Raw genomic sequence first — 42,971 nt, forward strand, 5'->3', positions numbered from 1 at the left:
AAAGCTTCTCGAGCGCGATCGCCTGGGCAAGCTTCGCCTCGTCGATATGGGCGACGGCGCGGAAATTGTCGGGCGCGTTGAAGTCGACCACCATCATCGAGATCGCGCCGTCGCTCTTGGTCTGGAGCTGGAAGCGCCCCTCGAACTTCAGCGCCGTGCCCAGCAGCACGGTGAGCGCCGCCGCCTCGCCCAGCACGCGCGAGACCGGCGCGGGATAGTTGTGTCGCTCGAGAATCGTGTCGATCGACGGGCCCAGCCGCGCCACGCGGCCGCGCACATCGAGATCGGGCACGGCGAAGGGCACGACCCGGTCGTCGAGCCCCGCGGTGACGCCTGTGTCGTCGGCGGCCATCAGGCCGCCACTCCGCCGAAGCACCAGGCGAGGATGCCCTTCTGCGCATGCAGCCGGTTCTCAGCCTCATCGAACACCGCCGATTGCGGACCGTCCATGATCTGGTCGGTGACCTCCTCGCCGCGCGAGGCCGGCAGGCAGTGCATGAAGATCGCGTCCTTCTCGGCGCGCTCCATCAGCCTCTCATCGACCTGATAGGGCCGCAGCAGATTGTGGCGCGTGCCCTCCTCGTCACCCATGGACACCCAGCAATCGGTGATGACGCAGTCGGCGCCCTCCACCGCTTCCTCGGGCCGGCTGGTCAGCGAGAGCTTCGCACCCTGCTTCTTGGCCCAGGAGATCAGGGCCGGAGGCGGGGCGAGTTCCTCGGGTGTCGCTATCGCGAGCTCGAAATCGAGGCGTCCGGCGGCGTGGACCCAGGAGGTCAGCACGTTGTTGGTGTCGCCGGTCCAAGCGATGCGCTTGCCCTGGATCGAGCCCTTGCGCTCCTGGAAGGTCATGACATCGGCCATGACCTGGCAGGGATGCTGGCGCTTGGTCAGCCCGTTGATCACCGGCACCGTGGCGTATTTCGCCATCTCCACCAGCGAGTCGTGATCGAGGATACGGATCATGATCGCATCGACATAGCGCGAGAGGACGCGGGCGGTATCGGCAATGGTCTCGCGCTCACCAAGCTCGATCTCATGGCCGGCGACCATCATCGGCGAACCGCCGAGCTCACGGATGCCGACATCGAAGGAAACGCGCGTGCGCAGCGAGGGCTGCTCGAAGATCATGGCGATGACCTTGCCTTCGAGCAGGCGATCCCCCGCGGCGGCCGGTGTGCGACGTCGCGATTTCATCTCCTCGCCCGCGCGCAGGATCGCACGCAGCTCACTGCCGGAGAAATCGGAGAGATCGAGGAAATGGCGCGTCACGGGCGCTTCCTTCGCTTCGCGGGGTGGGTGGGTTGAACTTATTCGGCGGCCGGGCGCTTCAGCGTCGCCTCGACGGCGCCGGCGGCCCTGTCGAGCCGCGACACGGCTTCAGCGACATCCGCCTCGGTGATGATCAGCGGCGGCAGCAGGCGCACGACGTTGTCGCCGGCACCGACGACCAAGAGGCCCTGTGCCCGGGCTTCATTGACGAAGTCGGTGTTGGGCGTGTGGAGCTTGAGGCCGAGCATCAGCCCCTCGCCGCGGATATCGGCGATGACATCGGGATGCCTGTCCTTGAGCTCGGCCAGCGACTGCTTCAGCCGCAGGGCGATCTTGCCGACGTTCTCGATGAAGCCCGGTGCCAGCACCACATCGAGCACGGCGTTGCCGACCGCCATGGCGAGCGGGTTGCCACCGAAGGTGGTGCCGTGGGTGCCGAGCGTCATGCCGGAGGCGGCTTCCTCCGTCGCGAGGCAGGCACCCATCGGGAAGCCGCCGCCGATGCCCTTGGCGATCGACATGATGTCGGGCGCGACGCCGTACATCTCATGAGCGAAGAATTTGCCGGTGCGGCCGACGCCGGTCTGGATCTCGTCGAAGATCAGCAGCAGGCCATTCTCGTCGCAGAGCTCGCGCAGCAGCTTGAGGAAGCGGGGCGGCACGGAGCGCAGCCCGCCCTCGCCCTGAATCGGCTCGATCATCAGGGCGGCGGTCTCCGGCGTGATCGCGGCGCGCAGCGCCTTCTCGTCGTCGAACGGCACCTGGTCGAAGCCCTCGACCTTCGGGCCGAAGCCGTCGATGTATTTCTGCTGGCCGCCGGCAGCGATGGTCGCCAGCGTCCGGCCGTGGAAGGCGCCTTCGAAGGTGATGATGTGATAGCGCTCGGGATGGCCCTTCGCGGCATGGTATTTCCGCGCCATCTTGATGGCGCACTCGTTCGCCTCGGCGCCCGAATTGGTGAAGAAGACACGCTCGGCGAAGGTCGCCTCGCAGAGCCGGCGGGCCAGCCGCTCGCCCTCGGGTGCGCCATAGAGGTTCGAGGTGTGCCAGATCTTGCCGGCCTGCTCGGTCAATGTCTTGACCAGATGCGGATGGGCATGGCCGAGCGCGTTGACGGCGATACCGGCGCCGAAATCGAGATAGCGGGTGCCGTCAGCCGTGATCGCCCAGGGGCCTTCGCCGCGCTCGAAGGCGACGGGGGCGCGGGCATAGGTCGGCACGAGCACGGATTGGCTGGCGGAAGCAGGGGCGGGGGCCATGGGGCGAAGATCCTCGCGAAGGGGACGGGGTGAGAACGGATTGGCGCTGAACTGAGAACGACGATCCGGGATGGATGCTGCAGGCGCGCAGCCACGGTAAGACCCGGTTACGACGTTATCGTCGCACCCAACTCCTGAACTCTCGTCGCGCCGTCATCCGCATCGTTCGGGCCTTGATTCCGCAAACATAAGCGCCGCCCGAACGGGGCGCGTCACCTTGTGGATAAATATGCTTAAGGCGGCCCGGACTGTCAATTCAAAGCGGCGGCTACGGTGTTGCCGAAAGGATTCGCTTGACGGCGCAATCGCGAATCGTCTGGGGAAAAGCTGTTTTCGGATTCGCCGACTCTTGTTCGCGAGTCACCGCAGCTTGTATGGTCGGTCTTGTCAGATACGACATTTCGTGCGGCGTCCCCTGTACCGTCTGTTGCGGCAGCAACGGCATTGCCCCTGTGGCAAGGTCGTTGATCCCGGATTCCGTCACGAAGCGCCCTTAAAGGCTGGCCCCGCAAGGGCTGGCCGGACAAGACAGGTGATGCGGATGAACGAAGCCGGAGCATGGACTGACGAACGCGTCGAATTGCTCAAGAAGCTCTGGAGCGATGGGCTGAGCGCCAGCCAGATCGCCGCCGAGCTGGGCAATGTCACACGCAATGCGGTGATCGGAAAGGTTCACCGTCTCGGCCTTTCGGGCCGTGCCAAGAGTGCGGCCCAGCCGGCCACACCGCGCAATGCCGCCCCCCGCAAGACGCCGCCGCGCTCGCCCAGCCACCCGATGGCGACCCCGGCGACCCATGCCACGCGCGGCGCCCACGCCCTGGCGCCGGTATTCGCGCCCGAGGCCGCGATCGAGGCAGAGGCTGCGCCTTTGCCTTCCGAGGATGTGGTGATCCCGTTCTCCGAGCGCGTCACCATCATGGAGCTGCGCGAGTATATGTGCCGCTGGCCGATGGGCGACCCGACGAGCCCGGATTTCCGTTTCTGCGGCGGGCGCTCGCAGACCGGCATGCCCTATTGCAGCTACCACTCGCGCATCGCCTACCAGCCTGCGGCCGACCGCCGGCGCGACCGGAGCAAGGTGCGGGCCTGATCCAGGAGAACGATCTCCGAGAAAAAGAAAACCGGCCTTCGGGCCGGTTTTTTGTTGCGTGGTCCAGAAAGCCCCATCAGAGCCGTCGCTTGTTCTCCAGCGAACGGCTCCAGCGCGACAGCGCGAAGCAGATCAGCCAGTAGATCGCACCCGAAAAGGCGTAGGCCTCCATGTTCATGCCGACCCAGTTGGGATCGGCGAGCGAGGCCTGGGCGATGCCGAGCAGGTCGAGGATCGAGACCACCAGCACCAGCGTGGTGTTCTTGATCAGCGCGATGAATTCATTGGTCATCGCCGGCAGTGAGATGCGCAGCGCCTGCGGCAGGACGATCAGGCCGGTCGCCTTCCAGTAGTTGAGACCGAGCGCCGTTGCGGCCTCGCGCTGGCCCTTCGGCAGCGCCTGCAGGCCTCCGCGCACCGCCTCCGCCATATAGGCCGCGATGACGAAGCCGAGCCCGATCACGGCGCGCGCCAGCCGATCGATGCCGATGCCCCCGGGCAGGATCAGCGGCAACAGCAGCGAGGCGAGGAAGATCACCGCGATGATCGGAACGCCGCGCCAGAACTCGATGAACAAGATGCTGATCAGGCGGATGACGCGCAGTTGCGACTGGCGCCCAAGCGCGAAGAGGATACCCAGCGGGATCGCGATCAGGCTCGAATAGATCGAGATGAACAGGGTGAGCATCAGCCCGCCCCATTCGCGCGTCTCGATGTAGCGCAGCCCGAAACCGCCGGAGAGCAGCCAGATGCCGAGCGGCGGCAGCAGCACGAGCATGGCGACGCCGAGCTTGAGCTTCAGCCGCTGCGGCGCCAAGACGATCGAGGCGATGCCGAGCACGAAGGCGATGCCGGCTATATCGACGCGCCAGCGCTGGTCGACGGGATAGAGCCCGTACATGAACTGGCCGAAGCGGGCGCGGATGAAGACCCAGCAGGCACCGCCGGGCGCGCAATCGGCCCGCGTCGTGCCGACCCAGGTCGCATCGATCAGCGCCCAGCGGATGATGGGCACCGCGACCCAGGCGATCGCGAGCGCCAGCACCACGCTGACGAAGCCGGTAAAGGGCGTGCCGAACAGGCGCTCGCGCCAGAGGGAAAGGGACGAGGCGCGGTTCATCGCGTCACCAGGGCGATGCGGGCGTTGTACCAGTTCATGATCGCCGACACCGCAAGGCCGATGACGAGATAGACTGCGAGCGTCATGGCGATGATCTCGATCGCCTGGCCGGTATTGTTCAGGGCCGAGCCCATGAACAGGCTGACCACGTCGGGATAGGCGATGGCCGCGCCGAAGGATGAGTTCTTCAGCACGTTGAGATACTGGTTGGTCAATGGCGGGATCATCACGCGCAGCGCCTGCGGGATGGTGACGAGGCGCAGGATCTGGCCGGGGCGTAGCCCCAGCGCCGACCCGGCCTCGGTCTGGCCATGCGAAACCGACTGGATGCCGCCGCGGACGATCTCGGCGATGAACCCGGCGGTATAGGTGACGAGCGCGGCGAGCAGCGCGACGAATTCGGGGATGACGGCAAAGCCGCCGCGATAGTTGAAGCCGCGCAGCGCCGGCACGTCCCAACGCGTCGCGAGCGTGGCCCAAACCAGCATCAGGAGCGGCACGGCGAGCAGCAGGGCGAGGCCAACGGCCAATGTCGGCGCCTGCCGGCCCGTGCGCTCCCGCCGCCGGCGCGCCCAGACGGAAAAGGCCCCGTAGACGAGGAGGCAAGCGAGGATGACCAGCCCGGCGATACGGAAGTTTTCCATCCCGTCGGGCAGCGGGATCGTCACGCCGCGATTATTGAGGAAGGCGACGCCGAACAGGCTGATGCTCTGGCGCGGCGCAGGCAGCGCAGCGATGACGCCGAAATACCAGAACAGCACGAAGAACAGCAGCGGGATGTTGCGGACGAACTCGATATAGGCGCCTGCGATGGTCGAAATCAGCCAATGCGATGAGAGACGGGCAATGCCGACGACGAAGCCCAGCAGCGTCGCCAGCACGATCGCGATCACCGTCACCAGCATGGTGTTGGCAACGCCGACCCAGAACAGGCCGAGGATGTTGTCGGCCTGGGTATAGCCGGTCAGGACGAAGGGCACCTCGATGCCGGATGTCCGCCAGAGGAAGTCGAAGCCCGAGGCGATGCCGGCCTTGACCATGTTCTCCGAGGCATTGCGCACGAAGAAGATGGAGATGCCGACGAGGAAGACGACGACGGCGATCTGATAGATCCAGTCGCGGACGCGCTTGTCGTTGATGAGGGACAAGAAGCTGCTCAAGCCGGCCTCGATCGGGAGTCGCGGGCGTCATTCCCGGGCGAAGCGAAGCGCCGACCCGGGAATCTCGTGACGCTCGGGCTGGTTTCCGAGATGGTCGGGCCAAAGTCCGACCATGACGTGCTTCAAGACGCTCTCACTGGAAGGGCGGGGTGAAGAGCAGGCCGCCCTTGGTCCAGAGCTGGTTCTGGCCGCGCTCGAGCTTGAGCGGGGAGCCCATGCCCACGGTGCGCTCATAGCTTTCGCCGTAGTTCCCGACCTGCTTGATCGCGTTGTACATCCAGTCGTTCGACAGGCCCATCATCGCGCCGAAACCRCCTTCGGCACCGAGCAGGCGGCGTACTTCCGTATTCTTGGAGTTCGCCTTCATCTCATCGACGTTCTTTGAGGTGACGCCGAGCGCYTCGGCSGCGATSGTGCCGTTGAGCACCCAGCGGACGATGAGCTGCCAGCGCTCGTCGCCCCAGCGGGTCACGGGTCCCTGCGGATCGTTCGAGATCGGCTGGGTCAGGATGATGTGTTCGTCGGGATTCTTGAGTTTGGCGCGCTGGCCGGCAAGGGCGCCGACGCCGGCCGTGTAGGCATCGCAACGGCCCGAATCATACGCGGTGATGGCGTCGTCGTTCTTCTGAAAATTGGTGATGGTGACCTTGAGGTTGCGCTCGCGGAACCAGTCGGCGGCGTTCTTCTCCTCGGTCGAGCCGGCGGCGACGCAGACCGAGGCGCCGTCGAGACCGGCGGCTTCCTTCACGCCCGTCGATTTGCGGACGACGAAGGTCTGGCCCTCGTAGAAGTTGATGCCCTGGAAGTTCAGGCCGAGCGTAGCATTGCGCGAGAAGGTGATGGTCGAGTTCCGGGAGAGCACGTCGACCTGGCCCGATTGCAGGATCGGCCAGCGCTGCTGCACCGAGGTCGGCGTGTACTTGACCTTGGTGGCATCGCCGAGCACCGCGGCGGCAAGCGCCCTGCAGTAGTCAACGTCGAGACCGGTCCACTCGCCCTTGTCATTGGCGAAGGAGAATCCGGGCAGGCCGAGATGCACGCCGCATTCGAGATTGCCGCGTGCCTTGACCGCATCCAGCGTCGGGCTCGGGGCGAGCTGCTGCGCCTGCGCAAGCGAGATTCCGGCGGCAAGCACGCCCGCCACGCTCAAAATTCTGATGGTCATATCCGTCTCCCCGAAGCCATTGGCGGCCTTCTGTGCTGGAAGCGGGACTATGCAACAGCCGCACCGAAAGCGATAGCACCCGGCACGAGCTCGCTTCGGCGCGGCGCCTGAACCCTGTCGAAGGCTGTCAGGAGGCCCGCGCGTGATGGGTCTCTCCATCGGCTGATCTCCGCCGGCCGTTCGGTCGGCGCGGCGGCCGGCGCCGTGGGCGGCAATCTCGTCGATGTCAGCGCGCGCTACGACTGGGTCTGGCTCAGCGCCGTCGGCCTTGCGCTGATGGCGGGCGCGATGGTGTTCTTGATGCGCGAACAGCGGGCGCAGGCGGTGCCGGCCTGAGCCGCCACCGATGCGGGCTGGCTCAGTTGCCGAACACCGTGTTGAGCTGGGCACCGACCATGATGAAGGTGGTGCGCTTCGACATCTCCTTCAGGCGGACGGCGCCGATATAGGTCATCGCCGAACGCACGCCACCCATCAATTCCTGCATCGTACCCTCGACCGGGCCGCGATAGGGCACCTCGACCGTCTTGCCCTCGGATGCCCGGTACTTGGCGACGCCTCCGGAGTACTTGTTCATCGCGGTGTCGGAGGACATGCCGTAGAAGGTCATGGCGACCGGCACCTTCTCGCCGCCGCGCTCCTCGTAGCGGATCTCGCCCTCGCATTCGTCATGGCCCGCGAGCATGCCGCCCATCATCACGAAATCGGAGCCGCCGCCGAAGGCCTTGGCGACATCACCCGGCACGGTCAGCCCGCCATCGCCGCAGACCAGGCCTTTCAGCCCATGCGCGGCATCCGAGCATTCGATGATCGCCGAGAGCTGGGGATAGCCGACGCCGGTCATTTTGCGGGTGGTACAGACCGAGCCGGGGCCGATGCCGACCTTGACGATGTCGGCGCCGGCCAGGATCAGCGCCTCGGTCATATCGCCGGTGACGACGTTGCCCGCCATGATCGCGGCGCCCGGGAAGGCGGCGCGCGTCGCCTTGACCGTGTCGACGAACTTCTCGGTGTAGCCATTGGCGACGTCGAGGCAGATCTTGCCGATCGGCGACTGGGCGTGGACCGCCTTGAGCTTGTCATGGTCGGCGTCGGTCGTGCCCAGCGAGTAGAAGGCGTTGGCCGATCCGGGCTCGCGGAAGAAGGCGATCAGCTCTTCGGCGCTGTAGTGCTTGTGCAGCGCGACCATGGCGCCGTGCTTCAGCAGCGCCCGCGCCATGCTCATCGTACCGACCACGTCCATATTGGCGGCGATCAGCGGGAAGCCCTTCCACTCCTTGCCCGTATGGGCAAGGTGGAAGCTGCGCTCGACATCGACCTCGGCGCGGCTGCCGAGCGTCGAGCGCTTCGGACGGATCAGTACGTCACGGAAGTCGAGCTTCGGGTCGTTCTCGATGCGCATCGGATTGGCCTCTGGTGGCGTTCTGGCCGGCTCGAGCCGGGAATCCCGAGGGCTTGTGCCCGGGCGACGCACGCGAAGGAGGCGTGCGCTGACATTTAGCGCCGGGTCCCCGGTGATGCAATCCCGAGCCGCCCGGCCGGCGCTCAGGCCGAGGCGGGCGAGACCGGCGGGCGCGCGTTCTTGCGGATGGTATAGAGCGTCGCCCCGATCACGATGACGGCGCCGATCCAGGTGGTGAGCGCCGGAATCTCGGCAAAGAAGACGAAACCGGTGAAGCTCGCCAGCAGCAGGCGGCTGAAATCGAGCGGTGCCAGCGCCGCCGCCTCGCCGACTTGATAGGCGCGGGTGATGAGCCACTGCCCGGCAGTGCCGAACACGCTGAGGACGACCAGCCAGAACCACTGGTTCGGCGTCGGCGGCTGCCACCAGAGCCAGCAGGGCACCGCAAGCAGGGCGATCAGCACGATGCCCTGATAGAGCAGGATGGTGTCGGTGCGCTCGCTCGCCGCCAACTTGCGGACGCTGACGGTGATGCCGGCGCCGAACACCGCCCCGCCGACCGAGAGCAGGGCGTAGACATCGAGCCCGTCGCTGCTCGGTCGCAGCATGATCAGCACGCCGATGAAGCCGATGATCGTCGCAGCCCAGCGCCGGCCATCGACCGCCTCCTTCAGCACGAGGACCGCGGCGATGGTGACGAAGAGAACCTGGCTGAAGCCGATCGCCGTCGCCTGGGCGAGCGGAATCTTGACCACGGCGGTAAAGCCGCAAAGCATCGAGAGCAGCGTGATCACGCTGCGGAAAATCTGCAGGCCGAGACGCTCCGTATGCAGCGCCCGGCGCAGGCTGCCGGCCGCGAAGGCAAGCAGGATCGCGGTCATGATCACCTGCCGGATCAGCAGGATCTGCACCAGCGGGATCGCCTGGCCGACATGCTTGATGCCGGCGACCATCACCGCATAGACCAACAAGGCCGAAATCATGAAGACCGAGCCCCGCAGATTGGGGCTGGCGCCGCGCCACCAATGCCGCAGCCGACGCAGGGCCCGCCTCCGACCTCCCGGCACCTCGGAGAGGACGATCGGACCGGGCGCGTCGGGTGCGACCAACTCGCCGGAGAGCGGCGGCGCAGCCGGCTCCTGCCAGGCAGGCGCCTCGCCTTCCACATCCGCCCGGCTTAGCCGGCCGGCCTGCCGATCCTCGCTCATCGCCCCTCGACCCGGCCGGCCTTGAGGCCGACTCCGCGTTTGTCTCTGTGCAAATCATTGATGAAGCGCGGCAATCCGGCCAATGACAATGTCACATGACCGGGTTGTGCCGGCGGCGCGGCCGGAGCGGACCCGGCATTCCCTACCAGGGGGTGGGCAACCGCACCAACAGTCTCTAGGAGGGCTCCTGTTTCTGTGCCGCGGAGCACGCTCTTGAAAGTTCTGCTCGAAGATTTCGCGAACGGAGTTCGGGGCCTGGCGCCGAGCCGCTTTCCCTATCGCCGCTTCGCCCTGGCGCTGGCGCTCGGCGGGCTCGGCGGCTGGCTGTTCGTGCAGGCGCGACTGCCCCTGCCCTGGATGCTGGGCTCGATGGTGTTCTGCACCGCAGCCGCACTGATCAAGCTTCCGGTCGCAGCCCCGCCGGTGATCCGGCCGCCGATGACCGCGGTGATCGGCGTGATGCTCGGCGCCTCCTTCAAGCCGGATGTCGTGGCGCAGCTGCCGAACTGGCTGCCGACGCTGGCCGGGCTCGTGCTGTTCATGGTCGCCTGCGGCCTGTGCTGCGTCGGCTATTTCCGCCGCGTTGCCGGCTTCGACCCGGTCACGGCCTTCTTTTCCGGGATGCCGGGCGGGCTCATCGAGATGGTGACGGTCGGCGAGGAGAAGGGGGGCGACGCCCGCATCATCGCCCTGATCCATTCCGCCCGCATCCTGCTGGTGGTGATGACCTTGCCCTTCATCGTGCAATGGATCGGCGGCGTCTCCCTCGGCGGCGGCCGTGTCGCCGGCCCTTCCTTCACGCAGACGCCGCTCGGCTCCGAGCTCTGGCTGATCGGCTGCGGCATCCTCGGCGTGATCGCCGGCCATTGGCTGAGATTGCCGGCTAAATACCTACTCGGCCCGATGCTGATCAGCGCGATCGTCCATGTCATCGGCCTCAGCGCAGCGGTGCCGCCGGCCGAGATCGTCAATGCCGCGCAGCTCGTGCTCGGCGTCACCATCGGCTGCCGCTTCGTCGGCACGCCGCCGCGCATCATCCTGCGCGTGCTGCTGCTCTCCGTGGGCTCGACCGTGATCCTGCTCGGGCTGACGCTGAGCTTTGCCTGGCTGGTGGCGCTGGTCTCGGTGCACGGCCACGTGCCGCTGATCCTCGCCTATTCACCGGGCGGCCTCGCCGAGATGAGCCTGATCGCGCTCGCACTGCACACCGAGGTGGCCTTCGTCGCCGCGCATCACATCATCCGCGTCTTCCTGGTGATGGTCTCGGCCGGGCCGATCTTCGGACTGATCGGCCACCGCCGCGAGAAGACCGCGCCGGCGGAATAGCGCCGGTTCTGCCGGCGTAGCGGCCAAACTGCGCGCCCGCTCCGATGACTCTGCCGTTGCCCTCATCGTTTCGCATGCCCGGTCTGCGCCAATCACCGAAACGGAGGCATGCTCTGGCCGGTGCCAATCAGCGAAGCTAGGGTGACCGCAACAACATCGGGGAGGCTGACGGACATGAACCAAATCGATTTAAAGAACCGCGTCGCTATCGTTAGCGGCGGGGCCCAGGGAATTGGCCGGGCCGTCGCCGAGCGCTTCGCCGCGAGTGGCGCGACGGTCGCGATCTGGGATGTCGACGGCGCCCTGGCGGAGAAGGCCGCCGCCGAGATCGGCCATGGCGCCGTCGGCGTCGCCGTGGACGTGACGGACGCAACCGCCGTGCAGAAGGCGAGCGACACGCTGGAGGCGAAGCACGGCAGCATCGACATCCTCGTCACCAGCGCCGGTATCGCCGGCCCCAACCACAAGACCTGGGAATACCCGCTGGAGGACTGGGCCCGCGTCATGAAGCTCAACGTCGACGGCACGCTGCATTGCTGCCGATCGGTGATCCCCGGCATGGTCAAGCGCAATTACGGTCGCATCGTCCTCGTCGCCTCGATCGCCGGCAAGGAAGGCAACCCCAACGCCTCGGCCTATTCGGCCTCGAAGGCGGCGGTGATCGCGCTGACGAAGTCCCTCGGCAAGGAGCTCGCCGACAAGGACATCGCCGTGAACTGCATCACGCCGGCGGCCGCGCGCACCCGCATCTTCGACCAGATGAGCGAGGAGCATATCGGCTACATGCTGGCCAAGATCCCGCGTGGGCGCTTCCTGCTGCCGGAGGAGGTCGCATCGATGGTCGCCTTCCTGGCCTCGGCCGAGAACAGCTTCACCACCGCCGGGGTCTTCGATCTCTCGGGCGGGCGGGCGACCTACTAGGCGCAGCGGCGTCGGCAGCCCGGCGTGGAGCCGGCCGCGGGGCTTCTGGCTGCCGCGCCCGGCTGTGGAAAACACCCCTCAAACGGCCGGCGTCGCCTCCAGAAGGGCGCCGAAACGCGCCCCGGACGGCCCTGCGCCAGATCGACGCACAAATATCTTGATCATGTTTACGCCTCGGTAAGGCTCTCTTTTCACCCTGAAGGGGCAAAAGGAGATAAAGCGATGATCAAGATGGCGCTCTCAACGGCCGCCCTCGTCCTTCTGACGGCCTCGGCAGCTCAGGCCGTCACAGCCAAATCGCTCGGGCAGTTCAGCGACTGGAACGCTGCGACCTATGAGCAGAGCGATAACCAGCGTTGCTTCATCATGGGCAGGCCATCGACCGAGGAACCTTCCAGCCTGCGCCATGGCGAGGTGTTCTTCTTCGTCCAGACGGGCAGCCGCGAGAGCGATACCGAATCAAGTTTCCAGACCGGCTACGACTTCGCCAAGAACTCGGTCGTCACCGTGACCATCGGCGACGACAGCTTCCGCATGCTGACGGAGGGCAACAACGCCTGGCTCGAACGGCTGGAACGCGAGCCGGCGCTGCTCGCCGCGATGCGGGCCGGGAGCAGCATGGTGCTGGAGGCGCGCTCCGCCCGGGGCAACGTCACGAGCTACACCTTCTCGCTCACGGGCGTCACGGCCGCCTCGCGCATGATGCAACGCTGCGATACGGGGGCGACGCAGAGCTAGAACAGGACCTTTGCGAAAAATCGGTTCCCGTTTCTTCGTATCCTGCACTAACGTCGGGGCATGACGCAGACGCTTCCCTCCGCCGCCGTGCTCGGTGCCCGCGCCTTCGCCGCGCTTGCGGGCCTCAACCGCTTCAGCGACGAGCCGGGCAAGCTGACTCGGCTCTACCTTTCACCGGCGCATCGGCAGGCGGCGGAGTGGGTCAAGGGCGCCATGGAGGTGGCGGGGCTTACCGCCTTTATCGATGCCGCCGGCTCGGTGCAGGGGCGGCGCGACGGCACGGTGCCCGGCGCACCGGCCGTGCTGATCGGTTCGCATATCGATACGGTCAAGGATGGCGGTCGCTTCGACGGCAATCTCGGCGTCGTCGCCGGCATTCTCGCGGCCCAGGCGTTGCGCGATGCAGGGATCAGCCTGCCCTTCCCGCTCGAGATCGTCGCTTTCGGCGACGAGGAGAACGTGCGCTTCCCGACGCATCTGTCCACTTCGGAAGCATTGGCGGGCGCCTACGACCCGGCCTGGCTGGAAGCGCGCGACAGCGAGGGCGTGAGGCTTGGCGATGCGCTCGTCGCCTTCGGCGGAAACCCAGGCGGCATCGCCGCGCTCGCGCGCAAGCCCGGCTCGATCCAGGCCTATCTCGAAGTCCATATCGAGCAGGGCCCGGTGCTGGAGGCGGAGAACGAGCCGGTCGGCATCGTCACCGCGATCAACGCCCAGAGCCGGGCCCGCGTGCGCGTCACCGGCGAGGCCGGCCATGCCGGAACCGTGCCGATGGCACTGCGCAAGGACGCGCTGACGGCAGCCGCCGAGATGGCGCTTGCGCTGGAACAGATCGCGGCCGGCCATGAGCTCTCCGTCGGGACTGTCGGCGTGCTCAGGCCCGAGCCCGGCGCGACCAATGTCGTCCCCGGCGCGGCCGAATTCACCATCGATTTCCGTGCGCCGAAAAACGAGACGCTCGCAGCGATGGAAGCCGAGATCCGCAGCCGCTTCGCCGAGATCGCGTCGCGCCGCGGCGTCGGTCTCGAGATCGTGCCCTATGCGAAGGCCGATGCCGTCCCGATGGAGCCCCGCCTGCAGGACGCCTTGGCAGCCGGCATCGCCAGATCCGGAAGCAACATCGCCGGCCGCAAGCTCCCGTCGGGAGCGGGGCATGACGCCATGACCATGGCGGCGATCGCGCCCGCGGCCATGCTGTTCGTGCGCAACGAAAAGGGCATCAGCCATTCGCCGCTGGAGAACATGAGCGAGGCAGACGCCGGCATCGCCATCAAAATCTTGATCGAAACGCTTCTGGAACTGGCCGAAAGGTCAAAGTAGAAGAATTCCAGCCGCGACACCGCGCACCATTCCGCAAGAGGCCGGAAGGGCCTAGGAGGGGCGCGCCGCAGGAGGCTGGCCATGGATTTCGAGAGTTTCTTCCGTAGCGAACTGGACGGGCTGCACCGCGAGGGCCGCTATCGCGTCTTCGCCGATCTGGCGCGCCAGGCCGGCCGCTTCCCGATCGCGACCTATCACGGCGAGGGCGGCCTGCGCGAAGTCACCGTCTGGTGCTCGAACGACTATCTCGGCATGGGGCAGCATCCGAAGGTTCTGGCCGCGATGCATGAGGCGCTCGACGGCTGCGGCGCCGGCGCCGGCGGAACCCGAAACATCGGCGGCACCAATCACTACCACGTCCTGTTGGAGCGCGAGCTCGCCGATCTGCACGGCAAGGAAGCGGCGCTGCTGTTCAACTCCGGCTATATGTCGAACTGGGCCTCGCTCTCGACGCTCGCGGCCAAGCTCCCCGGCTGCGTCATCCTGACCGACGCGCTCAACCATGCCTCGATGATCGAGGGCATCCGCCATTCCCGCGTCGAGAAGCATATCTTCGCGCATAACGACCCGGATGATCTGCGCCGCAAGCTCGCCGCGCTCGATCCGGCCCGGCCCAAGCTGATCGCCTTCGAGTCGGTCTATTCGATGGATGGCGACATCGCGCCGATCAAGGAATTCTGCGACATCGCCGACGAATTCGGTGCGATGACCTATCTCGACGAAGTCCATGCCGTCGGGCTCTACGGGCCGCGCGGCGGCGGCATCTCCGAGCGCGACGGCCTGACCGACCGGATCACCCTGATCCAGGGCACGCTGGCGAAGTCCTTCGGCGTGATCGGCGGCTACATCACCGGTTCGGCCGCGCTCTGCGACTTCATCCGCAGCTTCGCCTCCGGCTTCATCTTTTCCAGCTCGCTGCCCCCCGCGGTGGCGGCCGGCGCCATCGCAGCGATCCGGCATCTCAAGGAGAGCTCGGCCGAGCGCGAACGCCAGCAGGACCGCGTCGCGGCACTGCGCGGCAAGCTCGATGCGGCCGGCATCCCGCATCTGGCCAATCCCAGCCATATCGTCCCGGTGATGGTCGGCGAGGCGAAGGCCTGCAAGTCGATCAGCGACGAATTGCTGGCGCGCTTCGACATCTATGTCCAGCCGATCAACTATCCGACCGTGCCGCGCGGCACGGAGCGGCTCAGGATCACCCCCTCGCCCTTCCATTCCGATGCCGATATCGACAACCTGGTCGCCGCGCTCGGCGCGATCTGGGCGCGGGACGGGCTGAAGCGCGCGGCCTGAGGGCTGCCAGAGGCGTCATTCTCGGGCGGAGCGAAGCGCAGGCCCGAGAAGCTCCGGACAAGAAGGGCGCCCGGAGTTTCCTCCGGGGTGAGATGCTTGGGTCAGGCCCGAGCATGACGCTTCGTGATGTCAGAGATTGAAGACGCGATGCGGCACGAATTCGCCGTTCTCGACCGAACCGGTCGCGATCAGCGTGCCGGCGCAGGTGGCATAAGCGGCCTGCAGCTCGATCGGCGCTCCGGCACCGCGCAGCAGGGCGCTCTGGCCGCGTTTGATGCGGGCAGCGGCATCGCGGTGGATCACGATCTCAGGGATCAGCGTCAGCGCCGACTTGACGGGTTGCAGGGCCGCAAGCGCGCTCTCCGGACTCTCGCGCAATGTCTCGACGCTCGCTGCCTCAGCGACCGTGAAGGGGCCGACGCGGGTGCGGCGCAGATGCGCGACATGGCCGAGGCAGCCGAGCGCGAGGCCGAGATCGCGCGCGATGGCTCGGACATAGGTGCCCTTGCCGCATTCGGCCTCGAAGGTCGTGGTCGCGCCGTCATGGCTGACGATCGAGAGCGAGTCGATCTCGACCGGGCGTGCCTGGAGCTCGACCTCCTCGCCGTCGCGGGCGAGATCATAGGCGCGCTCGCCCGCGATCTTGATGGCCGAGAACTTGGGCGGCGTCTGCAGGATCGTGCCGGTGAAGCGCGGCAGCAGGGCCGCGATCGCGGCCTCGTCCGGGCGCTGCTCCGAGGTCGCGATCACCCGGCCCTCGGTGTCGTCCGTATCGGTCTGCGAGCCCCATGAGACGGTGAACTGATAGGCCTTGCGGCCATCCATGACGAAGGGAACGGTCTTGGTCGCCTCGCCGAGCGCGATCGGCAGCAGGCCGGAGGCCAGCGGATCGAGCGTGCCGGCATGGCCCGCCTTCTTGGCGGAAAAAGCCCGCTTCACGACGCTGACCGCATGGGTCGAGGTCATGCCGATCGGCTTGTCGAGCACGACCCAACCATGGACGTCGCGCTTCTTCGGACGCGGCGCCGGAGTGGCGCCCTCCTGGCTCTCCGCAGCTTCGGGATTGCTCTCAGTGGTCATGGTCAAGGTCGTCGTCTTCTTGGTCTTGGTCGATCTTCAGGCGCTGGCGTTGGGTGTCGCGGCGAACCTCTTCGGTATCGAGCAACGCATCGATGCGCTCGGCTTCCGCGAAGCTCTCATCGGCGCGGAAGCGGATATCCGGGGCGTATTTGAGGTTCACCCGATGGGCCATTTCGCCGCGGATATAGCGCTTGTTGGCCTCCAGGGCCTTGAGCACCGGCTTAACGTCCTGCCCGCCGAGCGGCATGATGTAGGCGGTCGCGAGCTTAAGGTCCGGCGAGAGACGCACCTCGGGCACGGTGACGACGTGCTTCGCCAGCACATCGTCATGGATGTCTCCGCGCGAAAGCATATCCGCCAGCGCATGACGGATGAGTTCGCCGACGCGCAGCTGCCGTTGGGACGGACCGGAAGGTTTTGCAGGTTTCGCCATGGTTCTCGTGTTCCGGGATCGGACCGGATGGACGGGCCAACGTCATTGGCCGGGCCCGAGGCCCGGCCATCTCTATGGGAGCGCGGATAAACAGGGATAGGCTGCCCGGGTCAAGCCCGGACAAGCCATCCCATTCTCAGAGGCTGCGCTTGATCTCTTCGACGCGATAGCACTCGATCACGTCGCCGGCACGCATGTCCTGGTAGTTCTCGAAGGACATACCGCATTCCTGGCCGGCCACGACTTCCTTGGCGTCGTCCTTGAAACGCTTGAGCTGGCCGAGCTTGCCCTCGTGAACCACGACGTTGTCGCGGATCAGGCGGACATTGGCGCCGCGCTCGATCGTACCGTCGGTGACGCGGCAGCCGGCGATCTTGCCGACCTTCGAGACGTTGAAGATCTCGAGGATCGTCGCGTTGCCGAGCATGGTCTCGCGCAGGGTCGGCGCCAGCAGGCCCGACATCGCATCCTTCACATCATCCATGAGGTTATAGATGATGTTGTAGTAGCGGATCTCGACGCTGGCCCGATCGGCCGCCTCGCGCGCTTCCTTGTGGGCGCGCACGTTGAAGCCGACCACGACCGCGCCCGAAGCCTGGGCGAGCGTAACGTCCGACTCCGTGATGGCGCCGACGCCCGAGGACAGCACGCGGGCGCGCACCTCGTCGTTGCCGACTTTTTCGAGCGCTCCGACGATCGCCTCGACGGAACCCTGCACGTCGCCCTTGACGACGAGCGGGAACTCCTTGCGGCCGGCGCCTTCCTTCAGATCGCGCATCATGTCGGCGAGCGAACGGCCGGCGCCGGAGGCGGCGCCACGAGCCGCCTGACGATCGCGGCGCTGACGCTCGCGGTACTCGGTGATCTCGCGGGCACGGGCTTCGGACTCGACCACCGCGACGCGGTCGCCGGCCTCGGGCGTGCCGTTGAAGCCGAGAACCTCGACCGGCATGGAGGGCGGGGCCTCCTTCACCTGAGCGCCGGTATCGGCGATCAAGGCGCGGACGCGGCCCCATTCGGCGCCGGCAACGACGATATCGCCGGTACGCAGCGTGCCGCGCTGGACGAGAACGGTCGCAACCGGGCCGCGGCCGCGATCGAGCTTGGCCTCGATGACCGTGCCTTCGGCGGGACGATCGGGATTGGCCTTGAGATCGAGCAGTTCGGCCTGCAGGGCGATCGCTTCCAGCAGCTTGTCGAGGTTGTGACCGGTCTTGGCGGACACCTCGACCTCGAGCGTCTCACCGCCGAGCGTCTCGACCTGGATCTCGTACTGCAGCAGCTCGGCGCGCACCCGGTCCGGGTTGGCGTCGGACTTGTCGACCTTGTTGATCGCGACGATCAGCGGGACGCCGGCAGCCTTGGCGTGGTGGATCGCCTCGGCCGTCTGCGGCATGACGCCGTCATCGGCCGCCACGACGAGCACGACGACGTCCGTCACCTTGGCGCCGCGGGCGCGCATCGCCGTGAAGGCGGCGTGGCCGGGGGTGTCGATGAAGGTGACCTGGCTGCCCAGCGGGGTCGTCACCTGATAGGCGCCGATGTGCTGGGTGATGCCGCCGGCCTCGCCGGTGACGACCTTGGTCTTGCGGATCGCGTCGAGCAGCGAGGTCTTGCCGTGGTCGACATGGCCCATGATGGTCACGACGGCCGGGCGGGAAGCCAGGGTCTCATCGGTGTCCGGCGTATCGAACAGGCCTTCCTCGACGTCGGATTCGGCGACGCGCTTGACGGTGTGGCCCATTTCCTCGGCGATGAGCTGGGCGGTGTCGGCGTCGATCACGTCGGTGATCTTGTGCATCGCGCCCTGCTTCATCAGCAGGCGGATGACGTCGACGCCGCGCTCCGTCATGCGGTTCGCGAGTTCCTGGATGGTGATCGTCTCGGGGATGATCACCTCGCGCATCACGCGCTCTTTCTGCGCGTCCGATGCACGGTGGCCGGTCATGCGCTGCACGCGGCGGCGGAAGGACGCGACCGAGCGTGTCCGCTCGTCCTCGCTCCCGGTCGCCGTCGACAGCGTCAAGCGGCCGCGCGGCTTGTCGTTGCTGGTCTTGGGCGTCTTGGGCGCAGCCGGAGCGGGACCACGGCCAGGACCGGCGCCCAGGCCGGGACGGCGGAACGCGGCCTTGACGTCGACATCGTCAGAGCGATTGCGCGTGGTGTTGGCCGACGGAGCCTGACGCACCGGCCGGGCGACCGCGGGCTCGGCCGGAGCCGAGGAATCCATGCGCGGCGGACGTGGCGAGTCGGAACGCGGCGGGCGCGAATCCAGGCGCGGCGGGCGCGCGCCGGTGTCGCGCATCGGCGGACGCGACGTGAACTCACGCGGGCCGGACGGAGCCGGGCGGCCGTAATACTGGGTCGGCTGCGGCGCAGGCGCCTGGGCCGGGGGGGCTGCCTCACGCGGAGCAGCCGGGGGAGCGGGCGGGCGGGGAGCATGCTCCTCGCGCTGGCGCACGACGCTCTCGGCGCGGCGCTTCTGCTCGTCCTCCTGACGGCGGCGGTCCTCTTCCTGGCGCTGGCGCGCAGCGGCGGCTTCGCGCTCCTGGCGTTCGCGCTCGATGGCGGCTGCGCGCTGGCGCGCATCCTCTTCAGCGACGCGGCGCGCTTCGGCCTCGGTGCTGCGGGCTTCGGCAAGCGCGCGCTGGCGAGCGTCCTTCTCCTCGTCGGAGAGGGTGCGCAGCAGCATGCTGCCGGCCGGGCGCTGCGGCGCCTGCTGGCTCGGGGCGGGGCGCGGCGGAGCAGCCTGCGGGGCAGGAGCCTGCGGAGCGCGCGGCGCAACCGGTTCCTTCACCTCGTGACCGGCGGCGCGGCGCTTGACCTCGACGACGACCTGCTTCGAACGCCCATGCGAGAAGCTCTGTCGAACAGTGCTCTGCTCGACAGGCCGCTTCAGCGACAGGGTCTTGGGCGGGTTGACGGAGAGTGTCTTGTCGCCCGGGTTTTTGGTATCGGTCATTCCGCGTTCGGTCCTGCCGGTTCGGTCGTGTCTTCAATATCGTTCTGGTCGGGTGCGGCGGTATCGTCCGTCCGGTACCGGACGAGCCGACGCCAGCGCGAGAGGACGCCCTCGGCCGCTGGACCCGGAGCAAGCGCGGCATGTATCACATGTGCGCGCCCCAACGCCAATTCCAAATCCGCCGCCGCGAAAATCGCGACGATGGGCAGTTCGCGGGCCTTGAGCCCGTCGGCCTCGCGCGCCGCCGCCAACCGGCGGACAGCCTGGCCAATCTTGCGCTTGCCGTCCTCGGCGCCATCGCTCGCGGCGATCACCGCGAGACATCGGCCGCTTTCGATCAGCGCCTCAACCTTGGCGAAGCCGGCGGTAACCAGCCCGGCCTTATTGGCCATCGACAGCGCCTGCAGCGTGTCGCGGTACATCAGCCCGTCGACGATATCCGGCAAATCCGCCGGAACCGCGACCTTCGCCTTGAGCGAACGCTCGAAGGCTTTCCGCTTGATCGCCTCGGCAACAGTCTTGCGGCTGAGGCTCACCCAGACGCCGCGCCCAGGCAGCTTGCGTCGCAGATCCGGGACAAGCACGCCGTCCGGCCCCGCAACAAAGCGGATCAGGTCGTCAGGCGCCTTGACGGCCCGTGTGACGACGCAGCTCCGCTCCGGTCCTTCCTTCTGCGCCGCCGCTTTCACTGCGAGGGCTCCGCTCAGGCCTCGGCCTCCTCGCCGGCTTCCGCCTCAGGCTCCTCGGCCGGCGCCTCGATCCAGCCGGCGTGAATGCGTGCAGCCATGATAATGGCTTCGGCATCCTGGCGCGAGAGATCGAAGCCGTCGAGATAGCCGGCGTGACGAGTCGACTCGCCGTCCTTGCGCTCGGTCCAGCCGACCAGATCATCAGTGGCGCAGCCGGCGAGATCCTCGACGGTCTTCACATCGTTCTCGCCGAGCGCGACCATCATGGACGTGGTGACGCCCTCGACTTCGCGCAAGGCGTCCTCGACTCCGAGAGCCCGACGTTTCTCGTCGAATTCAGCCTCGATAGCGGCGAGGTGTTCCTGCGCGCGGGTCTGGATCTCGCCTGCGGTGTCCTCGTCGAAGCCCTCGATCGAGGCGAGCTCTCCGAGTTCGACATAGGCGAGCTCCTCGACATTGCGGAAGCCCTCCGAGGCCAGCAGCTGGCCGACCGTCTCGTCGACGTTCAGCGCGTTCATGAACAGCTCGGTGCGCTGCACGAACTCCTTCTGGCGACGCTCCGACTCTTCCTGCTCGGTCAAGATATCGATGTCCCAGCCGGTGAGCTGCGATGCCAGGCGCACATTCTGGCCGCGGCGGCCGATGGCGAGCGAGAGCTGCTCGTCCGGCACGACGACCTCGATCTTGTCGGCCTCCTCGTCGAGCACCACCTTCGCGACCTCGGCCGGCTGCAGCGCATTGACGACGAAGGTCGCGACATCCGGCGACCACGGGATGATGTCGATCTTCTCGCCCTGCAGCTCGCCGACGACGGCCTGCACGCGCGAACCGCGCATACCGACGCAGGCGCCGACGGGATCGATCGAGGAATCGCGGCTGATGACCGCGATCTTGGCGCGCGAGCCCGGATCACGGGCGACCGCCTTCACCTCGACGATGCCGTCATAGATTTCCGGCACTTCCTGGCCGAAGAGCTTGGCCATGAACTGCGGATGGGTGCGCGAGAGGAAGATCTGGGGGCCGCGCGGCTCGCGGCGCACATCGTAGACATAGGCGCGGGCGCGGTCGCCGACCTTGAAGGTCTCGCGCGGGATCATCTCGTCGCGGCGGATGATGGCTTCGCCACGGCCGAGATCGACGAAGACGTTGCCGTATTCGACGCGCTTGACCGCGCCGTTGACGATCTCGCCGATGCGATCCTTGTACTCGTCGTACTGGCGGTCGCGCTCGGCCTCGCGCACCTTCTGGACAATGACCTGCTTGGCCGACTGGGCGGCGATGCGGCCGAAATCGAAGGGCGGCAGCGGATCGGCGATGACGTCGCCAACCTGGGCGGCCGGGTTGTGACGCTTGGCCTCGTCGACGGTGATTTCGACCGCCGGGTTCTCGACGGTATCGACCACCTGGAGGTGGCGGGCCAGACGCAGCTCGCCGGTCTTGGTGCTGATCTCGGCATGGACGTCGGTCTCGGCGCCGTAGCGCGAGCGGGCGGCCTTGGCGATGGCGTCCTGCATGGCATCGACGACGATCTGGCGATCGATCGACTTCTCGCGCGCGACCGCGTCGGCGATCTGCAGCAGTTCGAGCCTGTTGGCGCTGACGACCATGACGCTCACTCCTCTTCAGTGTCGTTGTTCTGCGGGGCCGTCTTGCCGGTCTTGCCCGGCCGCGGTCCCAGCGATTTCCCTCGGCCCTTCTTCGGGCCTGCTATCTCATCGGCGGCCGGCATCGCCGGCGGCAGGCCGGACTTGCCGCGACGCAGCGATTCGGTGACGAGCGCATCGGTCAGCACCAGCCGCGCCTCGGCGATCAGCCGCATCGGAATGGCGACGTCGCGCTCTTCCTCGCTCTTGGCGTCGTCCCGCGTCAGCAGAGCGTCCTGACCGGAAGCGCCGCGCAGGATGCCGCGGAAACGCTTGCGGCCCGCGACCGGCTCGCTCGTGTCGATCTTGGTGAGGTGGCCGGCCCAGCGCTCGAAATCGCTCGCGCGTACCAGCGGCCGGTCGATACCCGGCGACGAGATCTCGAGATGATAGGCCGCCTGAATGGGATCGTCGACGTCCAGCGCCGGCGAGATCGCCTGACTGATCTCCTCGCAGCCCTCGACGGTCATCGAGCCGTCCGGCAGCTCGGCCATGATCTGCACGGTGCAGCCGTTCTGAGCAGTGACGCGCACGCGCACCAGCCGATAGCCGAGATCGGCGATCGCCGGCTCGACGATCGCGGCGACGCGCGCAGCCACGCCGTTCTCGACGACGAGGCGCGCTTCCTGATCGGGCGCTGCTGTCGGTTCGCTTGGTTCGTTCATGGTCCGGGCCGTCCCGTCTGCCTCCGGCGGGTTGCGGCCAATAAAAAAGAGCGGGCCGGCCGGCCCGCTCTTGATCATCGGCGTTAACCGATACCAGAGCTGTTGGCCGCTATTTAGTCCGCATCGCCCCGATATGCAAGCTCCGAGCGTCGGCGATAACCCAATGGTCATCCTTGCCTGCCAGTCTGGCTGACGGGATAGCGGTCGAGGACAGAGTATGAGTACGGTCGCAACGCTGCTGCGGGATCTCGAGACGACGATGGCGCGCGGCTCGGGTGACGAGCGCGCCGTCATCCTGTCACGTCTGACGGATCTCTTCCTCGCCACCGCGATCGACATGGACGAACAGCAGGTCGGCGTCTTCGACGCGGTCATCGGGCGGCTGTCGCGGGCCATCGAGCTGCGCGCCCGGATCGAGCTCTCGGAGCGGATCGCGCCCGTGCCGAACGCGCCGAGCGGGGTCGTGCGCCAGCTTGCCCTCGACGAAATCGCCGTGGCGCGTTCCGTCCTGGTGCAGTCGCCGCGGCTGACCGACCAGGATCTCGTCGCGGTGTCGGCGGCCAAGGGCCGCGACCACATGCTCGCCATCACGGAGCGGCCCGATCTCGGGGAACCCGTCACCGATTTCCTGATCCTGCGCGGCGGACGGGTCGTCACCCATGCGGTCGCGGCCAATCAGACGGCGCGGTTCTCGCGGCATGGCATGGGCGTTCTGGTGATGCGCGCGGCCCAGGACGACGCGCTTCAGGCGACGCTCGGCTTACGCCGGCACATCCCAACGGAGCTGGTCGGGCAACTTATGACCGCCGCCAAGAATTCCGCCCGCCGGCGCCTGAATGAGAGCCTGGAGCCGACGCTGGCCGGCGACGTCGACGGTGCGGTCGAACGCGGTGCCGACGCCGTCGCGGCCGGCGGCCAGATGCCCGGCGAACTGGGCGCCATCAGCGCCGCGCTCGTCGAGATCCGTGAGCTCAACGAAGCCGGGCTGCTCGACGAGGCCAAGGTGCGCGACTTCGCGCGGCAGGGCGCAACCGAGCACGCCATCTGCGCCGTCGCGGTACTGGCACAGCTCAGCCTGCCGGCGAGCGAGCAGGTCATCCTCGGCAGCGACCGCGAAGCGATCCTGATCGTCGCGCGCGGCCTCGGCTGGTCGTGGGAGACGACGGCAGCCCTGATCTCGCTGCGGAAGGATTTCGGAAAGTCGCAGGCGGCCCTCGACCGTGCCCGCGAGAGCTTCCGCAACCTCGCGCAGAGCACCGCCCAGCGCGTGCTCGGCTTCCTCAGGATGCGCGACGCAAAGCCGTGAGATAGCTGGAGATGCGGCCCTCCCGGACCGCCTTCGCCTCGTAACGCGTGCGAATCCAGCCCGGATAGGGCGTGCGCCAGTCGCCAGGCCGCTCGTCCGTCCAGTCGAAATCCGGCGAGGCCAGCAGCCGCGACAGCGTCCAGCCGACATAATCGTCGATGTCGCTGGCGAAGCGGAAGCGGCCGCCGGGACGAAGCGTGCGCGCGAACAGGGCGAGAGTATGCTCGGAGACAAAGCGGCGCTTGCGCTGCCGGCGCTTCGGCCAGGGGTCGGGATAGAGCAGGTCGATGGCATCGAGGCCGCCTGCAGCCAAACGCGGCAGCAGCAGCGCGGCATCGTCGTCCCAGACGCGGATATTGGTCAGCCCCTCGCGTTCGGCGACGGCGAGGAACTTGGCCATGCCGTTGATGAAGGGCTCGACGCCGATGAAGCCGATCTGCGGGCTCTCCCGCATCCGCATCAGGAGATGCTCGCCGCCACCAAAACCGATCTCAAGCCTGACCGCCTCGACAGGCCCGGGAAAGAGCGCCTTCAGATCGGCAATCTCGCCCTCGGGCAGCCGCAGTCGCGGCAGGGTGTGCTCGATCAGATGGCTCTGGCCATCGCGCAGCGCCTTGCCCTTGCGGCGGCCGTAGAAAGCCCTTTCGTCGTGGTCGGGTTCGTGGGTCATGATCCGTGTTCGTACCGCATTATCCGATGGAGCGCCGTCATTCCGGACGCAGCGACGCGGAGATCCGGAATCCATCACAGAGCTCCGGAGTGCTCCGACAGATCCCGCGTCAAGCCCGGAATGACGGCGGTGTTTCAGCGACCTCATCCATCAAGTCAAAGAAAAAGGCCGGGTTGACCCCGGCCTCCTTGCTCATGACCCGGCGAGGTCGTTTCAGTTGACGGCCTTCTTCAGCGCGTCGACGAGATCGGTCTTCTCCCAGGAGAAGGAACCGTCGCGGCCGGCCTTGCGGCCGAAATGGCCATAGGCCGAGGTCTTGGCATAGATCGGCTTGTTAAGGCCGAGATGGTTGCGGATGCCGTTCGGCGAGAGATCGACGAGCTTGCCGAGGATGTCCTCGAGCTTGGCCTCGTCGACCTTGCCGGTGCCATGCAGGTCGACATAGATCGACAGCGGCTTGGCGACGCCGATCGCATAGGAAAGCTGGATCGTGGCGCGGTCGGCGAGCTTGGCCGCGACGACGTTCTTGGCGAGGTAGCGCGCCGCATAGGCCGCCGAACGGTCGACCTTGGTCGGGTCCTTGCCCGAAAAGGCACCGCCGCCATGAGGAGCCGCGCCGCCATAGGTGTCGACGATGATCTTCCGGCCGGTGAGGCCGGCATCGCCGTCCGGGCCGCCGATCACGAACTTGCCGGTCGGGTTGATGTGCCAGACGGTGTCCTTCGAGATCCAGCCTTCCGGCAGGGCCTCGCGGATATACGGCTCGACGATCTTGCGGACGTCGGCCGAGGACAACGTCTCGTCGAGATGCTGGGTCGAGAGCACGATCTGCGTCACGCCGACCGGCTTGCCGTTCTCGTATTTGACGGTGACCTGGCTCTTGGCGTCGGGGCCGAGCTTGGCGGCGTCGCCCTCGCCCTTCTTGCGGGCGAGCGTCAGGGTCTCGAGGATCTTGTGAGCGTAGTAGATCGGGGCGGGCAGCAGCTCGGGCGTCTCGCGGCTGGCGTAGCCGAACATGATGCCCTGGTCGCCGGCGCCGACATCCTTGTTGCCGGCCTCGTCGACGCCCTGCGCGATATCGGCCGACTGCGGATGCAGCAGCACGTCGATCTTGCAGGTCTTCCAGTGGAAGCCGGACTGCTCGTAGCCGATGTTGCGGATCGCCTTGCGGGCAGCTGACTTCACCTTCGACTTGATCTGCTTCTCGTCGAGATGGGTGCGGACCTCGCCGGCGATGACGACCCTGTTGGTCGTCGCCAGCGTTTCGGCCGCGACGCGGACCTTGGACGGCTCATAGCCAGCCTTGACCGCCTCCTTGAAGAACAGATCGACGATCTCGTCGGAGATGCGGTCACAGACCTTGTCGGGATGTCCCTCGGAGACGGACTCGCTGGTAAACAGATAATTCTGGCGTGACACGGTCGGAGGATCCCTGAAACAGCACATGGAAAAGGCTGGTGCTCGACACCAGCCTCAACAAACGCGCCGTCATCGCAGCGGACGCGTTCGTCGTCAAGTGGGGAAATCCGTTAATCGAAAAGCGCGTTCGTCAAAACGAACGAAAACATCCCGGAATCACGCATTTTCAGTGTCTTGCTCGGCCAGCGCTTCGACGAGATCGATGATCCGCCTGCGGACGCGGCCGTTCTTGATGCGGGTGAAGGCCTTGGTGAGCTGCACGCCCTCGCTGGTCGCGAGGAAGTCCGAAATATACGCCGTCGCCGCGGAATCGGCGAAACCGCCAGCCGGCATGTCGCCCGTGGGGGCACCATCAAAGAAAAAGGAAACCGGCACGTCGAGCATCTTGGCAATCTGCTGCAGACGACTCGCACTGATGCGATTAGAACCCTTCTCGTATTTCTGAACCTGCTGAAAGGTCAGCCCCAGTGCGTCACCCAGCTTTTCCTGGCTAATACCGGCAAGCATTCGACGCATGCGGACGCGGCTACCGACATGCTTGTCGACCGGGTTGGGGACTTTCTTGATCATGATTAACCTGCTCTTACGTCAGTCGTCATGACCAGGAGCCGCCATCCTGGTCGGCGCGGAAACGTTGGTGTATTATAGCCGTCACGGACGGTCCACTCTTTCTCGCAAAATTTGTTCCAAATGGGATGATCAGCTTTTTTTGAAGCGAGAAAGCATCAAAAAAACGAGCAGCATACCGGCAAAAATGGCATCGCCACCCCGGGAATAGGGCGTCACCGGCCCGCTGCGCGGGAGCGGGGCATCCAATACGCCCTCCACGCCCAGAGGCAGGCTCGCGACGACCCGGCCATAGGCATCGACCACCCCGGAAATACCGGTGTTGGCGACCCGGACGAGCGGCAGGCCTTCCTCGACGCTGCGAAGCCGCGCCTGGGCGAAGTGCTGATAGGGGCCGCTGGTCTGGCCGAACCAGCCATCATTGGTCACATTCAGGAAAAACCCTGCCCGAGGGCCGCGCGGAGCCACCTCGCCCGGAAAGACAACCTCATAGCAGATAAGCGGCGCTGCGACGGGAAGTCCCTTGACCGCAAGAGGCATCCGGCTGGTTCCGGATGAAAACCCGCCGGGCACGGACACGAATTCAGAGAGGCCGACGCGGCGGATCAGCGCCTCGAGAAAAGGCGGAAGATACTCGCCGAAGGGGACCAGATGGAGCTTGTCGTAGCTCGCGACGATGACGCCTTCGTCGTTGACGACCTGAATGGCATTGTAGATCGGCGGCCTGCCCTCTCCCGGCAGCATCTCGCCAGCCCTGGCCGCGCCCGTGATCAGGGTCACGTCGGGCGGCAGGACCGCCGCGATACGGGACAGCGCACCCGGCGTGCGGCCTAGTAAGAAGGGAAAGGCGGATTCGGGCCAGATCAGATGCGTGACCGATTGCAGGCCGGGCGTCGTCGGGCTCGTCGCGCGGTCGCTCAGCGCGAGGTACTGGTTGAGGATGGCTTCGCCGTTGCGTCCGTTGAACTTCGCGTCCTGCGGCAGGTTGGGCTGCATGAGCCTGAGCTTCACGCCCGCCACGACCGGTGAGGGACCCGGCGGAATGCGCCAGAAGCCAAAACCGAATAACACCGCGACGCCTGCCAGCGCGGTCAGCGGAGCCGCCCAACGGCCGGCCGGAGTCTTGGCCGTGGCAATCACCGCCGGCGCCCCGCCAATCGCGACAGCCAGCAGCGTGAGGCCGTAGAGCCCCGCGAGCGAAGCGAACTGGGCGAGATGAATCTCACCCGCCAGCATCATGCCGTAGACGTTCCACGGAAAGCCGGTCAGCACATGGCCACGAAGCCACTCGCTCATCGCCAGCGCCGCGGCGAGGACGAGAATGCGCCGGGCTCCCTCGGGCCAATACAAGCGCGCCGCGCCAAAGGCCAAGGCCGGAAAGATCGCCAGAAAGGCCGGCAGCGCGACGACCCCCAGCGGCATCGCCCAGGCGAATTTGTCGGCCTCGACGAGAAAGGCGGCGCCGAGCCACCACAATCCGGCGAGGAAAAAGCCGAAACCCCACCACCAGCCGGCAGCGAAGCCTGCACGGAAGCGACCTGTCGCAGTGGTGCCAACCGCACCGTCAAGGAGCCAGACCGCCACCGTCATCGGGACGATGACCAGCGGCCAGAGATCCAGGGGCGGCAGGGCGAGCGCACCGCTCGCTCCCGCGAAAAGCGCGATGAGCCGCCTGCGCCATCCCCAAGCGAGAATGACCGCTTCCGCAAGCCGCGCCACGCGCATCAGCCAGGCTCCATCGCCGTTTCTTCGGGCGCCGTCTGGCTGCGGCGATGGATCGTCAGGCGCTTCACGCGGCGCTGATCGGAATCGAGGATCTCGAAGGTCAGCCCTTCCGGACCCTCGACGATCTCGCCCTGCGCCGGGACACGGCCGGCCAGGGTCACGATCAGCCCGCCGAGCGTGTCGATGTCATCCGCCACCTCGTTCCGAGAGAGATCGACGCCGGTTGCACGCTTAAGCTCCTCCAGCGTCGCGCGCGCATCGGCGGCGAAGCTGTCCTCGCCGGTGGGTGCGATCGGTGTCTCCTCGAGATCGTGCTCGTCCTCGATGTTGCCGACCACGATCTCGATCAGGTCCTCGATCGAGACGAGCCCGTCGGTGCCGCCATATTCGTCGATGACGAGCGCGATATGGGTGCGCGTCGCCTGCATGCGGACCAGAAGGTCGACCGCAGGCATCGAAGGCGGAACATAGAGCACTGGGCGCAACAGCTTCGTCGCCGAGAGCGGCGTGTTCAGGTCGACCGCCGCAAGGTCATGCGGGATGGCAAGCTTGCTTCCGTCTTCGGAAGGCACGTCCCCTTCAGGGCGAGCCTTCTCCGCGAGATATTCCAGAAAGTCGCGGATGTGGACCATTCCGCGTGGGTCATCGAGCGTGTCGTCGAAGACCGGCAGGCGCGAATGGCCGGCAGTCCGGAAATGGGCCAGCAGTTCGTCCAGCGTCGCATCCGCCGGCACGGCCACGATGTCGGCGCGGGGGATCATGACGTCGCTCACACGACGCTCGCGCAGGCTCAGCACATTGCTGAGCATCGCGCGCTCCTGGGCGGAAATGTCGGCGAGCTCGCCGTTCTCTTCGGCCAGCGCCTCGACGATCTCTTCACGCGCCGTGCCGCCGGCACGCAGGCCGAGACGTTCGAGGAACTGGGCGAGCCAATGGCCGAAGCCGCGGCCATTGGTTTCAGACTGGGATTGTCGACTGTCGTCGGTCATGGCTGCGGGGACTGTGCGGAAGAAGGGGCCGCCGCGGCGATGAGCTCGCCATCGGCATAGGGGTCGGCAATGCCGAGGCTGGCGAGCGCCTCGACTTCGAGGGCTTCCATGCGGCGCGCCTCGTCGTCGGTCTCATGATCCTCGCCGAGCAGATGCAGCAGGCCATGAATGACCAGATGGCGCAGATGGTCGGCGATGTCCTTAGCCTCCGCCCGGGCTTCGCGCTCCACCGTCTCGAAGGCGATGACGATGTCGCCGAGCAGCGGGCTCGCCGCAATGCGCTCCGGCGGGGCTGCCGGGAAGGAGAGCACGTTCGTCGCCTTGTCGAAGCCGCGCCAGTCGCGGTTGACGATGCGGATGCGCTTGTCGTCGGTCAGCAACAGGCTGAGCTCGGCGCCCGCCATGGGCTTGCGCGGCGCCACGGCAAGACCCGCGGCCAGCGCCTCATTGATCAATGCCCGCAGGCTCGCGAGATTGCCCACCGCCTGCCACTGGCGCGACTGGGCCCTCAGATCGAGATCAAGCGACATCTTCTCGGGTGGCGGCGCCGAGCGCCGCCCGCGAGGTCGATCGTTCATCGCGGCCGCTCCCGCGCCAACATTCGCTTCAGCCCTTCGCTGTCGCCCTCGCGGTGGGAATCCGCGGGCATATCGGGATTGCGCAAGCGCTCCTCCCGTTCGGCGCGCTCATGGCGCGACGCGGTCTCATAAGCCATCACGATGCGCCGCACCAGCTCATGCCGGACAACATCGCCTTCCTCGAAGCGGGCATAGCCGACGCCCTCGACGTCCTTGAGCAGCTTGACCGCCTCGACGAGGCCGGAGCGCTGGCCCGGCGGCAGGTCGATCTGGGATGGATCGCCGGTGATGATCATGCGCGACCCCTCGCCCAGACGGGTGAGGAACATCTTCATCTGCATCGAGGTGGCGTTCTGGGCCTCGTCGAGCAGCACGACCGCGTTGCTCAAGGTGCGGCCGCGCATGAAGGCCAGCGGCGCGATCTCGATCATGCCAGTCTGGAGCCCGCGTTCGACATGGCGGGCCTCCATGAAATCGTTGAGCGCGTCGTAGATCGGCCGGAGATAGGGGTCGACCTTCTCGCGCATGTCGCCGGGCAGGAAGCCGAGCCTTTCGCCTGCCTCCACCGCCGGACGCGACAGGATCATCCGCTCGACCACGCCCTGCTCGATCAGCGAGACGGCGTGCCCGACCGCGAGCCAGGTCTTGCCGGTGCCTGCCGGTCCTTCCGCGAGCACCAGTTCATGCCGTTTGAGCTGGCGCAGATAGGCGTCCTGCGCGGCGTTGCGGGCCCTGACCGGCCCACGCTTGCGAGTGACCACGGCATCGAAGGAAGCCTTGCCGACATCCGCGGCCGGAAAGAGCGAGCGCTGGACATTGCTCTCCTCGATCGCGCCGTCGACCTCACCGAGGGTAACGGAGGCACCGGCCTTGGCACGGGCGTAGAGCGTCTTCAGCACGCGGCCTGCCTGCTCGGCGGTCTCGCGCGGGCCCTTCACGGTGGCGTGGTTGCCGTTAGGATTGACCACGACGCCGAGCCTGCGCTCGAGATGCGCGAGATTCTGGTCGTACTGACCGAAAACAAGGCTGGCGAGGCGGTTGTCATCGAAGGACAGCACGACCTCGGTGGCCGGCAAACCGTCGCGGCCCGCGCCCTCGGGGCGGGCTGGCGACACGTCTCGCCGCGGGGTCCGGTCGGGTCTTTGCGTCGTCGAATCAGCCTGTGCCAAATGCGTCATCTCCGTAGAGAGGGCTTTTGCGCCCGTTCCCGTCGGGCAGGAGCGCCCGGCCGGGTCGTCTCGCAGCATATCCGAACGCAACAATCTCAGCCTGATGACAGGCCAGAGCCTTCCAGCAGGAGATGGGCACGAACCGCAGCGCGCTCAAGCGGCCATGTCCTTTCCATCCGTCCGCCCCGCCTCCGCCAGCCGGCCGAAGAGCGAATTGGAACCGGCCCGCTCGATCGTCACCTGGACGATGTCGCCGATCTGATTCGTCTCGCTCTCGATCTGCACAGCCTGCAGATAGGGTGACTTTCCGGCAAGCTGGCCGGGGTGGCGTCCGGCCCGCTCCAGCAGGACATCCACAGTCCGTCCGACCATCGCGGCGTTGAATGCCTGGCGGTGATGTTCGATCCGCTCCTGCAGCCGGTAGAGGCGCTCATCCATCACCGCGCGTGGAATCTGCGCGTCAAGCTCGGCCGCGGGCGTCCCCGGGCGCGACGAATACTTGAAGGAATAGCTCGAAGCGAAGCCGATCTCGTCGACGAGACGGATCGTATCCTCAAAATCGGCATCGGTTTCACCGGGGAAGCCGACGATGAAGTCCGACGAGAGCGCGATATCGGGACGCGCTTCGCGGATGTGCTCGATCAGACGGCGATACTCGTCGCCGGTATGCTTCCGGTTCATCGCGGCGAGGATGCGATCCGAGCCGGCCTGAACCGGCAGATGCAGGAAAGGCATCGCCTGCGGCAGGTCACGATGGGCGGCGATGAGATCGTCGTCCATGTCGCGCGGATGGCTCGTCGTGTAGCGGATGCGGGCGATACCCGGCACATCGGCGACACGGCGCATCAACCGCGCCAAGCCCCAGACCGCCCCATCCGGCCCCTCGCCATGGTAGGCGTTGACGTTCTGGCCGATCAGGGTGACGTCGCGCACGCCGGCCTCGGCCAGACGTTCGACTTCGGCGAGAACCTGAGCGACAGGGCGCGAGAACTCGGCGCCGCGCGTGTAGGGAACGACGCAGAAGGCGCAGAACTTGTCGCAACCCTCCTGGACCGTGACGAAGGCGGAAACGCCGCGTGCGCGGATGATCTGCGGCTTCGGCGCCGGCAGGAAGCCGAACTTGTCCTCGATCGGCAGGTCGGTATCGACGACGCGCTTCCGCGCGGCCTCGGCCAGCAATTCCGGGAGGCGATGATAGGCCTGAGGCCCGACCACGAGATCGACGGCAGGCTGGCGATGCTGGATCTCGGCACCCTCGGCCTGGGCGACGCAGCCGGCGACGACGATCTTCGTCTCTTGCCCCCCGGCCAACTGGGCATTCTTGATGTCGCGCAGCTTGCCGAGCTCGGAGTAGACCTTCTGCACGGCCCGATCCCGGATATGGCAGGTGTTCAGCAGGATCAGATCCGCGCCCTCCGGCGTCGCCGTTTCCTCATAGCCCTGATGGCTCAGGATGTCGGCCATGCGCTGCCCGTCATAGACGTTCATCTGGCAGCCGAAGGACTTGATGTGGACTTTCTTCATCGCCGCGGATCGGGTCTCCAAAAGGTTTTCTTTACTGCGGATCGGGCGCCTTGGAAACGGCCCGGCTTCACTGACCTCGCAGCAGGCAAGCCGTGCGCCAACCCGTCTCAGATGGCCGGCCGGCCTGTGACGGCCTCGTTCCGCGCCGCGCGTACCGCATCCTCCGCCCGCCGCGTCGCCGCCTTGCGCGACATGGCGCGGCCCATCGCGATCGGTTCACCCCAGACCAGCTCGACATCGATCGCGCCGCATTCCAACACCAGCTTCAGATGCGGCCAGAGCTCGGTATCGCCGTACCAGGCCAGCGCGGCGCGCTCGAGGCGCCCTCCCGGCAGCCCCTGCCAGCCGGTATAGGTGATGGTCAGCGGATAGACCGTGACATCCGTCTCTGCGTCGCCCATGGCATGATGGACCGCGCCGAGCAGGGAGGAGCGGAAGGGCAGGATGCGCGTGCCGTCTCCGGTCGTGCCCTCGGCGAAGAGCACCACTTCCTCTCCGGCCGCGATGCGGGCGCCCATCGTGGCAGCGGTACCCGCGGTCGCGCCGCGTCGTTGCCGGTCGATATAGACCGTGCGCTGGAGGTTGGCGAGGAAGCCGACCACCGGCCATTTGCCGACCTCGCTCTTTGCAACGAAGGCCAGCTCGCGCTCGGCGCCGAGGACGCCGATATCGAGCCAGGAGACATGATTTGCGACGATCAGCGCCCCTGCGCCAGCCGGCGGCGGCAGCCCCCTGACGCGGCGGCGCACGCCCAGGCACCAGCAGGTCAGACGATGGAAATGCAACGGCAGGACACCCCGGTATTTCGGGGCGAACCGCATCACGCCGAGCTGGAACGGCACCAGCCCGAACGTGCCGCCGATCAGCAAGGCAAGGCGGACAAGCGCGCCGACGCGGAGGTCCTTCATGCGCGGACGGGCCCGCTGATCGTCAGGAAGACCATCTCGCTGCTCGAAGCGCCGTCAATGGCGCGATTGTTCCGCAGAGTCATGTGAGATCGAGGCGCATCGCGATTGCAGTGGCGCGGCTGCCATCGGGCTTGGGGTAGTATCCCTTGCGGCGCCCGACCTCGCGGAAGCCGAAATGCCGATAGAGCCGCTCCGCCGCGAGATTGCCTTCCTCGACTTCGAGAAAGACATGAGCGACGCCGTCCTCCGCGAGGCGGGCAAGATGAGCCGAGAGCAAGACCCGGCCGAGGCCTTCGCGCCGGCTGGCCGGGGCGACCACGATGCTGAGGATCTCAGCCTCGTCGGCGGCCTTGCGCGACATCACGAAGCCGGCCGGATCGTTGTTCTTGCCGAAGACACCGTCGGTGGCGACGCCGGCATCGGCGATCAGAGCGGCGCATTCGGCCGGCTGCCAGCCACGGGCGAAGCCGCCCTGATGATGCAGCATCGCGACCTGGCGGGCGTAGCCGGCATCGAGCCGCATCGTGCGCGCGGGCGCCGAATCAGGGTGCAGGAGCTTGCGCAGCCAATCCATCCCGCTTGTTCGCATGGATTGATGTTTCGGCAACCACCATTTGGAGGAGGCGTTCACCGGCGCGGCAGGCGGGCTTTGTCCTGCGGCGTCGTCTCGGGCGCCTTCAGGTAGAGCGGACGCGGCGGGGCGGTCTCCGGATCGGCGATTAGGCCGAGCCGCGCGACCCAGGCGATATCCGGTGCCTTCGTATCGTCGACGACCACGGCATCGAGGCCGATCGCCCAGGCCTCGTTGGCGACGGCCAGCGCCGAAGATCCGACGAGGCTGACGGGGCCGGCGCCGATGGCGCGTGCCGCATCGCGATAACTCACCTGCCGGAGCGAGACGAGCGGCTTGCCTTCCGAGGTCAGCGCCTGGAACCAGACCTGGCCGTGCTTGGCATCGAGCGCAGCCGCGATGACGCGACCGGACTCGCGGCCGATCAGCGGGGCGGCGCAGGCGACGACCGTGGTGACGCCGACGGCCGGGATCCCGGCCGCGAAAGCGATGGCGCGGGCCGCGCTGACCCCGACCCGCAAGCCGGTATAGCTGCCGGGACCGACCGTGACAGCGACGCGGCCCAGCGAGGAAAAGCCGCCGTCGACAGCTTTCATCACCCGCTCGACCAGCGGCATCAGCGCCTCCGCATGGCCGCGGTCCATGGCGAGCTGCTCCTGCGCCAGCGGCTCGGCTTCACCGGCTTCGAGGACACAGGCCGAGCAGGCCCCCAGCGCGGTGTCGATCGCGAGAATGCGCATCAGATCTTCATTCCGCGAAAGCCAGGCCCGTCACGCGCTCATCCCTTGGCCAGCTCAAACCGACTCGACTTCGCGCACTTCCGGCAGGAAATGGCGCAGCAGGTTCTGGATGCCGTGCTTCAGCGTCGCGGTCGAGGAGGGGCAGCCCGAGCAGGCGCCCTTCATGACGAGATAGACCGTGCCGTCGCGATAGCCGCGGAAAGTGATGTCGCCGCCGTCGCCGGCCACTGCCGGGCGGATGCGGGTCTCGAGCAGATCCTTGATCGTATCGACCGTCTCGGCATCTTCCGGAGCGAAGAACTCGCCTTCCTCCTCGATGTCGGCAGCGGAATTCTCGGCCAGCACCGGCGCGCCGGACATGAAGTGCTCCATGATCGCGCCGAGGATCGCCGGCTTCAGATGGGGCCACTCGCCTTCCGACTTGGTGACGGTGATGAAGTCCGAGCCGAGGAAGACGCCGGAAACGCCGGAAACGCCGAAGAGGCGCTGGGCCAGCGGCGATCGGGCGGCGTCATCGGCGTCGCGCAGGTCGAGCGTGCCGCTGCCCATGACGATACGGCCGGGCAGAAACTTCAAGGTCGCCGGATTTGGCGTCGATTCGGTCTGGATGAACATGAATACCTCCGGTRCCGGCGGKTCAAGGYCGCCGTTCCTGRKCYCGATATAGGCGCGTYGCTGGAATCATTCCAGCGCGAAGGAAGGCGCCGGCCTCAAGCCAGAGCGTCGATTTCCTCGTCTTCCAGATGGCCCGGGACGATGGCGACGGGAATCGGGAAGCTGGCCGAGGATTTGCCGGCCAGCGCGCTGACCAGCGGGCCTGGGCCTTCACGTCCGGTGCCGGCGGCGAGCACCAGGAGCGAAATATCCTCGTCCTCCTCGATCAGCTTGACCAGCTCTCCGGCCTTGTCGCCGATACGCACGACGCGCTCGGGCTCGAGGCCGGCCAGCATCCGGACGGCGATGGCAGCCGCGTCGAGCCGCTTCTCGGCCTCAGCCTCGGCTTCCGCCCGCATCACGTCGCCGACGCCGAGCCAGGTCTCGTGCTCGGGCGGCGGTGCGACTGCGAGCAGCACGATCGCAGCGCCGAGACGGGCGCAGCGGCGCGCCGCAAAGCGAAGCGCCTTGGCGCACTCCTCGGTATCGTCGACCACCGCGAGAAATTTCGGCCGATGGCCCGTCTCGTAGGACCGCCGTTTCTTGACCATGAAACTGTCCTGCCGCCGCTTGAAGGGACGACCATGGTGGCCTGCGCCGGCCCTCCGGCGCAAGCCCGTCGCGCCCAAGGGGGTCCGTGTCAGCTGCGCACGAAGCCGACGATGTCCTTGACCTCGCGCATGATCGGCGCGGCGATGGCATCGGCCCTGGCCGCGCCTTCGCCGAGGATCGCGTCGATATGCTTCGGTTCAGCCAGCAGGCGGCGCATCTCCACGGCGATGGGCGCGAGCTTCTCGACCGCGAGATCGACCAGCGCCGCCTTGAAGCCCGAGAACTGGCCGCCGCCGAATTGCTGCAGCACATCGCCCTTCGCCATGCCCGACAAGCCGGCATAGATGCCGACGAGGTTCTCGGCCTCGGGGCGGCCCTCGAGTCCCTTCGCCTCGGAGGGCAACGCCTCCGGGTCGGTCTTGGCCTTGCGGATCTTCTGGGCGATGGCGTCGGCGTCGTCGGTCAGGTTGATGCGCGAATAGTCGGAGGCGTCAGATTTCGACATCTTCTTGGTGCCGTCGCGCAGGCTCATCACGCGCTGGGCCGGCCCCATGATCATGGGCTCAGGCAGCGGGAAGAAGCCGAGCTCGCCCGTGCCCAGACCCAGCTCGGCGATCTGCGGCGCGAAGTCGTTGTTGAACTTCTGGGCGATGTCGCGGGTGAGCTCCAGATGCTGCTTCTGGTCTTCGCCAACCGGCACATGCGTCGCCTTGTAGAGCAGGATGTCGGCCGCCATCAGGCTCGGATAGGCGTAGAGGCCGAGCGAGGCATTCTCGCGATCCTTGCCCGCCTTCTCCTTGAACTGGGTCATGCGGTTCATCCAGCCCAGCCGCGCGACGCAGTTGCAGATCCAGGCGAGCTCGGCATGGGCCGAGACCTGGCTCTGGTTGAAGATGATGCTCTTCTGCGGATCGATGCCGGCCGCGATATAGGCGGCCGTGACCTCGCGGATGGCGCGCTTCAGGTCGGCCGGATCCTGCCACATCGTGATCGCATGCATGTCGACGACGCAGAACACGCAATCATGGGTCTTCTGCATCGCGACCCAATTGGTCAGCGCGCCCAAATAATTGCCGAGATGCAGCGTCGAGGTCGGCTGCATGCCTGAGAAAACGCGCTGATGAAAACCCGACATGGGGCACTCCGTCGTCACGATGGAGGAGGGAAGCGGCGCTTCTGGCTCAAGCCCGCCGCTTGCGCAAGGGGAGAGCGCCGAAGGCGCCGAGCGCCCAACCCGCTGCACAATAGCTGGCGAGCCCCGCTAGGCAGAGCAGGCCGAGCGCGCCGATGCGGTGGAATGCCGGTTGTTCCGGCATCAGCGGCTCCGCCAAAAGCCGCAGCAGGAGGACCAGCACGACGAGCATGAGCGCGCTGGCGGCGAGGCTGGAAGCGATGGGCCGCAGATTGCCGAGACTCGGCCGCCAGATGCCGTCGCGCAGCAGGGCGATGCCGAGCATGAACGCCTGAACGACAAAGGCGAGCGTCGCCGCCAAGGCCGCCATCTGCGCGGCGTTGCGACCGCCGGGCAGCAGAAGCCCGGCGAGCAGCGCGACGAGCACCGCCAGGCCGCCCGAGATCAGTGGCAGCCGCGGCCGGCCGCGCGCGAAATAGACTTGGCCGAAGACCTTCGCCACGACGGCAAAAGGCAGGCCGCAGCCGAAGGCTGCCAGCGCTGCAGCCGTGCGCTCGCGATCGCCGACATCGAAGCGCCCGTACTCGAACAGCCCCGACACGATCGGCCCGGCGAGCGCGACGAGCGCGGTCGCCGCCGGCAAAGCGAGCGCGAGGCCGAGCGCCAGCGACTGTCCGAGCATGGCATCCGGGCCGCCGCGTGTCGCCGCCAGTGCCATGTCGGACAGCACGACCGTGCCCATCGCCACGCCGACGAAGCCGAGCGGAAGCTGGAAGACGCGGTCGGCATAGTAGAGCGCCGCCACTGCACCCGACTCGGAGGAGGCGATCTGCGTCGCGACGAGCAGCACAAGCTGGGCCGCGGAGGCCGCCAGCAGCGTCGCGCCGCCGGTGCGGATCAGCCGGGTCATTTCCGGCGACCAGCGCAGGCTCGGACGCGGCAGGCCGGGGCCGCGCAGGCTGGCCAGAATCATCGCCAGGTGAGCGAGCCCGGTCAGGCTGACGCAGAGCGCGAGCCAACGCGCCCCGGCTTCCGGCGCTGCACCCATCACATGCAGAACGAGCAGGACGCCGAGCAGGATCGCATTCATCAGCGCCGGCGCGAGGGCTGCGACGGCAAAGCGGCGCTCGGCGTTGAGCAGGGCCGCCAGCAGCGCCGCAAGCGTGGTCAGCAGCAGGAAAGGCAGCATCAGCCGCGTATAGGAGGCCGCCAAGGCGAGGGTTTCGGGCTCATCGGCGAAGCCACCGGCAAGGCCGAGCACGAGCCAGGGCGCAAAGAGCTCACCGAGCGTGACGAGCACCAGCAGCAGCAGGCCGAGTTGGCCAGCCGCCTCACCGGCGAAGCGCCGCGCAGCTTTCTCACCCTTGTCCGCCTTGACGGCCAGATAGAGCGGCACGAAGGGCGCGTTCAGCCCGCCCTCGCCGAGCACGCGCCGCACGAGATTGGGCAGGCGCAAAGCCGCGAGGAAGGCGTCGGCCGCCGGGCCGCCGCCGAGCAGGCGCGCGATCAGCACGTCACGCGCGAAACCGAGCAGGCGCGAGGCGACGGTGGCTGCCCCGACGACGGCAGAGTCACGGGCGAGGCGAGAGGCTTCCGGCGCGGACGCGGCCGGCTCTTCCATCAGAGGATGAACCGGCTCAGATCGGCGTTCTTGGCCAGATCTCCGATGCGGGCCTCGACATAGGCCGCATCGATGACGACGGTCTCGCCCGCGCGGTCCGGCGCGGTGAAGGAGATGTCGTCGAGGATGCGCTCGATGACGGTCTGGAGCCGGCGGGCGCCGATGTTCTCGACCGTGGAGTTCACGTCGACGGCGATGCGGGCGATGGCATCGATCGCGTCGGGCCTGAATTCGACCGCAACCTCCTCGGTCGCCATCAGCGCGACCGACTGCTTGATCAGGCTCGCCTCGGTCTCGGTGAGGATGCGTTTGAAATCCTCGATGTCGAGCGGGTAGAGCTCGACACGGATCGGCAGGCGGCCCTGCAGTTCCGGCAGAAGATCGGAGGGGCGGGAGACATGGAACGCTCCGGAGGCGATGAACAGGATATGGTCGCTCTTGACCGCGCCGTGCTTGGTCGCGACGGTCGTGCCCTCGATCAGCGGCAGCAGATCGCGCTGCACGCCTTCGCGCGAGACATCGGCGCCGCCCTTGCCTTCGCGGGAGCAGATCTTGTCGATCTCGTCGAGGAAGACGATGCCGTTGTTCTCGACCTCGCGGATCGCGGCCTGCACGATCGCTTCCTGGTCGATCAGCTTGTCGCTCTCCTCGGCGAGCAGCGGCTGGTATGCGTCCTTGACCAGCATGCGCTTCGGCTTGCCCTTCTGGCCGAAGGCCTTGCCGAACATGTCGGAGAGGTTGATTGCGCCGATCGAGGCGCCCGGCATGCCGGGAAGCTCGAACATCGGCGTGGCCGCACCGGAGCCTGCCGCCACCTCGACCTCGATCTCCTTGTCGTCGAGCTCGTTGTCGCGCAGCTTGCGGCGGAAGGAATCGCGCGTCGCCTGGCTGGAATTCGCGCCGACCAGCGCGTCGAGCACGCGTTCCTCGGCCGCGAGATGGGCCTTGGCCTGGACGTCCTTGCGGCGGCTCTCGCGCACCAGCGCGATAGCAATCTCGACAAGGTCACGCACGATCGATTCAACGTCGCGGCCAACATAGCCGACCTCGGTGAACTTGGTCGCCTCGACCTTGAGGAACGGTGCGTTGGCGAGCTTGGCGAGGCGGCGCGCGATCTCGGTCTTGCCGCAACCGGTCGGCCCGATCATCAGGATGTTCTTCGGCGAGACCTCCTCGCGCAGCGGCCCTTGGAGCTGCTGGCGGCGCCAGCGGTTGCGCAGCGCGATGGCGACGGCGCGCTTGGCATCCTTCTGGCCGACGATGAAACGGTCGAGCTCGGAGACGATCTCGCGGGGGGAAAAGCTGGTCATTACGATACGATATCCGGGTGAAATACCTTGGGAAGCGCCTTGGCTGCGGCGATCACGCCGCCTCCAGCGTCTCGATGACGAGGCTGTGGTTGGTGTAGACGCAGATGTCGCCGGCGATCTTCATCGCCTTGCGCACGATCGTCTCGGCATCGGGTTCGATATCGATCAGGGCGCGGGCTGCCGAAAGCGCGTAGTTGCCGCCCGAGCCGATCGCCATCACGGCCCCGTGCTCGCTCGCCTCCGGCTCCAGCACGTCGCCGGTGCCGGAGATCAGCAGCGAAACTTCCTTGTCGGCGACGAGCAGCATCGCCTCCAGCCGGCGCAGATAGCGATCTGTGCGCCAGTCCTTGGCGAGTTCGACACAGGCGCGCAGCAATTGCGTGGGATATTGCTCGAGCTTGCTCTCCAACCGCTCGAACAGGGTGAAGGCATCCGCAGTCGCCCCGGCAAAGCCGGCAATCACCTGCCCCTTGGCGAGACGGCGCACCTTCTTCGCATTGCCCTTCATGATCGTCTGGCCGAGCGAGACCTGGCCATCGCCACCGATGACGACACGGCCTCCCTTGCGGACCATCAGGATGGTGGTCGCGTGCATGACCGGGGCGTTGCTGGATTCGGACATCGGGATCAGGACCGGAAATTGGACTGTGGAAGATGCAACATGTTCAGGCGAGGCCGCTCTATCAAGGGGGGCGGCGCGCAGCATATCTCTAAAGTTGCAATTAATGAATAGATCCCTGATTGATTGCAAAGCGCTCGAGTAAACGATTTCAACCACCCAACGCCATCGAATAGTTTAAGTCTAAATCGTTTACTTGTGCTAATGCACTTGAGCTTCGCCAAAAGGAATATTCCTCATCTGGCTCGCCGAACGGGTTGAATCTTACGTCATCGATCCGGTCAGTTTTTAAGTAGTTTTTTATCGATCGGGGCGAATGGTCACAGGTGGAAACGAACTCCTCGTTCAGGAGGTCGCCTTGGGACCGTCGTCATGAAATCCATCCGCCTGAAGCTTCTCGCCATGCTCGCCATCGTCGCTGGCGGAGCCATTATTTCTGCGATCATCAGCATCTACGGTCTGCACAAGGCGGATGACCTCAATACGCGTTCCGAAATCCAGGGCAATGTCGCGCTGCTGACGCAGCGTATCAACGGCGTCGTCACGGCCGTGGTGATGGAGTCGCGCGGCATCTACATGGCCAAGACGCCGCAGGAAGCCGAGGCCTACGCCAAGGGAATCGACGATCGCATTCCAACTTTGCGCAATTTCGTCGCCGAGCTGCAGAAGGTCGCGCCGGCCGAAGAACGGGAGACGGTCGCGCAAATCGGCAAATCCGTCGCGGAATTCATCGGCTTCCGCACCGAAACCGCCCGGCTCGGGCGCCAGGTTTCGCCGGAAGCCGCCAATGCGCAGGGCAACAACGAAGCGAATCGTGCCAACCGGAAGGCTCTCAACGACCTGCTGATCAGCTTCAGCCAACGCATCGAGAAGGCCGGTATCCTCGTCGGCGAGGAGGCGACGGCCTTTACCCGTCAGGTTCAGTGGCTCTTGCCGCTCGTCCTGCTGGCGACCCTGCTCTTCTCTGTTGGCGTGGCGCTTGTCTTCGCACAGCGTTCGATCACCCGCCCGATCCTCGATCTCAGCGAGGTGATGGAAAAACTCACGGCCGGCGAAACCCGTATCGACGTGCCGCATGCCGACCGTCCGGACGAGATTGGCGCCATGGCGCGCGCAGTCTCGGTGCTGCGCGAGAGCACGGAACAGGTCGCGCTGCTGCAGGAACAGGAGCGTGCTGCCGCCGCCGCCCGGCTGGCACGGGCTCAATCGATGGAAGCGGTGGTGTCCGATGTCGGCGAGGTCGTCGCGGCGGCGGCGGCCGGCGATTTCTCGGCCCGGTTGCAGATCAGCGATGCCGACGAGCAGATGCAGCGGCTGGTAGCGGGCATCAACGAGATCAACCTCGTGGTTGATTCGGCGACGACGGAGTTCGCGCAGGCATTGTCGGCGATCGCTGGCGGGGATCTGACCAACCGGGTCGAGACCGCCTATCGCGGGCGCTTCGCCGATCTGAAGGGCGCGATCAACGAGACGGTCGACCGGCTCTCGGCCACGGTCGCGACGATCCAGACGACCTCGGCCGATGTCGGCCTGGCCGCCCGCGAGATCCATATGGGCTCCGACGACCTGTCCAAGCGCACCGAGGAGCAGGCCTCCTCGCTCGAGGAGACCGCCGCCACCACCGAGGAGCTCGCGGCTTCGGTCAAGGCCTCCGCCCAGGCCTCGAAGGACGCCGCCCGCATCGCCGACGGCGCCATGCAGGCCGCAGAGAACGGCGGCGCCATCGCCGGCCAGGCCGTCGAGGCCATGGCCCGCATCGAGAGCGCCTCGCAGAAGATCTCCGACATCATCCGCGTCATCGACGACATCGCCTTCCAGACCAACCTKYTGGCGCTCAACGCCGCGGTCGAGGCGGCCCGTGCCGGCGAGGCCGGCAAGGGCTTTGCCGTCGTCGCCTCCGAGGTGCGCACGCTGGCGCAGCGCTCGGGCGAGGCGGCCAAGGACATCTCGGCCCTGATCTCCTCGTCCAATGCCGAGGTCGGCGAGGGCGTGAAGCTGGTGCGCCAGGCCGGCGAGCAGCTCGCGCGCATCCTGGAAGCCTCGCAGAAGGTGGCGGCGACCATCGCCGACATCTCGGCGGCGTCGGGCGAGCAGGCCAACGGCATCGACGAGATGAGCCAGGCGGTGGCGCATCTCGACGAGATGACCCAGCAGAACGCGGCGCTGGCCGA

The 42,971-nt window shown here is 66.8% G+C and carries 40 protein-coding genes (1 of these 40 cut by a window edge); 9 read left to right on the forward strand and 31 right to left on the reverse strand.

The features are described 5' to 3' along the window. The 3 genes in view from AC1DEZ_RS17550 to AC1DEZ_RS17560 are tightly spaced (at most 38 nt apart) and all read right to left on the reverse strand, a layout consistent with a single transcriptional unit that may run on beyond the window. Positions 1-352, reverse strand: the 5' end (the start) of a protein-coding gene (locus AC1DEZ_RS17550; protein WP_476780178.1) for an Hsp33 family molecular chaperone. Its footprint begins 650 nt before the window's first position; the window shows 352 of its 1,002 coding nt (coding positions 1-352); its start codon is at positions 350-352; its stop codon lies off the left edge, out of view. Continuing rightward, complete coding sequence (gene argF, locus AC1DEZ_RS17555) at positions 352-1,272, reverse strand: ornithine carbamoyltransferase (RefSeq protein ID WP_476780179.1); 921 nt, start codon at positions 1,270-1,272, stop codon at positions 352-354. Before argF ends, AC1DEZ_RS17550 begins: the two co-directional genes overlap by 1 nt. Before the next feature lie 38 nt (positions 1,273-1,310). Next, on the reverse strand, positions 1,311-2,531 hold the full coding sequence (locus AC1DEZ_RS17560) for an acetylornithine transaminase (protein WP_476780180.1): 1,221 nt from the start codon (positions 2,529-2,531) through the stop codon (positions 1,311-1,313). A 541-nt stretch (positions 2,532-3,072) separates the two neighbouring features. Between AC1DEZ_RS17560 and AC1DEZ_RS17565 the strand changes: the two genes are divergently transcribed. Further along, positions 3,073-3,621, forward strand: coding sequence for a GcrA family cell cycle regulator (locus AC1DEZ_RS17565; protein ID WP_476780181.1), 549 nt, complete (start codon positions 3,073-3,075; stop codon positions 3,619-3,621). A gap of 76 nt (positions 3,622-3,697) precedes the next feature. Here the strand turns inward: AC1DEZ_RS17565 and AC1DEZ_RS17570 are convergent, their stop codons facing one another. The 3 genes from AC1DEZ_RS17570 to AC1DEZ_RS17580 all read right to left on the reverse strand — a co-directional run bounded on the left by AC1DEZ_RS17570 (position 3,698) and on the right by AC1DEZ_RS17580 (position 7,066). After that, positions 3,698-4,741, reverse strand: a complete 1,044-nt coding sequence (locus tag AC1DEZ_RS17570; protein WP_476780182.1) for an amino acid ABC transporter permease — start codon at positions 4,739-4,741, stop codon at positions 3,698-3,700. After that, complete coding sequence (locus AC1DEZ_RS17575; RefSeq protein ID WP_476780183.1) at positions 4,738-5,901, reverse strand: amino acid ABC transporter permease; 1,164 nt, start codon at positions 5,899-5,901, stop codon at positions 4,738-4,740. The genes AC1DEZ_RS17570 and AC1DEZ_RS17575 overlap by 4 nt, the downstream gene beginning before the upstream one ends. A gap of 133 nt (positions 5,902-6,034) precedes the next feature. Further along, positions 6,035-7,066, reverse strand: coding sequence for an amino acid ABC transporter substrate-binding protein (locus AC1DEZ_RS17580; RefSeq protein WP_476780184.1), 1,032 nt, complete (start codon positions 7,064-7,066; stop codon positions 6,035-6,037). Positions 7,067-7,270: 204 nt separating this feature from the next. Between AC1DEZ_RS17580 and AC1DEZ_RS17585 the strand changes: the two genes are divergently transcribed. Then, on the forward strand, positions 7,271-7,402 hold the full coding sequence (locus AC1DEZ_RS17585; protein WP_476780185.1) for a hypothetical protein: 132 nt from the start codon (positions 7,271-7,273) through the stop codon (positions 7,400-7,402). Positions 7,403-7,424: 22 nt separating this feature from the next. On the opposite strand, the gene AC1DEZ_RS17590 is transcribed toward AC1DEZ_RS17585, so the two are convergent. After that, complete coding sequence (locus AC1DEZ_RS17590; RefSeq protein ID WP_476780186.1) at positions 7,425-8,468, reverse strand: GMP reductase; 1,044 nt, start codon at positions 8,466-8,468, stop codon at positions 7,425-7,427. 143 nt (positions 8,469-8,611) lie between these two features. Beyond that, on the reverse strand, positions 8,612-9,676 hold the full coding sequence (locus AC1DEZ_RS17595) for a DMT family transporter (protein ID WP_476780187.1): 1,065 nt from the start codon (positions 9,674-9,676) through the stop codon (positions 8,612-8,614). 213 nt (positions 9,677-9,889) lie between these two features. Between AC1DEZ_RS17595 and AC1DEZ_RS17600 the strand changes: the two genes are divergently transcribed. The 5 genes from AC1DEZ_RS17600 to hemA all read left to right on the forward strand — a co-directional run bounded on the left by AC1DEZ_RS17600 (position 9,890) and on the right by hemA (position 15,274). Continuing rightward, positions 9,890-11,002: an AbrB family transcriptional regulator gene (locus tag AC1DEZ_RS17600; RefSeq protein ID WP_476780188.1), complete on the forward strand. Its 1,113-nt coding sequence runs from the start codon at positions 9,890-9,892 to the stop codon at positions 11,000-11,002. A gap of 174 nt (positions 11,003-11,176) precedes the next feature. Next, on the forward strand, positions 11,177-11,923 hold the full coding sequence (locus AC1DEZ_RS17605; protein ID WP_476780189.1) for an SDR family NAD(P)-dependent oxidoreductase: 747 nt from the start codon (positions 11,177-11,179) through the stop codon (positions 11,921-11,923). A gap of 222 nt (positions 11,924-12,145) precedes the next feature. Then, entirely contained in the window at positions 12,146-12,661 is a 516-nt protein-coding gene (locus tag AC1DEZ_RS17610) for an invasion associated locus B family protein (protein WP_476780190.1), read from the forward strand. Between the two features lie 60 nt (positions 12,662-12,721). Next, positions 12,722-13,981, forward strand: a complete 1,260-nt coding sequence (locus AC1DEZ_RS17615) for an allantoate amidohydrolase (protein WP_476780191.1) — start codon at positions 12,722-12,724, stop codon at positions 13,979-13,981. An 81-nt stretch (positions 13,982-14,062) separates the two neighbouring features. Further along, a complete protein-coding gene (gene hemA / locus AC1DEZ_RS17620) occupies positions 14,063-15,274 on the forward strand; it encodes a 5-aminolevulinate synthase (RefSeq protein WP_476780192.1) in 1,212 nt (403 codons plus the stop codon). Between the two features lie 129 nt (positions 15,275-15,403). Here the strand turns inward: hemA and truB are convergent, their stop codons facing one another. The 6 genes from truB to rimP all read right to left on the reverse strand — a co-directional run bounded on the left by truB (position 15,404) and on the right by rimP (position 22,746). Beyond that, complete coding sequence (truB, locus tag AC1DEZ_RS17625; protein ID WP_476780214.1) at positions 15,404-16,354, reverse strand: tRNA pseudouridine(55) synthase TruB; 951 nt, start codon at positions 16,352-16,354, stop codon at positions 15,404-15,406. Beyond that, complete coding sequence (gene rbfA / locus AC1DEZ_RS17630; RefSeq protein WP_441510064.1) at positions 16,344-16,787, reverse strand: 30S ribosome-binding factor RbfA; 444 nt, start codon at positions 16,785-16,787, stop codon at positions 16,344-16,346. Before rbfA ends, truB begins: the two co-directional genes overlap by 11 nt. 136 nt (positions 16,788-16,923) lie before the next feature. Further along, positions 16,924-19,749, reverse strand: a complete 2,826-nt coding sequence (gene infB, locus AC1DEZ_RS17635) for a translation initiation factor IF-2 (protein WP_476780193.1) — start codon at positions 19,747-19,749, stop codon at positions 16,924-16,926. After that, positions 19,746-20,438 (reverse strand): RNA-binding protein, encoded by a 693-nt coding sequence (locus AC1DEZ_RS17640; protein ID WP_476780194.1) that lies wholly within the window; start codon positions 20,436-20,438, stop codon positions 19,746-19,748. The genes infB and AC1DEZ_RS17640 overlap by 4 nt, the downstream gene beginning before the upstream one ends. Before the next feature lie 14 nt (positions 20,439-20,452). Next, on the reverse strand, positions 20,453-22,045 hold the full coding sequence (nusA, locus tag AC1DEZ_RS17645; protein WP_476780195.1) for a transcription termination factor NusA: 1,593 nt from the start codon (positions 22,043-22,045) through the stop codon (positions 20,453-20,455). Positions 22,046-22,050: 5 nt separating this feature from the next. After that, complete coding sequence (gene rimP, locus AC1DEZ_RS17650; protein ID WP_476780196.1) at positions 22,051-22,746, reverse strand: ribosome maturation factor RimP; 696 nt, start codon at positions 22,744-22,746, stop codon at positions 22,051-22,053. Positions 22,747-22,963: 217 nt separating this feature from the next. Between rimP and AC1DEZ_RS17655 the strand changes: the two genes are divergently transcribed. Next, positions 22,964-24,052 carry a DUF2336 domain-containing protein gene (locus AC1DEZ_RS17655; protein WP_476780197.1) on the forward strand — a complete coding sequence of 363 codons (1,089 nt, stop codon included), beginning with the start codon at positions 22,964-22,966 and terminating at the stop codon, positions 24,050-24,052. On the opposite strand, the gene trmB is transcribed toward AC1DEZ_RS17655, so the two are convergent. The 17 genes from trmB to hslV all read right to left on the reverse strand — a co-directional run bounded on the left by trmB (position 24,027) and on the right by hslV (position 40,803). Beyond that, positions 24,027-24,722, reverse strand: coding sequence for a tRNA (guanine(46)-N(7))-methyltransferase TrmB (gene trmB / locus AC1DEZ_RS17660; RefSeq protein ID WP_441510070.1), 696 nt, complete (start codon positions 24,720-24,722; stop codon positions 24,027-24,029). The two genes, AC1DEZ_RS17655 and trmB, sit on opposite strands and share 26 nt — an antisense overlap. Positions 24,723-24,935: 213 nt before the next feature. Continuing rightward, positions 24,936-26,141, reverse strand: coding sequence for a methionine adenosyltransferase (gene metK, locus AC1DEZ_RS17665; protein WP_441510071.1), 1,206 nt, complete (start codon positions 26,139-26,141; stop codon positions 24,936-24,938). Positions 26,142-26,297: 156 nt separating this feature from the next. Beyond that, complete coding sequence (locus tag AC1DEZ_RS17670; protein ID WP_441473720.1) at positions 26,298-26,711, reverse strand: helix-turn-helix domain-containing protein; 414 nt, start codon at positions 26,709-26,711, stop codon at positions 26,298-26,300. Between the two features lie 129 nt (positions 26,712-26,840). Continuing rightward, on the reverse strand, positions 26,841-28,433 hold the full coding sequence (lnt, locus tag AC1DEZ_RS17675; RefSeq protein ID WP_476780198.1) for an apolipoprotein N-acyltransferase: 1,593 nt from the start codon (positions 28,431-28,433) through the stop codon (positions 26,841-26,843). Beyond that, the gene (locus AC1DEZ_RS17680) at positions 28,433-29,422 is read right to left on the reverse strand and encodes a hemolysin family protein (RefSeq protein WP_441510073.1); all 990 of its coding nucleotides are present in this window, start codon (positions 29,420-29,422) and stop codon (positions 28,433-28,435) included. The genes lnt and AC1DEZ_RS17680 overlap by 1 nt, the downstream gene beginning before the upstream one ends. Continuing rightward, positions 29,419-30,000 (reverse strand): rRNA maturation RNase YbeY, encoded by a 582-nt coding sequence (ybeY, locus tag AC1DEZ_RS17685; RefSeq protein WP_476780199.1) that lies wholly within the window; start codon positions 29,998-30,000, stop codon positions 29,419-29,421. The genes AC1DEZ_RS17680 and ybeY overlap by 4 nt, the downstream gene beginning before the upstream one ends. Next, positions 29,997-31,178, reverse strand: coding sequence for a PhoH family protein (locus AC1DEZ_RS17690; protein WP_441510075.1), 1,182 nt, complete (start codon positions 31,176-31,178; stop codon positions 29,997-29,999). The genes ybeY and AC1DEZ_RS17690 overlap by 4 nt, the downstream gene beginning before the upstream one ends. 144 nt (positions 31,179-31,322) lie before the next feature. After that, positions 31,323-32,693 carry a tRNA (N6-isopentenyl adenosine(37)-C2)-methylthiotransferase MiaB gene (miaB, locus tag AC1DEZ_RS17695; protein WP_476780200.1) on the reverse strand — a complete coding sequence of 457 codons (1,371 nt, stop codon included), beginning with the start codon at positions 32,691-32,693 and terminating at the stop codon, positions 31,323-31,325. A gap of 107 nt (positions 32,694-32,800) precedes the next feature. Continuing rightward, complete coding sequence (locus tag AC1DEZ_RS17700; RefSeq protein WP_476780201.1) at positions 32,801-33,601, reverse strand: lysophospholipid acyltransferase family protein; 801 nt, start codon at positions 33,599-33,601, stop codon at positions 32,801-32,803. Between the two features lie 79 nt (positions 33,602-33,680). Then, positions 33,681-34,175: a GNAT family N-acetyltransferase gene (locus tag AC1DEZ_RS17705; RefSeq protein ID WP_441510078.1), complete on the reverse strand. Its 495-nt coding sequence runs from the start codon at positions 34,173-34,175 to the stop codon at positions 33,681-33,683. 53 nt (positions 34,176-34,228) lie between these two features. Continuing rightward, positions 34,229-34,912, reverse strand: a complete 684-nt coding sequence (tsaB, locus tag AC1DEZ_RS17710; protein ID WP_476780202.1) for a tRNA (adenosine(37)-N6)-threonylcarbamoyltransferase complex dimerization subunit type 1 TsaB — start codon at positions 34,910-34,912, stop codon at positions 34,229-34,231. A gap of 54 nt (positions 34,913-34,966) precedes the next feature. Then, complete coding sequence (locus tag AC1DEZ_RS17715; RefSeq protein WP_476780203.1) at positions 34,967-35,527, reverse strand: NifU family protein; 561 nt, start codon at positions 35,525-35,527, stop codon at positions 34,967-34,969. Between the two features lie 95 nt (positions 35,528-35,622). Further along, on the reverse strand, positions 35,623-36,117 hold the full coding sequence (locus AC1DEZ_RS17720) for a universal stress protein (protein ID WP_441510081.1): 495 nt from the start codon (positions 36,115-36,117) through the stop codon (positions 35,623-35,625). An 89-nt stretch (positions 36,118-36,206) separates the two neighbouring features. Continuing rightward, the gene (gene trpS, locus AC1DEZ_RS17725) at positions 36,207-37,253 is read right to left on the reverse strand and encodes a tryptophan--tRNA ligase (RefSeq protein ID WP_441510082.1); all 1,047 of its coding nucleotides are present in this window, start codon (positions 37,251-37,253) and stop codon (positions 36,207-36,209) included. A gap of 46 nt (positions 37,254-37,299) precedes the next feature. After that, positions 37,300-38,871 (reverse strand): murein biosynthesis integral membrane protein MurJ, encoded by a 1,572-nt coding sequence (gene murJ, locus AC1DEZ_RS17730; protein ID WP_476780204.1) that lies wholly within the window; start codon positions 38,869-38,871, stop codon positions 37,300-37,302. After that, entirely contained in the window at positions 38,871-40,181 is a 1,311-nt protein-coding gene (hslU, locus tag AC1DEZ_RS17735) for an ATP-dependent protease ATPase subunit HslU (RefSeq protein WP_476780205.1), read from the reverse strand. The genes murJ and hslU overlap by 1 nt, the downstream gene beginning before the upstream one ends. Positions 40,182-40,233: 52 nt before the next feature. Beyond that, positions 40,234-40,803 carry an ATP-dependent protease subunit HslV gene (hslV, locus tag AC1DEZ_RS17740; protein ID WP_282568291.1) on the reverse strand — a complete coding sequence of 190 codons (570 nt, stop codon included), beginning with the start codon at positions 40,801-40,803 and terminating at the stop codon, positions 40,234-40,236. A gap of 369 nt (positions 40,804-41,172) precedes the next feature. Between hslV and AC1DEZ_RS17745 the strand changes: the two genes are divergently transcribed. Beyond that, a partial coding sequence (locus AC1DEZ_RS17745; protein WP_476780206.1) for a methyl-accepting chemotaxis protein occupies positions 41,173-42,971 on the forward strand: 1,799 nt, incomplete at its 3' end.

The organism is Allobosea sp. 10L422 (genome assembly GCF_056395345.1).

Coding starts and splice junctions, on each gene's coding strand:
- hslV (WP_282568291.1), bottom strand. CDS start 40,803: ATGTCCGAATCCAGCAACGCCCCGGTCATGCACGCGACCACCATCCTG.
- AC1DEZ_RS17570 (WP_476780182.1), bottom strand. CDS start 4,741: ATGAACCGCGCCTCGTCCCTTTCCCTCTGGCGCGAGCGCCTGTTCGGC.
- AC1DEZ_RS17590 (WP_476780186.1), bottom strand. CDS start 8,468: ATGCGCATCGAGAACGACCCGAAGCTCGACTTCCGTGACGTACTGATC.
- AC1DEZ_RS17655 (WP_476780197.1), top strand. CDS start 22,964: ATGAGTACGGTCGCAACGCTGCTGCGGGATCTCGAGACGACGATGGCG.
- AC1DEZ_RS17610 (WP_476780190.1), top strand. CDS start 12,146: ATGATCAAGATGGCGCTCTCAACGGCCGCCCTCGTCCTTCTGACGGCC.
- AC1DEZ_RS17560 (WP_476780180.1), bottom strand. CDS start 2,531: ATGGCCCCCGCCCCTGCTTCCGCCAGCCAATCCGTGCTCGTGCCGACC.
- AC1DEZ_RS17705 (WP_441510078.1), bottom strand. CDS start 34,175: ATGGATTGGCTGCGCAAGCTCCTGCACCCTGATTCGGCGCCCGCGCGC.
- AC1DEZ_RS17595 (WP_476780187.1), bottom strand. CDS start 9,676: ATGAGCGAGGATCGGCAGGCCGGCCGGCTAAGCCGGGCGGATGTGGAA.
- truB (WP_476780214.1), bottom strand. CDS start 16,354: ATGACCACTGAGAGCAATCCCGAAGCTGCGGAGAGCCAGGAGGGCGCC.
- hslU (WP_476780205.1), bottom strand. CDS start 40,181: ATGACCAGCTTTTCCCCCCGCGAGATCGTCTCCGAGCTCGACCGTTTC.
- ybeY (WP_476780199.1), bottom strand. CDS start 30,000: ATGAACGATCGACCTCGCGGGCGGCGCTCGGCGCCGCCACCCGAGAAG.
- nusA (WP_476780195.1), bottom strand. CDS start 22,045: ATGGTCGTCAGCGCCAACAGGCTCGAACTGCTGCAGATCGCCGACGCG.
- AC1DEZ_RS17565 (WP_476780181.1), top strand. CDS start 3,073: ATGAACGAAGCCGGAGCATGGACTGACGAACGCGTCGAATTGCTCAAG.
- rimP (WP_476780196.1), bottom strand. CDS start 22,746: ATGAACGAACCAAGCGAACCGACAGCAGCGCCCGATCAGGAAGCGCGC.
- AC1DEZ_RS17700 (WP_476780201.1), bottom strand. CDS start 33,601: ATGAAGGACCTCCGCGTCGGCGCGCTTGTCCGCCTTGCCTTGCTGATC.
- rbfA (WP_441510064.1), bottom strand. CDS start 16,787: ATGGCGAAACCTGCAAAACCTTCCGGTCCGTCCCAACGGCAGCTGCGC.
- AC1DEZ_RS17615 (WP_476780191.1), top strand. CDS start 12,722: ATGACGCAGACGCTTCCCTCCGCCGCCGTGCTCGGTGCCCGCGCCTTC.
- infB (WP_476780193.1), bottom strand. CDS start 19,749: ATGACCGATACCAAAAACCCGGGCGACAAGACACTCTCCGTCAACCCG.
- AC1DEZ_RS17670 (WP_441473720.1), bottom strand. CDS start 26,711: ATGATCAAGAAAGTCCCCAACCCGGTCGACAAGCATGTCGGTAGCCGC.
- murJ (WP_476780204.1), bottom strand. CDS start 38,871: ATGGAAGAGCCGGCCGCGTCCGCGCCGGAAGCCTCTCGCCTCGCCCGT.
- AC1DEZ_RS17690 (WP_441510075.1), bottom strand. CDS start 31,178: ATGACGCATTTGGCACAGGCTGATTCGACGACGCAAAGACCCGACCGG.
- trmB (WP_441510070.1), bottom strand. CDS start 24,722: ATGACCCACGAACCCGACCACGACGAAAGGGCTTTCTACGGCCGCCGC.
- hemA (WP_476780192.1), top strand. CDS start 14,063: ATGGATTTCGAGAGTTTCTTCCGTAGCGAACTGGACGGGCTGCACCGC.
- AC1DEZ_RS17680 (WP_441510073.1), bottom strand. CDS start 29,422: ATGACCGACGACAGTCGACAATCCCAGTCTGAAACCAATGGCCGCGGC.
- lnt (WP_476780198.1), bottom strand. CDS start 28,433: ATGCGCGTGGCGCGGCTTGCGGAAGCGGTCATTCTCGCTTGGGGATGG.
- AC1DEZ_RS17715 (WP_476780203.1), bottom strand. CDS start 35,527: ATGTTCATCCAGACCGAATCGACGCCAAATCCGGCGACCTTGAAGTTT.
- tsaB (WP_476780202.1), bottom strand. CDS start 34,912: ATGCGCATTCTCGCGATCGACACCGCGCTGGGGGCCTGCTCGGCCTGT.
- AC1DEZ_RS17605 (WP_476780189.1), top strand. CDS start 11,177: ATGAACCAAATCGATTTAAAGAACCGCGTCGCTATCGTTAGCGGCGGG.
- miaB (WP_476780200.1), bottom strand. CDS start 32,693: ATGAAGAAAGTCCACATCAAGTCCTTCGGCTGCCAGATGAACGTCTAT.
- trpS (WP_441510082.1), bottom strand. CDS start 37,253: ATGTCGGGTTTTCATCAGCGCGTTTTCTCAGGCATGCAGCCGACCTCG.
- AC1DEZ_RS17720 (WP_441510081.1), bottom strand. CDS start 36,117: ATGGTCAAGAAACGGCGGTCCTACGAGACGGGCCATCGGCCGAAATTT.